Annotated in this window: 42 protein-coding genes; 22 read left to right on the top strand and 20 right to left on the bottom strand. The window is 70.8% G+C overall.

Features of this window, described 5'->3' with window-relative positions; all coding sequences use genetic code 11:
- Positions 1-361: 361 nt before the first annotated feature.
- The 10 genes from IE305_RS31820 to IE305_RS31775 form a co-directional block, all read right to left on the bottom strand.
- Positions 362-763: a hypothetical protein gene (locus IE305_RS31820; RefSeq protein ID WP_190133320.1), complete on the bottom strand. Its 402-nt coding sequence runs from the start codon at positions 761-763 to the stop codon at positions 362-364.
- A gap of 163 nt (positions 764-926) precedes the next feature.
- Entirely contained in the window at positions 927-1,232 is a 306-nt protein-coding gene (locus IE305_RS31815) for a hypothetical protein (RefSeq protein ID WP_190133319.1), read from the bottom strand.
- A gap of 333 nt (positions 1,233-1,565) precedes the next feature.
- Positions 1,566-3,302 (bottom strand): type I-E CRISPR-associated protein Cse1/CasA, encoded by a 1,737-nt coding sequence (casA, locus tag IE305_RS31810; RefSeq protein WP_190133318.1) that lies wholly within the window; start codon positions 3,300-3,302, stop codon positions 1,566-1,568.
- 96 nt (positions 3,303-3,398) lie between these two features.
- Complete coding sequence (locus IE305_RS31805) at positions 3,399-3,542, bottom strand: hypothetical protein (protein WP_190133317.1); 144 nt, start codon at positions 3,540-3,542, stop codon at positions 3,399-3,401.
- Positions 3,543-3,583: 41 nt separating this feature from the next.
- Positions 3,584-4,261, bottom strand: a complete 678-nt coding sequence (locus IE305_RS31800) for a hypothetical protein (RefSeq protein ID WP_190133316.1) — start codon at positions 4,259-4,261, stop codon at positions 3,584-3,586.
- A 197-nt stretch (positions 4,262-4,458) separates the two neighbouring features.
- Positions 4,459-4,659, bottom strand: a complete 201-nt coding sequence (locus IE305_RS31795; RefSeq protein ID WP_190133315.1) for a hypothetical protein — start codon at positions 4,657-4,659, stop codon at positions 4,459-4,461.
- A 21-nt stretch (positions 4,660-4,680) separates the two neighbouring features.
- Positions 4,681-5,238: a telomere-protecting terminal protein Tpg gene (tpg, locus tag IE305_RS31790; RefSeq protein ID WP_190133314.1), complete on the bottom strand. Its 558-nt coding sequence runs from the start codon at positions 5,236-5,238 to the stop codon at positions 4,681-4,683.
- A gap of 156 nt (positions 5,239-5,394) precedes the next feature.
- Positions 5,395-6,768, bottom strand: a complete 1,374-nt coding sequence (locus IE305_RS31785; RefSeq protein WP_190133313.1) for a replicative DNA helicase — start codon at positions 6,766-6,768, stop codon at positions 5,395-5,397.
- Positions 6,769-6,851: 83 nt separating this feature from the next.
- The gene (locus IE305_RS31780) at positions 6,852-7,997 is read right to left on the bottom strand and encodes a hypothetical protein (protein WP_190133312.1); all 1,146 of its coding nucleotides are present in this window, start codon (positions 7,995-7,997) and stop codon (positions 6,852-6,854) included.
- Positions 7,998-8,221: 224 nt separating this feature from the next.
- Complete coding sequence (locus IE305_RS31775; protein WP_190133311.1) at positions 8,222-8,479, bottom strand: hypothetical protein; 258 nt, start codon at positions 8,477-8,479, stop codon at positions 8,222-8,224.
- A 1,053-nt stretch (positions 8,480-9,532) separates the two neighbouring features.
- Here IE305_RS31775 and IE305_RS31770 point away from each other — a divergent pair.
- The 8 genes from IE305_RS31770 to IE305_RS31735 all read left to right on the top strand — a co-directional run bounded on the left by IE305_RS31770 (position 9,533) and on the right by IE305_RS31735 (position 19,464).
- Entirely contained in the window at positions 9,533-10,306 is a 774-nt protein-coding gene (locus IE305_RS31770; RefSeq protein WP_190133310.1) for a hypothetical protein, read from the top strand.
- Entirely contained in the window at positions 10,303-11,451 is a 1,149-nt protein-coding gene (locus IE305_RS31765) for a hypothetical protein (protein WP_190133309.1), read from the top strand. Before IE305_RS31770 ends, IE305_RS31765 begins: the two co-directional genes overlap by 4 nt.
- Before the next feature lie 235 nt (positions 11,452-11,686).
- Complete coding sequence (locus tag IE305_RS31760; RefSeq protein ID WP_190133308.1) at positions 11,687-13,315, top strand: FtsK/SpoIIIE domain-containing protein; 1,629 nt, start codon at positions 11,687-11,689, stop codon at positions 13,313-13,315.
- Between the two features lie 189 nt (positions 13,316-13,504).
- On the top strand, positions 13,505-14,512 hold the full coding sequence (locus tag IE305_RS31755) for a C40 family peptidase (protein ID WP_190133307.1): 1,008 nt from the start codon (positions 13,505-13,507) through the stop codon (positions 14,510-14,512).
- A gap of 3 nt (positions 14,513-14,515) precedes the next feature.
- Entirely contained in the window at positions 14,516-14,794 is a 279-nt protein-coding gene (locus tag IE305_RS31750) for a hypothetical protein (protein ID WP_190133306.1), read from the top strand.
- Positions 14,795-14,799: 5 nt separating this feature from the next.
- Positions 14,800-16,095: an energy-coupling factor transporter transmembrane component T family protein gene (locus IE305_RS31745; protein ID WP_190133305.1), complete on the top strand. Its 1,296-nt coding sequence runs from the start codon at positions 14,800-14,802 to the stop codon at positions 16,093-16,095.
- Between the two features lie 88 nt (positions 16,096-16,183).
- A complete protein-coding gene (locus tag IE305_RS31740) occupies positions 16,184-17,287 on the top strand; it encodes a hypothetical protein (protein ID WP_190133304.1) in 1,104 nt (367 codons plus the stop codon).
- Positions 17,284-19,464, top strand: coding sequence for a putative type IV secretion/conjugal transfer ATPase (locus tag IE305_RS31735; protein WP_190133303.1), 2,181 nt, complete (start codon positions 17,284-17,286; stop codon positions 19,462-19,464). Before IE305_RS31740 ends, IE305_RS31735 begins: the two co-directional genes overlap by 4 nt.
- A 91-nt stretch (positions 19,465-19,555) precedes the next feature.
- On the opposite strand, the gene IE305_RS31730 is transcribed toward IE305_RS31735, so the two are convergent.
- Positions 19,556-19,963, bottom strand: a complete 408-nt coding sequence (locus tag IE305_RS31730; RefSeq protein ID WP_190133302.1) for a hypothetical protein — start codon at positions 19,961-19,963, stop codon at positions 19,556-19,558.
- 315 nt (positions 19,964-20,278) lie between these two features.
- Here IE305_RS31730 and IE305_RS31725 point away from each other — a divergent pair, with 315 nt between their 5' ends.
- Complete coding sequence (locus IE305_RS31725; protein ID WP_190133301.1) at positions 20,279-20,545, top strand: hypothetical protein; 267 nt, start codon at positions 20,279-20,281, stop codon at positions 20,543-20,545.
- 174 nt (positions 20,546-20,719) lie between these two features.
- Here IE305_RS31725 and IE305_RS33340 read toward each other — a convergent pair whose 3' ends face one another.
- The 3 genes from IE305_RS33340 to IE305_RS31715 form a co-directional block, all read right to left on the bottom strand.
- Positions 20,720-21,139 (bottom strand): hypothetical protein, encoded by a 420-nt coding sequence (locus IE305_RS33340; RefSeq protein ID WP_229891809.1) that lies wholly within the window; start codon positions 21,137-21,139, stop codon positions 20,720-20,722.
- A gap of 56 nt (positions 21,140-21,195) precedes the next feature.
- Positions 21,196-21,630 (bottom strand): hypothetical protein, encoded by a 435-nt coding sequence (locus IE305_RS33335; RefSeq protein WP_229891808.1) that lies wholly within the window; start codon positions 21,628-21,630, stop codon positions 21,196-21,198.
- 104 nt (positions 21,631-21,734) lie between these two features.
- A complete protein-coding gene (locus IE305_RS31715; protein WP_190133300.1) occupies positions 21,735-22,502 on the bottom strand; it encodes a GntR family transcriptional regulator in 768 nt (255 codons plus the stop codon).
- A 115-nt stretch (positions 22,503-22,617) separates the two neighbouring features.
- Here IE305_RS31715 and IE305_RS31710 point away from each other — a divergent pair, with 115 nt between their 5' ends.
- Complete coding sequence (locus IE305_RS31710) at positions 22,618-22,872, top strand: hypothetical protein (RefSeq protein ID WP_229891806.1); 255 nt, start codon at positions 22,618-22,620, stop codon at positions 22,870-22,872.
- The gene (gene dapF / locus IE305_RS31705; protein WP_190133298.1) at positions 22,869-23,789 is read left to right on the top strand and encodes a diaminopimelate epimerase; all 921 of its coding nucleotides are present in this window, start codon (positions 22,869-22,871) and stop codon (positions 23,787-23,789) included. Before IE305_RS31710 ends, dapF begins: the two co-directional genes overlap by 4 nt.
- 72 nt (positions 23,790-23,861) lie before the next feature.
- Here the strand turns inward: dapF and IE305_RS31700 are convergent, their stop codons facing one another.
- Together IE305_RS31700 and IE305_RS31695 are read right to left on the bottom strand one after the other, a co-directional pair.
- Positions 23,862-24,896, bottom strand: coding sequence for a fatty acid desaturase (locus IE305_RS31700; protein WP_190133297.1), 1,035 nt, complete (start codon positions 24,894-24,896; stop codon positions 23,862-23,864).
- A gap of 294 nt (positions 24,897-25,190) precedes the next feature.
- On the bottom strand, positions 25,191-26,531 hold the full coding sequence (locus IE305_RS31695; RefSeq protein ID WP_190133296.1) for an NsdA family TPR-like regulatory protein: 1,341 nt from the start codon (positions 26,529-26,531) through the stop codon (positions 25,191-25,193).
- 220 nt (positions 26,532-26,751) lie between these two features.
- On the opposite strand from IE305_RS31695, the gene IE305_RS31690 reads away from it, so the two are divergent.
- From IE305_RS31690 to IE305_RS31670, 5 genes are all read left to right on the top strand, one after another.
- On the top strand, positions 26,752-26,943 hold the full coding sequence (locus IE305_RS31690) for a hypothetical protein (protein WP_190133295.1): 192 nt from the start codon (positions 26,752-26,754) through the stop codon (positions 26,941-26,943).
- A gap of 74 nt (positions 26,944-27,017) precedes the next feature.
- The gene (locus tag IE305_RS31685) at positions 27,018-27,905 is read left to right on the top strand and encodes an ATP-binding protein (RefSeq protein WP_190133294.1); all 888 of its coding nucleotides are present in this window, start codon (positions 27,018-27,020) and stop codon (positions 27,903-27,905) included.
- A gap of 426 nt (positions 27,906-28,331) precedes the next feature.
- Positions 28,332-29,687 carry a ParB/RepB/Spo0J family partition protein gene (locus IE305_RS31680; RefSeq protein WP_229891804.1) on the top strand — a complete coding sequence of 452 codons (1,356 nt, stop codon included), beginning with the start codon at positions 28,332-28,334 and terminating at the stop codon, positions 29,685-29,687.
- A complete protein-coding gene (locus IE305_RS31675; RefSeq protein WP_190133292.1) occupies positions 29,684-30,577 on the top strand; it encodes a ParA family protein in 894 nt (297 codons plus the stop codon). The genes IE305_RS31680 and IE305_RS31675 overlap by 4 nt, the downstream gene beginning before the upstream one ends.
- Before the next feature lie 282 nt (positions 30,578-30,859).
- On the top strand, positions 30,860-31,174 hold the full coding sequence (locus tag IE305_RS31670; RefSeq protein ID WP_190133291.1) for a hypothetical protein: 315 nt from the start codon (positions 30,860-30,862) through the stop codon (positions 31,172-31,174).
- Positions 31,175-31,323: 149 nt separating this feature from the next.
- On the opposite strand, the gene IE305_RS31665 is transcribed toward IE305_RS31670, so the two are convergent.
- Positions 31,324-32,151: a hypothetical protein gene (locus IE305_RS31665; protein ID WP_190133290.1), complete on the bottom strand. Its 828-nt coding sequence runs from the start codon at positions 32,149-32,151 to the stop codon at positions 31,324-31,326.
- Positions 32,152-32,222: 71 nt separating this feature from the next.
- Positions 32,223-33,542 carry a helix-turn-helix transcriptional regulator gene (locus IE305_RS31660; RefSeq protein WP_506005210.1) on the bottom strand — a complete coding sequence of 440 codons (1,320 nt, stop codon included), beginning with the start codon at positions 33,540-33,542 and terminating at the stop codon, positions 32,223-32,225.
- Between the two features lie 275 nt (positions 33,543-33,817).
- Here IE305_RS31660 and IE305_RS31655 point away from each other — a divergent pair, with 275 nt between their 5' ends.
- From IE305_RS31655 to IE305_RS31630, 6 genes are all read left to right on the top strand, one after another.
- Positions 33,818-33,988 (top strand): hypothetical protein, encoded by a 171-nt coding sequence (locus IE305_RS31655; protein WP_190133288.1) that lies wholly within the window; start codon positions 33,818-33,820, stop codon positions 33,986-33,988.
- A 283-nt stretch (positions 33,989-34,271) separates the two neighbouring features.
- Positions 34,272-35,306, top strand: coding sequence for a radical SAM protein (locus IE305_RS31650; RefSeq protein ID WP_229891800.1), 1,035 nt, complete (start codon positions 34,272-34,274; stop codon positions 35,304-35,306).
- Positions 35,303-35,950 carry a dTMP kinase gene (locus tag IE305_RS31645; protein WP_190133287.1) on the top strand — a complete coding sequence of 216 codons (648 nt, stop codon included), beginning with the start codon at positions 35,303-35,305 and terminating at the stop codon, positions 35,948-35,950. Before IE305_RS31650 ends, IE305_RS31645 begins: the two co-directional genes overlap by 4 nt.
- Positions 35,943-36,449 (top strand): phosphohexomutase domain-containing protein, encoded by a 507-nt coding sequence (locus IE305_RS31640; protein WP_190133286.1) that lies wholly within the window; start codon positions 35,943-35,945, stop codon positions 36,447-36,449. The genes IE305_RS31645 and IE305_RS31640 overlap by 8 nt, the downstream gene beginning before the upstream one ends.
- Positions 36,446-37,249: an STM4013/SEN3800 family hydrolase gene (locus IE305_RS31635; protein ID WP_190133285.1), complete on the top strand. Its 804-nt coding sequence runs from the start codon at positions 36,446-36,448 to the stop codon at positions 37,247-37,249. The genes IE305_RS31640 and IE305_RS31635 overlap by 4 nt, the downstream gene beginning before the upstream one ends.
- Positions 37,250-37,260: 11 nt before the next feature.
- Positions 37,261-37,701 (top strand): NUDIX hydrolase, encoded by a 441-nt coding sequence (locus tag IE305_RS31630; RefSeq protein ID WP_190133284.1) that lies wholly within the window; start codon positions 37,261-37,263, stop codon positions 37,699-37,701.
- Positions 37,702-37,777: 76 nt separating this feature from the next.
- Here IE305_RS31630 and IE305_RS31625 read toward each other — a convergent pair whose 3' ends face one another.
- Complete coding sequence (locus IE305_RS31625; RefSeq protein ID WP_190133283.1) at positions 37,778-37,921, bottom strand: hypothetical protein; 144 nt, start codon at positions 37,919-37,921, stop codon at positions 37,778-37,780.
- A gap of 89 nt (positions 37,922-38,010) precedes the next feature.
- A complete protein-coding gene (locus tag IE305_RS31615; RefSeq protein WP_229891798.1) occupies positions 38,011-40,587 on the bottom strand; it encodes a DEAD/DEAH box helicase in 2,577 nt (858 codons plus the stop codon).
- Positions 40,588-41,159: the final 572 nt, after the last annotated feature.

Below are 41,159 nucleotides of genomic sequence, written 5' to 3'. Positions count from 1 at the left end.
TTGGGGCCTGACGTGCCGCTCCGCGACACGAGGGCCCGTCCGCTCCGCTCCCGGACCCTGGCCCGCTTCGCGGGCAGCACCTACGGGAGGAGGCGGCGCGGGGGCGGTGGGCAACTACCAGTCGTGACAGGGGCGGAGGAGCGGGAACCGTCTCAACCAATCTGTGAGAACAGCCTACACCACCACATGATGCATGTGTAGAGTTCGGGATCGTGCCCCACCACCCCAAGGAGCACAACCCACCCCACCCAGCCAGGGCCCGGCCACGGCCGGCACCATCGCGGCGCAGCACGGAACCACCCCCTCCTGGCTCGCCGTGGTGGTACAGCCCCGCATGCGCGGGGAGCAAACCGGTCGGCCGTCAGCCGTGCACCGGGAACTTCTCGTTGAGGGCGTCGGCCCACTGCTGGGCCTGCTCGCGGGTTCCGAGGTAATCGGCCTCGCCCTTCATCCGGCAGGCCGCCACCGCCCCGCTGGGCTTGGCGATCACCGCCCATCCCCGGTCCGAGGTGGGGAAGAGGTGCTCGATCTCGTATCGGCCGGGCGGGGTCTTGTCGTCCTTGACGAACCACACGTGCTGCATGTCGACGTTCCGGTCGATCCCCGTGTAGTCGTAGATGACGCCTTCGGGCAGGGCGCCGATGCGGTGACCCACCTGCGGTTCCTTGTGGGAGAAGAGCACTTCCAGGCTGCCGAACCATCCGTAGGGGGTGCGGGCGCGTACGGTGCCTCCGGCGACGCGGAGGCCGGCGAACTTCTGCACGGGTCTTGAGTCCTTCCGTCATGGCGGGCCCGGACTCCGACCGGTCGTCGCGTCCGGCTTACCGCCTCGGATATCGCACATTGCGGCCCGGCGTGAGGCCAGCGCGCAGGTCGGGCGTTGGCCGTCTTCCACCGAGTGCCTGGTCCGCCGGGGTCCGGTCGGCTCAGCCTGCGGGGCCGTCCGCGCTGCCCTGCGTGGCAACGGCCCGCAACTCGGCGGCAACGGTGACGGCGGCTGCGCGGCCACGCTCGTCTAGCTCGCCCCGTCCCGCGGCCGTCAGCAACAGCGCGGCGGCCTCCAGCACCGGGCATGCAACCGCCACCATGCGCGCCGATTCCAGCAGCCGGGCCACCTGATCCGCCAGAGCGCCGGCCTGCTGACGCTGGCCGCACGGCCTCACGTCGTCCGCCGCGGCCGGCCCGGTCTCATCAGGACGTGCCGATGGCTGCGGCGGGATGACGGCGCTCACGCCCTGCCCCAGCGAGCGGGACGGCTGTGGATGTCGTGCAGCATTCACAGCCGCTAGTGTGCCCGACGGCCTACTCGACATCAGCCCCAGAACCTCCGCTCGCGCGGAGACGTGACGGGCCCACTCAGCCCCGACCCCTCTCCTCACTGGGCCACCTCCGCTTGCGCGGAGACGTTGACGGGCTACCCGGCCCCGCCCCCACTGTTCACCGGGGCACCTCCGCTCGCGCGGAGATCTCAGACCGTGGCCGAAGAGGCGTACGAGACTGAACGCACCAGGCCCGGACGCCCCTTTCCGAGACTATCGGGAGGCGAGCGGTGAGGGGGGCGATTACTACTTCTGGCGTGCGGTGCGGCCTGGTGTCGTGGCGGCCTCTTCGACGTCCCAGCCGTCCGTGACGCGGGCGCGGAGGGTGTTGTAGGCGACCACGCAGTCGGGGTGCCGGCTGATCTCGGCGAGGGTGAGGTGGTCGCCGAAGCATTCGTAGGTGGTGGCGCGTGGGCCACGCCGCTTGCTGGGCGTGCCCGCCGCAGGCGGCACCGTCGGCGTGTCCGCCGCGGGCGGCGCCGAAGCGGTGCGCTTGCGGGGTGCCTTCGTGCGGCTCTTCTCGGACGCCGACTCGATTTTGGTGTACTCGGCGAGGAGTTGCGCGCGTTCGCTCTGTTTCATGGGGAATGCGTTGATCTTGTCCTTGGCAGCTTCGCGCAGTGCGGCGCCCCACCCCTTCCGGGCCTGGTGGGGGTCGTGGGCGCTGTCGTGGACGGCGTCCTCCCATGCGTGGTCCAGGTCGGTCAGCAGCATGCGGGGAGCCACCTGGGCGGCGGGGCGGCGGGAGATCTGGGCGGCGTGCCGGCGCAGGTTGGCGCCCAGGGCGTCGGCGTGGCGGGCCATGGTGGCGAGGTGTTTGCGGGCGTCGGGGTCGGCGAGTTGTGCCGCGGTACCCAGGAGCAGGGGGGAGACGGTGATGCCGCCGATGGCGCCGCGGTGGCGATTGGTGTGCAGGACGGTGGACGCCACCGCGATGACGGGCACAGTGGGGTCCAGGATGCCGCGTTCGGCCGCTGAGATGGTGTGCTGGACGACGGCGCAGGTATGCACCGCGCCGGCGGAGTGGTCCAGGAGGAGAGCGGCGCGCCAGGGCTGGGGCCAGTTCTGGAGGTCGAGGACCCCCATGGGCGCCGGTTTGCCGTCCGGGTTGATGGTCCAGGCGGTCATGGGGTCCAGCCGCCGGGTGGTGGACCAGTTGTCGAGCAGGCGGTCGCCATCGTGGTGGGCCAGGGCATCCACCCTCATGTCGTCGGTGACGTGCAGACGGATACGGCGGGTGGGCCAGGTCAGCAGGTCCAGCCGGCCGGTGGGCGTACGGGTGCGCATCGGGGCCGACGGCGTCTCGCGCTCCCACACCGGCGCGTCGCCCGCCGCACGCGGCTGCGGCGGGGTGTTGAGCAGCAACACGTCCTTCAGCCGGTGTCCGGGCAGCGCCACGTGCACATGGGTGGAGATGGCGGTGGTACTGACCTGGGCGCCGAACACCTTGCCGCCGCGTGCCACAGGGTCGGCGGGGACGGCCCGCTTGATGCCCGCGACGTCGTAGGTAAGCAGATGCAGCAGCAGCCGGGCGGCCTCAGCCGCCGGCCACGGCGGCAACGGGGCGCGCAGCTCCTCGTTGAACCAGGACGACGGCCCATCCCCGCCCAGGTTCCCCGGGTGGAGGGCTTCAGGGCCGCGGTGGTAGTCGGTGAGCCGGCCGCACTGGAAGGCCGGGTGGCCGGGGTGGAAGAGGTCGAGGAAGGGTTCCCAGCGGTGCAGGTAGGCGGTGACCGTGTCGGTGTCGAGGGTGCCGGCCTTCCATAGAGCCTCCCACTCGGCGGCCGTGCGCGGACCGCACGCCGCGTCGAACACCGCCACCAGCAGGCGCAGCACGGCAACGTCCTCCCCCTGGTGCACGCTCAGGGACAGGCGGTGCGCGCGGGTCAGGGCCTCGGTGAGGCCCACCATGCGTTCGGCGTCGACGTCGTGATCCCAGACCGGGATCCAGGGCTCAGTGGTCAGCAGGAACGAAGGCGTCATCAGGTGCTCCACATCAGGAAGAAGGGGAGGGCAAAGGAGGGGCGACGGCCACCCCGGGGTGGGGTGGCCGTCGCCATCAAGTGCCCGGCGGTGGGGTCAGCCGGCGTCGGTGACGTCGACGCGGACGATGCGGCCCACCTGGAACGGCAGGTTCTCGTACTCGCGGGCGGTCGCGTCGTCGCTGACGGTGGTCTCGATGACGTCCCCGTCGGACTCCGTGATGACGATCTTCTCGGCCACGATGTCTCTCCTGGTCTCGTAATGGGTTCAGGAATAGGCACTCAGGCGAGGAGGTACTCGGCGGCTCCCCTGCCGGCCTTCTCCGCCTGATCGGCGAGGTGGAGCAGTTCCACGGCGTAGTGGTCGGCCTGGCGGGCGGCGTACGAGGAGGTGATACGGACCTCGTCGTCGTCCAGGCACAGCTCGTGCAGGGTGCGCGCGCGGGTCACCAGGACCTGCGGCGCCGGCACCTCGGACTCCTGGCCCACGCGCACGACCATCTCGCCGTCCTCGTCGCGCGCCAGGTACAGCACCGGGCTACCGGGCGCATCGAGCAGCTCCTCGAGCTGCTGGAAGCCCACCGCGGGCAGCTGCGGCAGCGGACCGCGCACACCGGCGACGTCGGTCGTGGTGAACCGCTCCCGCACCCCCTCCTCGTCGTACCCGAGGCAGTCCGCCGCATCGCGCACGAGCTCCTCGTAGCGTGCCACCGCCTCCACCTCCGAGCCGGTCTCCTCCAGCTCGCGGGAGTCCGGGTCGCAGTAGTCGACCGCCCACACCACCCCACCCGCACCCGGCGCCTCGTAGGAGTACAAGCGCACGTAGAAGTCCGTCTGCCCCCACTCGTTGTCCTGGGTGGTCTCCCGCTCCGGAAGCAGCGACCCCAGCAGCTTCTCGACCTGCTCCGCGTACGCCTCGCTGACGTCCGTGCTGCTGATGGTGGAGATGACGTTGCGCATGAAGGCCCCCCTTCACAGCCCGGCAACGGCGTGCCGGGGCGGCGGTGCCGGCACGGAACCGCCCCGGCACACCACACCCTAGAACTGAAAAATTAGGTGCCGCAATGTAGTTGCGGGAAATTTTTCAGTTGGATTGCTGGGCCTCACCCTCGCCACCTCGGCCACCCGAACTGCCGTACCACCAGGGGGGTTTGGCGTCAGTCGTCCAGCTGGGCGACGAGAGCCAGCACTTCGCCGTCGGACAGGTGCAGAAGCCCGGCGCGCCGCATGGCCTCGTGAGCCTCGTGGGCAGCGGCCGAAAGCGCCGCCTCGGAGCGCGCCGGATCCTCCAGCGCCGCACGGGTCACAGCCATCAGGCGTCGCACAGCCTGCGCAGCCTCTCGGGTCATCCGGTCCATGTCCATGCCCCCCTTGCCGCTTTACAGGCCGAATTCGACGTAATCGACGTCGGTCAGGGTCACGTGCAGCCCGTCCGCGCGCCGGCCGCCGTCACGGAAGTACACCTCGCCCAGGCCCTCGGCCGCGATCTGCTGGAGCTGCTGCTCAGCGGCGCCGGCCTGCTGGGCGTCGAACAGGCGCCGGGCGTACTCGGGCGGCAGGTGCTGGGTGATCAGCCGCATGCGGGGGTCGTCGGTGGTGCCCGGCGCGGCGGTGAAGCCGAACCGGGCCCGGGTCTCGATGACGATGCCGGTGCTGGTGGCAGCCTGCTTGCGGGCCCTGGCCTGGACCCGTGGCTGCCAGCGCCGGCGGACCTCGGCGGCCAGGCGCTCGGCCAGATCCGGGCGCGGGGTGCGCAGCTGGTCGCGGACGTAGCGTTCGACGGTGCGCTGCGTGATGCCCAGCAGGCCGGCCACCGCCCGCGTGCTGCCGCCGTGCTGGCGGACCAGGAACCGCATCCGCGCCCCGGCCGACTTCGGTATCGGCCGCGTTGCGGCCTGCGCCACGGCCCGGTCCAGGCCCTCGCCGATGGTGCCCATGGGGGTTCACTCCCTCCTCAGCCCAACCAGAGGCCACAGACGCCCCTATGAGGGCCGATTGGATGATGGGTGGATCTAGGAGACCGGGGCGGCCTGTACGACCCTCAGAGGGGCATGCAGGCCGCATCCCGGGCCTTCCGGGGGTCTGCTGGGACGTCAGGTCTGCGTCATGTCAACGAACCGGGAGTAGTGGAGCTGCGCGGCCACGGTCACGCGGGCCGTCGGTCCGTACCGGTTCTTCTCGATGACGAGGTCCACCTCACCGGCCCGCGCCGACTCCGGCTCATCCGCGTCGGGCCGCTCGACCTTGATCACGACGGTGGCGTCGTTCTTGATCGCCCGGGACTCGCGCATGAGTCCGTCGTCGTTGAGCTGGGACAGGGCGATGACGTGACAGCCGAGCTGGACAGACAGGTTCTTCAGGCCGCGGGACACGCCCGCCACGGCCTGTTCGCGGGTCATGTTGCGGGACTGCCCGGCTTCGACGAGCTGGAGGTAGTCCACCACGAGGACGTTGAGACCGTCGGCGCGGGCGCTGGCCCGTGCCGCGGAGGCGATGTCGCCCAGTGAGGCGCCGTCCGGCCGGTAGACCCGCAACGGCAGCGTCTTGAACAGCTCGGGGCCGAGGCGTTTGATGGTCTCCCACCCCTCCGGGGTGAGGCCGCCCTGATGCGTCAGGTGGTGAAGAGCGATCTTCCCCTCGGCTGCGGCGATCTTCTGCATGAGTTCGAGATCGCTCATCTCCAGCGACGAGAACATCACCTTCGCGCCGGTCTTGGCGGCGGCCACGGCAGCGTTCAGCGCGAACGTGGTCTTGCCCATGCCGGACTGCGCCGCCACCACGGTCACGTTGCCCGGGTGCATCCCGGAGGTGAGCATGTCCAGGTCGGCGAACCCGTAGGTCAGGCCGATCTTCTTGCCGTTCTGGATGTCCTCAAGGTCCGCGACGAAGTCGAGGTACAGGTCACCGACCGTGGGCGGCACTTCGTGCAGGCCCGGCGTGCCCGCGATGATCTCGGTGAGCTGCTGCTCGACTTCGTCGCGGACCTCGTCCTCGTCGCCTTCCTCACGGTAGGCGTACTCCAGGATGCGGTGGGCCGAGCTGATGACCGCGCGCCGGTACGCCTTGGCCCGGACGATCTCGGCGTAGCTCGGGCCGTTGGCGGCGGTGGGCACGGCCTGCACGCAGGTGTGCAGGTACGAGGCGCCGCCCACCTTGTGGATCTCCCCGGTGCGGGTCAGCTCGTCCGCGAGCGTGATCGCGTCGACCGGCTCACCCTTCGCGTGCAGATCGCAGATGGCCTGGTGGATGGTGCCGTGGGCGGGCCGGTAGTACTCCCCCGGTACCAGACCGGTGTCGAGGATCTCGCCGAAGTACCGGTACGAGGTGGTTTTCGGGGTGCCCGAGAGGATCAGCGCGCCGAGCACCGCGCGCTCGGCGTCGAGATCGTTCGGGGGAACGCGGGGGAACGCGCCGGCCTGCTGGGCTTCATGCTGCTGGTTAGGGACCCGGGCGGGGTTCGTGGACACTGGAAGAGATCTCCTGTTCGGTCAAGGCGTTCAGAGGGATCCGCGGGCCGCTCCCCTGCACGGGAGCGGCCCGCACTGGCATGTCAGTCCGGTACGGCCATCGCGCAGTCGGCGCAGCCGACCCGGTAGCGGGCCGGGTGCACCGGACACCGCTCCTCACGGCCGCCCGTGCCCTGCGCCGAGCCCGGCCGGGACCGCGCACGGTCGTAGAGCCGCAAGTCGTCAACCCAGCCCGGCAGGCACTTGGCCCACGCCTTCGCGCCGCTGGTGTTCTTCAGGATTTCGGCTTCCAGCAGCGCCAGGTGCTCTTCGTCCAGCCCCGTCAGCGCCGGCCAGCCCTGCGCCCGCATTGCCCGCAGTAGCCGCGGTGCGCACTTGCGCGCGGTGGCGGCACCCGCCTGCCAGCGCTTCATCTGCTGCAAGAAGCGCGCAGCGGCAGCGGTTTCCTCCTGGGAGAAGTCGTCCGCCTCCCCCTCCCTCTGTGACGGAAGCGACCCGCTGGGGTCACGGAGGAGGGTTGGGGAGGAGGAGGAATCCTCCTCCTCCGGGGGGTGTGGGGGGGGAGCCATTCCGCGTCCCGGAACGGGGGAAGCGTTCTGACCTGCGGGAACGCGCCTGCCGACGCTTCCCGGAACGCCGGATCCCCGAACGACGGATCCGGCGTTCCGGGAAGCGTTCTGACCTGCGGTTTTACCTGTTTCCCCGAACGACGGATCCGGCGTTCCGGGAAGCGTTGCGACCTGCGGTTTTACCTCCCCGTGATTATTTGGTTCCGGGGTCTCCTGCGCGGCCGGCTTCCAGTCCGGGTTCCAGGCCGGGTTGTCGTACGCGGTGTACACAACAGGCCCCATGCGGCCGGGGAGCTCCGGGTGCGGCAGTTGTTCACGGCGCAGGTATCCGGCCGAGAGAAGACGCGTGAACGAGTCGTACACCGCGTTCTTTCCGACCAGTTCCTTGGCGTTCTTCGCCGACCGGATGCCGCGCTCCTGCAACTGCCCCCACACCGCCATCGGGGTGCACTCGATGCCGGACGCGAGGTTGAACATCACTTGCAGCATCACCACGTAGTCGAGTGCGTGGACCAGGTCCGTCCCCACCCCCAGATGTCGGGGGACGGAAACCCCGCTCGCGGGGGCCTGCGACTGCCTGATCGGCGCCGTCTCGTTGATGCTGCTATGGGCAGCCGCTCCGCGCTGCCCTGCGGCTGATGGGTAGTACTTGCCGGACATCCGGCGGTCCTTTCCCGGCCTCCTGCGGCAAGCGCCGCGTGATGAGTGCACCCTTGGGTACACTCACCGGAGACCTGACTTGGTCAACCCGCCGCCCGGGAGGTCAGAGCCCCGGGGTTTACCGGCGGGTTTTAACTTTTGGTGCAGGTGACCTTACGCCCAGTAGGCAGGTCAGGGTTGCTAGATGAAGGCCGCGCGGTCCGTGGTCGCGGCCGCCGAGGTCTCTAGGTGCCCCCCTGGCGCTTGGGCCGGACGGGCAGACCTGCGGCCTCCAGCCAGCGGTAGAGGGTGCTGGGACCGACCCCCGCTAGCTCCCTGATTCGGTTGCGGCCGGCACCAAGGCGCGCCGCCTCGATGGCGCGGGGCTGGATCTCCTCAGCGAGGACCCGCTCCGCTTCCTTCAGCAGCTCAGCGCGCCGGGCGCCGGCTTCCGCGACAGCGCGCAGCGCTGCCGCCTGCTTCTCCTCGGGAATCTCGGTCACGGGCGGGAGCCTACCGGAAACCACAGCACATACGTGTGAAACCACGCTGAGATTAGTAGTTGCACAAGCTGTGTTTTGCTGCAACAGTGGGTCTGCCTCGGAAAACGGGGCGGCCCCCAGCCGGTGGTGCAACACCTGCCAGGGGCCTTGACCACCCGCCTACGTGCATAGGAGGGCGATCCGTCATGGATCGTATCGCTACGCCTGCTCGCGCGATCACCCAGTACGAGCCCCGGCCCTGTACCGCCTGCGGCGGCCAGCAGGGCCACGTCGAGACGACGTGGCGGGGGGGCACCCGCACTGACACCTGGCGCCCGTGCGCCACCTGCCGCGGGGCGGGGACGCGGTAACGGCCGGCCGTCGGCTGGACGTCGACACCGCATGAGGCACGTTCGAGCGACCGCCGCTGTCGCGGCTGTCGTCTCCGGCTTCCGCGGCCACTGAATCCGTTCCGAGGCCGCGCCGCAGAAGCGCACCCCCACGGGCAGGCCACTGCGGCGCGCGCCACCTCGGTCCCACCTTCCCCTTCCCGCCCCTTCGCCGGGTCTTCGGACCCGGCTCCCTCACCCGGCACCGCCCCGCCGGCGGTGCCGGATGTGGGAGCCGCACACGACAGCGTCCCCGACATCAGCCCGGACGGGCAGCGCGTAGCGCCGGCCTGAATGGCAGCGATCGGTCCTTCTCAACTCCACAGCGGCACCACCCGGAACCACGACAAGCCGGCACCCCCGAGCAACAGATCTGCGGAGGGGCGCCACGAGGTGAGTCCTCTGGTCACCCGGGATCAGGCAACTGCGACAAGCCGTCGGCCCTGCCTGCGCGACCAACAGCACGCACCTTCTCCCATGCCGCCCTCACAGGCGGACAAGTGACCCGTACGCGCAGGTGAGACAAGGGCAAAGATCGCAGCCCCGTAGGCATGAGACCGGTTCGAATCCGGTCCGGGGCACTGCGGCCCCTACGCCGCTAGGGAGCCAGGCACCCCGCCGGCCCCACCACCGGACAGCGGTTCCGCTGCCCCCTTGTCGTTCGCAGATCTGCGAAGGAGCACCCATGCCGTACGTCGACGGCTTCCAGGTCACCCCCGAGGAGCTGAAGGAGGTCTTCGCCCGCCTCCAGCCGTACCTGCCGAGGCACCTGAAGAAGGTGACCTCCCACTCGTACGGGCTCGGCTACGAGTTCGAGCCGTTCACCGGGCGGGAGCCCGAGCCGTCCGCCCCCTCCACCCACGACGACCCGAAGTTGCGCTATGTCAGGGAGTCGGAGGACGAGGCCGAGTACCAGCTCCGGCAGAAGGCCGGCCTCGTCCTGTCGGAGCTGTACCAGCAGGCGCGGGAGGAGTGGAGGTCCGCCGCGTACGTGGCGGACCTGAAGACCGTGGTTGAGGACGCGCCCGCCCTCTGGAGGGCGTACCAGGACGAGGCCACGGCCCTGGCGGCGGCGTACGACTACCTGCGCACCCCCAACGCCGCCGCCGAGTGGCCGTCCGCGGTCTCTCGCCTGGTCGACGCCCAGGACCGCACCACGTCCGCCGCTGTCGCGTTCGACGGGCGGGCGGCGCAGATCGCCGAGGTCCACGACACGCACCTCTACGCCCGCCTGGGCCGCGCCGCCGCGCTGGAGGCCGCCGGCTACCCGGACGCCGAGGACTGGCCCATCGGCGCCGTCTGCGACTACGGCAGGCGCTTCTACGGCAGGGGTGCGGGCCCCCTGGAGGAGCAGGTTCGCGACCTGATCGAGCAGCAGGACGCCCACCTGGCCAAGGTGAGCCGCCTCGCCGGCACGGTCACCGGCCGGCCCGCGATCCGCACGGAGGAAGAAGCATGAGCAAGACGTCAAAGTTCGAGGGGCTGCTGCGGCGCTGGCGCGGTTCCCCGCGGGGGACGGTGCTGGCCGTCCTCATGGCCGTCACCCTGGGCGTGGCGATTCTGTCGGTCCAGGTGAGCTACCGAATCCTGGAGCCGCGGTTCGGGGTGTGGGCCGTGCCGACGGTTGGCGCGCTGGATGCCCTGTGGGTGGTGTTCCAGGCGACGGAGATCCTGGCCGGCAACAACGACGCCCGCGCCCGGCGCGTGCGGTACGCCGGGCTGGGGCTGACGGCCGTGAACGCGGCCCTCCCCACGGCGGACCTGGTCGTGTCCGGCGTGGGCGAGGTCGGCGGGTTCGTCCTGGCCGTGATCCTGACCCCGATCGCCATCGTGGCGACCAAGGCCGCGTGGTGGATCGTTCTTCCCTCGCTCGGGCGGCGCACGTCCGCCGGCACCCGGCAGCGCATCGACGCCAAGCGGCAGGAAATCGCCGACCGCCTGGAGGAGATGGAGGCCGAGGCGGCGCACCGCATCGAGCTGCTGGAGCTGGCCACCGCGCTGGAGAAGCGCGTGGCCGAGGCAGAGACCGCCTACCGCAAGTCGGTACTGAAGTCGCAGCAGACGATGACCGAGGAGCTGCACAGCCAGGCCGAGGCGACCGCGCAGACGATCGCCGAGAAGGTTCTCCCCGCCGCCGTGGCCGCGATCCGCCTGCCCGAACTGGGCCAGTGGACTCACGCCGCGCCGCCCCTGCCCAGCCCGGCCACCGTGGGCCGTCACGCCACCGGCACGCAGGTCAACGCGCTGCCGGAGGAGACCGGCACGCCGACCGGCACGCCGGGTGTGCCGTCGACCGGCACACCGGCACGCCCGGCGGCACAGGCCGTCACGCTCGATGACCTCGCGGCCGTCGCGGGTGTGCCGGTTCCGCGGCCCGGTGAGCAGCTGACCGCCCGGCAACTGGACGTCGTGCTGCGGCACCTGCGCTACAGCACCGACCCGCCGACCTCCTACCGCCAGGCCCGCGACCACTTCCGCGACGCCGGCTTCGTCGGCAGCGAGGAGCGCATCCGCCTGGCCTGGGCGGTGCTGATGGCCAACGAGAAGGGCGGCGGCCATCAGCGCGAGGACGACGAGGAGACGCGGGACGCGGACGCGGCCTGAAACCACCGTCCGGCACCACCAGTGAAGACCAGCCCGCCGCGGGCGGGCTGGCCCTCGCTGCGACTGCCGGAAGCAGACCACGCAGTCGAGTTGCAGACCCGGTGAGCGACCCGGTGAGCGCACGCCCCCGTGCGCAGCCCCAGGAAGCAGACCCCGGTGAGCACAAAAAGAATCAAAAGGAAACCGCATAATCGGTCGGTTACGATCACCTGCCCACGACACCGAAGGAGGGGGTGTGGGAAACAGGAAACACCAAGCGGACCAGACCGAAGAGCTCTACGGGCAGGCTGCGGGCGCGATCGGAGTCATCGTCATCGTCTTCGGCATCCTGGCCGCCATCAAGGACCAGCTCGGCCTGTCCTGGCCGGCCACTGTGCTGCTGACCGTCGGCGCCCTGGTCGCACTCGGATACCTCGCCTGGCGCATCCGCACGGCCGTCAAGCGCCTGTGGGCGCGCGAGGAGCAGCCCGCGGTGACGCGCTCTCAGGAAGCCGCCATGGCAGTGGAGGAGGCCATCCAGGCCGTGCCGGCACACCCGGAATTGACCGCGGCGCTCACCACGGCCGGCGCCATTGGCAAGGACGAGGTGATTCGCGCCGACGAGGTCACCATCACGACGGTCCGTACCGGAAAACGCTACGACTTCCTTGTCCCCAAGGGCCGTACGTACGCGGACGTCGAGAAAAAGCTCGGCAACGTCGCCGGCATGTTCGGCGTCACCCGACTGCACACCAAACTCGAACGAAGCCGCGACAACGAACGACGGGTGCAACTGCTGGTCCTTGACGAACCGCCGTTCAGCCGCCCGTTCCCCGCCCCCACCCGGCAGGAAATCGCCGCGTTCGACGGGGTCCCTCTCGGGCATGACGTCATCGGCGAACTCGCCGGTGTGCCCACGTTCGACAAAGCCTCCCTGCTGGTCGGCGGCATGACCCAGATGGGGAAAACCACCCTGGTCAACGGGCTCATAACCTGCCTGCTGATCGCCTACGGCGAATTCGACCTGTACCTGCTGGACGGAAAACTCTCCGGTCTGACCAGGTTCGAGAAGGTCGCCGTCCGCTACGAGGCATCCGACAACCCGGCCGTCATGGAGGACATGCTCGATGAGCTGAACGCCCGCGTCGAAAGGCGCTACCAAAAGATCCAGGACGCGATCCGCAACCGGCAGCCTATACCCACATTCAGGCCGGTATTCTTCATCGTAGACGAATCAGCAGACTTCTTCGCCGACGACGGAACACCCGCCGGAAGAGAACGGGCGCGCAGGGTCGCAGAAAAAGCCCGGTCCCTGGTCGCCAAGGCCCTGGAATCCAGAATCGCCACCGTGATGCTGACACAGCGTCCGGCAAAAGATGCGATCCCGGTCATGGTCCGCGACCAGTTTCTTTACCGCATGTGCCTGTATGTGGCATCGGAAGGAACCGCGAAAGTCGCCCTCGGTGACACGTACTTCGAAACGGTCGCCCCGATCAACCCCGCCCTTCTCGACTCCAACATCAAGGGCCAGGGCGTGCTGTTCGCACACGGAGTTTCCACCCTTATCCGGGGGTTCAACTTCACGGATGAGTTCATCTGGGAAGTCGTTGACGAGGTCTATGCCCGCCAGCAGCAGGCCCTTGAAAAAACTCCGGTCTCCCCGCTCAAGCAGGCAGTCGACCTGATGCAGAGCAAGCAACTCGACTTCATACCCACCGCAGAGCTGGCCCCAGCGCTGGGGATCACGGAATCCAATACAACGGAAGCTGGAAAAAAGCTCAGCGAGTTGTTTGGGGTACGGGTGCGGGCTAGCAAGGGCGGCCCGAAGAGCTTGCGAGGCTACCGCCTGGCCGACCTCACCGCAGCCCTTATGTCCGATTCCTGACCGCCGACCGGCACCGCCAGACCACCGCCAGCCCACCGCCGACGCACCGCCCGAGCGGCGGTCACCACCGCCCGAGCGGCGGTCACCACCGCCCGAGCGGCGGTGGCCCGGCGGTGCGTCGGCGGTACCGGACGGCGGTGCTGACCTGCGGAAACAGTCAAACAGCCCACGAGAGAGGAAGGGGGCCCGTTGCGCACCACAGCAGTGGTTGCGGTCGGCGTGGGAGCCACCGCGGCCGTCGTCGTGGCCGCACTCGTCCAGGCCGCCGGCGACGACCACCCAGGACTGGGCGCCGGAGTGCTCAGCCTGTCTGTCCCGCCGCAGTACAAGGGCCTGATAGAAAAGGCAGGAACCACCTGCCCCGGAGTCAGTCCCAACCTGCTTGCCGCGCTTCTCTCAACAGAATCCAACTTCAACCCCAAAGCACAGTCGCCGGTCGGCGCGCAAGGCATCGCGCAATTCATGCCGTCCACCTGGGAGACCAGCGGAGTTGACGGCAATGGGGACGGAAAGCGCGACGTGTGGGACCCCGAAGACGCGATCCCCGCCGCAGCCAAGTATCTATGCTCCATAGCCGACGAGATAAAAGACGTGCCCGGCAATAAGCAGGGCAACATGCTCGCCGCCTACAACGCTGGCAGCGGCGCCGTCCGCAAATACGGAGGTGTGCCTCCCTACAAGGAGACGCAGGACTACGTCAAATCCATCGTGGCTCTCGCCGAAAAGCCGTCACCGGGCGGCGGCACGCTCACCACGGCGGAGCAGGCCGCCACGGTCGTAAACGCCGCGCAAGACATGATCGGCACCCCCTATTCTTGGGGTGGCGGCAGCGCGAGCGGTCCCACCACGGGAACCTGTTGCTCACCCAACGGAAGCTCCGGAGGATCAGTAACGGGTTTCGACTGCTCCGGGCTCACGCTCTACGCCTACGCACGAGTCGGTATTTCCCTACCCCGAACAGCGACGGAGCAATACGCCGCATCGGAGCCCGTGAAACCCGAACAGGCCATGCCCGGAGATCTCGTCTTCTACGGCAGTAGCGCGACCAGTCTTCACCACGTCGGCATTTATGTCGGTGGGGGCTGGCTCATCAATGCTCCACGGCCGGGAACCCAAGTCCGGTTCGACCGTGTGAACGCGATGAGCGACGTTTTCGCCTACGCCCGCCCCATTTCCCGCCACAGCAAGGAGGCATAACCTATGTCCAAGATCACCGTTCTTGCCGCTGAAGGCCAGGACCTCAGCGACGGGTTCACGGCATTCTTTCGCACTATCGGACTGACCGGTGCCGGTCTGGTCACCAAGGGCATTGCGGCCGTCATCGCCGTGATTGCCGTCCGCATGCTGCTCCAGCTCTCCCACGACCCGAAGACCGCTCTGCAGAAGGGTTCGATGGCGGTGGGCACCTTGTTCGTCGCGGTCATCCTCGCCCTCTACGGTGACACCCTCTTCTCGACCGTCACGAACGCCAAGCACTGATCGCCATGCCGGACAAGAACCCGTGCGACCTGATCAAAGGTCAGGCGAAAGAGTTCTGCAAAGCCAAACCGGGCGATCCTCCAAGCCCCGGAAAAGGGGGAGGTGGTGCAGGAGACGGAATCACCGGCGGCGCCTCTCAGCACGTGCAGGACTTGGCCGAGTACCTGATCAAGAAGATCAATGGGCTCATCGCGCCGAAGCAGGCGCCGCTGAAGTCCGACAGCGCGTTCTACGAGCCGTTCTTGTGGCTCGGCCAGCACCTCGCTGTCGCGATCTTCACGTGCGTGGTCGTCATATGCGCCCTGACCGCCTGGCAGGGCGTACCACGCCTGCGCCAGCTGGGGGCCTCCACCGGATGGACTCTCGCCGCCGTCGTCGGTATGGCGTCGGTGCCGGGCATCGTGGTGTTGCTGAACGGGGCCGTGAGCGAGGCGTTCACGGCCGCGTTCGACAGCAATGAAACGACTCTGTTCGGCGCGATCAGCAAGGACATGAAGAAGGCGTCGGATTCGGGCAACCCCCTGGCCATCTTGATCATCGTTGCAGCGCTCGTGGTAGCCCTCGGGTTCGCTCTGCTGGTGTTCATGACTCGCCAGCTTGGGATCCTGGCGTTCGTGTGCATGGCTCCCCTGGTGCTGGCGTCGCTGGCACGCGGCGGTGACATGACGGCGGTCAAGCAGTGGGCGATGAGGCTGCTGGGGCTGATGTTCGCCCCCATGGTGCTGCTGCTGGTCTCCCCCTTCGTGGACCTCGCCAAGGGCTCACTCGTGATGGACGCTACGCTGCTGGTCGCCGCGGACGTGCTGATGCTTCGGATGATCTTCCACGGGATCCCGTACTTCGGTCCCAAGGTGGCCGGCGCGGTCCGGAGTGTGGTGGAGCGCAACACGGACAACCGCCTGGTTCGAGATCTCATCCGGGCGGGTGTGCCGGACGTCTACGAGCAGGAGAACTCCGCCCGCGCGCTGCGCACGGTCGACACGCCCGGCCGCGCGATGTACAAGGACCGCGGCGTCCTCTTCGCTGCTTACGGCTTCAAACAGCAGCAGCGCCCGGGACAGCTGACCACGGCGTCTGCTGTCGCTCAGGTCCGGGAACGCGCGTCCCGTACGGCCCAGCTCACTCAGGCACGCCAACAGGCACGGGCAGCCGCCCGGCCCCAGGCGGCCACCGATGGGCCCCGGACATCCGCCGGCCAGGCCGCGGCGCCGAACCCGAGGCGGGCCCCCAACGCGCCGCAGCCCGCCCCCGCCCGACCGTCCCAGGCCCCGAAGCGGTCGGCATCCCCGCCCACCCCCTGACGATCCGACTGGTCCGGCCCCGGCGTTGCGTGCCCGTCTTCGACGGACCACGGACGCCGGGGCCGCGGCACTCTTTGGAGGCTCTGTCGTGTATTCCCTGAACCCTGGCCACCTGTTCCCCGCCGTGCAGCGCGGACTGAGCCCTGCCGAGACCCTGCTGACGAAGATGAACCTCGGGGCGGGCGGCGCTCTCCTGATGTCGGCGTTTCTCAGCCCGCCGCCGGCGTGGACGTTCGGTGCGGTGGGCGCCGCCGGGGCGCTGCTGAACGTGGCGCCGGGGCCGCGCTCGGTCGCCCGGTGGGCGGCGGTCGGCTACCGGCGTCTGCGGGAGAAGACCGCGCCGGCGGCGGTGTTCGACCGTCCGGGGGCGACCGCGACGTGGGAGCTGTACCCGGAGCACGGCACCATGCAGGACCCGCTGCGCCGCGCCGCCTTCCACGATGCATTCAGCAGGGCGCTGACGTTCGCTGGCGGCCAGGCCCGCACCGCCGGCATTCAGGTGCACGTCACCCACCGCGCCACCGTGGACGACTACGTCACCCACGGGCAGACGATCTCTGTGCACGTGCCCAAGGGGTTGGCGGGGCAGCCGGACCGGATCCTGGGCACCCTGGAGGGCGAGGTGGCTCGGCTTGGCGCGCTGATGCCCGTGGAGCCCGACCCCGTGCCCGCTGTGGCCGAACGCGGGCCCGGTTGGGTGCTTCTGGACGACGGCCGCTACGCGGCCACGGCACGGGTGACCGCGTGGCCCGACGACACCGACGGCGACCTGATGCAGCGCCTGCTGCTGGGCGACGGCCACGCCGACCGGCAGGACCCCCACTTCACCGTGGACCGGTCGTTCGCCGTGCTGTACCGGCCGCTGCCGCCGGCGCAGTCCCGGCGGTCGGCGAAGTGGCGAGCTGCCCTGGCCGGGGCGTTCACCACCGACACGGTCAAGAAGGCCGCCCACGAGATCGCCAGCAGCACCACCCACGGCGCCCTCGTCCAGGGCGCGATCCTCGTCGACGTTGACGCCTACCTGACAGTGTGGGGCGACAGCCCCGAGAGCGTCAGCGACGCCCGTTGGCATGCCTCGCTCACCGCGGACCGGCACCGTATCCGCCTGGACTGGTTGGCCGGCCAGCAGCACCGCGCCCACGTGATGACCACCCCGCACGGGGCCTCCACCAGGAAAGGGGCGATCCTGTGATCCGTCTGCCCTCCAACCACGCCGCGATCACCGCGCCGCTCGTCGCCTCCAGCACCCAGTTCCCCGGTATCCCGATCGGGCGCTCCCTGCTGGACGGCCGCCCGTTCCACCTCTCCCCCGTGCTGGCCGACACCGCGATCCTGCCGTCCACCAACTCCCTGGCGCTGGGCGGCCTCGGGTCCGGCAAGTCCACGACAGCCAAGGTCCGGACGTACCGGGAGATCCGCGACCACGGCCACCAGGCCGTCGTCATCGACTCCTTCGGCGAGGACGGCGTGCACGGTGAGTGGCAGCCCGTGGTCCAGGCGCTCGGCGGCCAGGTCGTTCAGGCCGGCAGTTTCACGCTCAACCCGTGCTCCGACCTGTTCCCGCCCCAGGTGCGCGAACAGCTGATCCGCTCGCTCGTCGTGGCCGTCGAGCCGGGCGCGCTCAGCCACCAGGCCACCCACGCCCTCCAGCACGCCCTGAACCACCCCAAGACCACCTCACTGGACGCTCTGGTGGACGCACTTGTCACGCCGGAGGACGGCAGGTGGTCGGCCCAGAAGCTGGCCGAGTGGGGCGAGGGCGCAGCCATCGCCCTGTCCCGCTACACCGAGGGATCGCTCAGCGGCATGTTCGACGGACCGGACGCAGCGCTGCCTGAGACGGACCTGCCGATCCTGTCCTTTGACTTCACCGGCCTGGACCGCAACAGCCCCGCCATCCCCTCGCTCATGGCAGCGGTGATGTGCTGGGCCGAACACATCTGGCTGCGCCAGTCCACGGCCGTCCACCGGCACCTGGTCCTCGAAGAGGCGTGGCAGATCCTGCTGTCCCCGGCCACGAGCGCGCTGATTCAGCGGCAGCTGAAGAACAGTCGCAGGGCCGCGCTGTCCCTGGACGTGGTGATGCACACGCTGTCCGACCTGGGCGACGGCCGGGCGCAGGACCTGGCGCGGCTGTGCGAGATCGCGCACGTTGGCCGGCTGGGCCCGGAAGAGGCGGCGGTCGTCGGCGCGCTGCTGGGCCTGCCGCAGTGGGCCGTCGACACCATCCCGACGCTCGGGCCGGGGCAGGCCGTATGGAAGGTCGGCCCCAACTACGTCGACATCGTCCAAACCATGCTCAGTGAGGAAGAGGCCAGGCTCACCGACACCTCATCGCGGCGCCGCGCGGCGCAGCAGGCCCTGGTCCAGGACTCGGCCGACGAACAGAATGCGGACGACGTCGAGGACGACGGCGTGGAAGAGGACCCGGATCAGGCCCAGCCGTCGCGGGACGACCAGGCCCCCCAGCCGGAGGACGATGAGGACAGCTGGGACTGGGAGATGCCGCCCAACGTCATCGACACCCGGCACCACGAGGTCTTGCAGGCCGCGCAGGAAGGCCGGTGCAACGAGGCCGCCCAACTCGCCGCCATTGGTGAGCGCGAGGACATCAACGCCCACGGCATCGACTCCGACCAGGCCGTGTCCTGGCTGGCGACTCGGGCCCGGGTGGCGGAGTTGTGCGGTGATCCACACCAGGCTGCGCGGCTGCGCGCTACCGTCGCCCGCATGGGCAAAGACGTCGAGTGGTACGAGAAGGCCGACCCCAGCACGGAGTGGTATCGCGGGCCCCAGCCCGAGCCGCCCACACCGACCGCCACCGACGCCGCCCCCACGTCTCCCTCGCGTCGGCGCACCTGGCTCCCCATTGCCGTCGTTGCGGCCCTGGCCCTCGCGGCAGCGGGCGTCTGGAACAAAGCCGACAGCGAGCAGCAGAGCCAGAAAGAGCAGAGGAAACAGGCCACCTACAAGGGCTTCGCTGCGGCAGACGTACGAATCGACGGCGTGGCCGCGGAGACGTCGGCAGAGTGGAGCAAGGACGGCCACTCGGTCATCGTGTCGGTTTGGGTCGCCGCCGAGGAGAAGCCCGGACTTGTCCGTATCGACGCCAGCGGACAAGTCGCAAAGAAGGAGAGGGAAAACATAGACTCGCGCGACTTCGGGTCTTTGATGCCGATTCGCCTAGAGGTCAGCGTCCCCATCAACGACCGGTGGCGACCGGTTGACGCACGGTTTTCCGTGAGGGGGGCGAACGCGAAGCCCGGAGCGCACGTACCGCACCGCACCGTCAGGTTCACCGCGGACGGTGTAGCCCTCGATGCAGAGAGCGGTGAGCGGCTGAAGCACAAGAAGACCAGTCTGCTCTGAGACGTCGTCCCCGCGCTCACCGGGAAGCACGGGACCGTCGTCATACGTCGGCCACCTCGTCGGCCCGCCCCTGGACTGGTGGCCCTGCGGTCTACTGTGCCTGCTGGTCGTCGGCGGGCATGGTGGGCATGGTGCGGTAGCGGCGGGAGGCGGTGTCGGCGGAGACGCCGAGAGCGGCGCCGATGCTGGCCCAGTCGGCGCCGGCCGCGCGGTCGGCAGCGACGGCTGCTGCCACCAGGCCGTGCGCCTGGTCCAGCACCTCCAGCGCCGCCGTGGTGTAGCGGCCGGCCGGATGCTGGGGCTGCGCCGTCAGCCGCCTCCCATGCCAGCCTGCGGGCTGCTGCCAGTCGGGCCGCTCGGCCTCCGCGTCCAGCTCGGCGGCCAGGCGGCGCGCCGCGCCGGCCACCGCGTACGCCGCCGCCCTCACCTCGTGGCGCCGCTCGGCGGTGTCTTCGAGACGCACCTCGCGGCGGTCGGTGCACTGGTTGATCTTGGCCATGAGCCGGCGATTCCTGGAGCGGCACGCCTCTGAACAGAACCTCCTTGGCCGCCCACCCCGCCCACTGGCTGATGCGAGCATCCGTGTGCATCCGGGCCCCTCGCAGCGCTTCATACCCATCACTCCCAACCGGTCGTCGCCCGCAATACAGCGGACCGGCGCGACCGAAAACCTCCCGATTTCCGGCCTCCACCATCAGCAAACACCCGGGAAGGGCGACCGGAAACCCGGCGTGCGGTAGCGCCGCAGGGCGCACAGCCTGGAATGGCTGGCCGCTGGAGCTGGGGCCCGCCGAGGCGTGACAAGATGGGCGGCATGGTGAGCGAGACGGCAACGCACGACGAGCGGCTGCGAGACCTGGAGGCCGAGGCATTCCGCACCGGCCGCACCCTTGCCGAGCACGGCGAGCAACTGGCGATGATCCGGGAGCAGCAGCGCACCGCGTTCGGCAACATCGACTCCCTCGCCGACGCCATCGGTGCGCCGGGGGACCGGTCGATCACGGAGCGGCTGGACACGATGGAACGTGTCCTGTTCGCCCTCGCCCGCGCCCAGGGCATCAACCCGGACGCCCTCGGCTGACCCTCCCGCACCGGCACCGGCACCGGCACCGGCGCCCAGGGCACTGGCCCACTGGGACGACCGGTCCGACGGCTGACGAGGACGCGACGGTGGCCGTACGGGCGTGCCACCGTGACGGTGGTGGAGAACAGCGAAGGGGCCTGGCGTCGTGCCAGGCCCCTTTTGCATGCCGTTCTACAGGTCGTCGACGGCCTGCGTGACGCGGTCGGTGTCCCAGGTGCCGCCGTCGAGCATCGGGCGGGTGAGGAGCTCGTACTTTTGCAGGGCCATGGGGGCGGAGTCGGCGCCATGGCCCCAGGCGGAGGTGAAGCGGTCGCGCCAGCGGTCGACACCCTTGAAGTGGACGCTGCTGCGGCCGCGGGTGTATTCGGCGTCGCCCTGCTCTTCCTCGACGAGGACGGCGGCGGCTGCGAAGACGATGTAGTCGACGGCGAGCTCGGGCCGTAGCTGGTCGCGTACGGCCAGGCCGCAGGTGACGCCGATCTCGCGGTGCTGGCTGATGAGGGCGAGCAGGCCGCGGGCGTAGGACTCGCGGGCGAGGTCGTCGCGGTAGGCGATGAACAGGCGCTGGATCTCGCCGCCGGCCTCGATCATCTGCCGGTTCGCGGCGAGGTACTCCCGGCGCCGGGTGAGCAGCGTGGGGTCGGTGGTCAGGTCGGCCGCCAGGATGCGCTGCGGCTCGGACTGGGATTCGATGAGGGTCTTGACCAGGGTGACGGACAGCCGGGGACTTCGCTGGCGTAGACGCGAAGGTGCCCGTTGGCGATCTCGTCGTACTCCTGGACGAGTTCCCTTTCGAGTTGCGCGCGGACAAGGTCGTAGAAGTGCGCGTCATCCATGGACTTCAGGTTATGGGTGCGCGGCAGGGTGATGTAGCGCGACTGCCGCCATAAATGTGTGGCCACCAGGGCCAGCACGATGGCCGTCTCGGCGGTGATCAGCAGGTTCTTGACGCCTGGCTGGGCGGTGACCCAGGCGGCGACGGGCGTGATGACGCCGATGACGCCGAGCAGGTTGGTCAGGGCCGGTGAGGCCAGGGCGTCGAAGGTACGGGCCGCGGGGGTGCGGCGCGGTGGTGCAGACACAGGTCGTTCCCCCTCCTCGGCCCGGTACGGGCCACGAATACGGTGTGCTGCGCCGGCTGGCCGGCCATGACGCGCCCTGCCACATGCCGGGCGCGCGGCGGGGCTCAGGGCTGGGGCGGTGGCGCCAGCGGAATCTCGTAAGCGATCTTCCACCGCTCGGCCGGCACGAGGACGTCGGCGGTCTCCACGGCCTGGCCGTCGGCGGCGTAGTAGGTGCGCTCGATCAGCGTGGCCTGCGAGCCGGCCGCGATGCCCAGCAGCTCGGCCTGGTCGTGGTCGACCTGGACCGGCTGGGGCATCTCGACGGCGCGGGTGACGGTGATGTCGATGTGGGCCATGCGCTCGACGACGCCGCGCCCGGCGAGCGGGCCGCCCTCGGGCAGGACGATGGGGGTGCCGCCGGTGAGGGACATGGGTTCCCAGCTGGTGGCGAGCATGACCGGCTGCCGGTCGGCGAGGAACTCATAGACGGTGCGCACGCACAGTGCGCCCTCGCCGATGCCGAGGCGGACCGCGATGGCGGGCGGGGCGGGGACCTTGGCGGTGCTGTCGGACTCCCAGGTGCCGGTGAAGCCGGCCGGGGCGATGCCGACGAGGCTGCCGGGCGGGGCGGTGCGGTGCATGATCCGCCGCTGAGGCGGGGTGCGTACGTACGTCCCTGCGCCGGGGCGGCCTTCCAGCAGGCCCTCGGCGATCAGCAGTTCCTGCGCCTCGCGGACGGTGTTCTTCCCGACGCCGAACTCGGCGCCGAGCTCGCCGCGGCCGGGTAGCCGGTCGCCGGGCGCCCAGGTGCCGTTGACGACGCGCTGGCGGAGGGCGTCGGCCACGCGGAGGTAGTTCGCCGGGGTGTTGCCACTGCGGCCCTTGGCCATGCTTCTCCTTGTCCGCGGGGCTGACCTGTACGCATTGACAAAGCTAGTCCCCTAGCTCAAAGCTAGGGGACTAGCTCCACTCCGAGTATTCACAGGCTGACCGGAACGGATGTCAGTGGCCTACGACCCCCAGATCGCCCGGGTCCAATCAGCGGCCGCCCAGCTCACCGCACTGACCGGCGCCGAGCCCCGCATCGTCCGCGAACCCGGCGCCGTGCGCATCGAGGCGGACGTCACCGCCAGGCTCACCCGCCGCTGGACACGGCTCGTCGCGGTCCTTGAACTGGGCACCACCTACGGCCTCACCGACACCGAAACGGGGCAAATCGCCTGGCTTCGCTTCGAGTTAGGAAAGGGCACCCGCCCATGACCCCCGCACTCCCCCTCGCCCGTCAGCCCTTCTTCAAGGGCCACGGCGCCGAGAACGACTTCCTCCTCCTGCCCGACCCCGGCCACCGCCTGCGCTTAGACGCCCACCTCGTACGGCGCCTGTGCGACCGGCGCACCGGCATCGGCGCCGACGGCCTGCTGCGCGCCGTCCGTACGACCGCCGACCCCGAGGCCGCCGCCTGGGCCGGTGAGGCCGAGTGGTTCATGGACTACCGCAACCCCGATGGCACCACCGCGGCGATGTGCGGCAACGGCATCCGCGTCTTCGCCCGCTACCTCGTCGACTCCGGCCTGCGCCCGCCCGGCGCCCTCGTCATCGCCACTCGCGCCGGCGTCCGCCAGGTCCACGTCGCCGACCGCTCCGCCAGCCTGCAGGGCCCGGTGTCCGTGCAGATGGGCCGCCCCCGCCTGCCCGGCTCCGGCCCCGTCGACGTCACCGTCGGCCGCCGCCGCTGGCCTGCGCTCCATGTCGACATGGGCAACCCCCACGCCGTCGTCCTCGTCGAAGACCTCACCCACGCCGGCGACCTGCGCACCGCGCCCACCGTCACCCCCGCCTCCGCCTACCCCCACGGCGTCACCGTCGACTTCGCCGTCCGCCACAGCGCCCGGCACCTGAAGGTCCGCGTCCACGAGCGCGGCGTGGGGGAGACCCGCGCCTGCGGCACCGGCGCCTGCGCCGCCGTCGCCGCCCTCCGCCACGCCGCCGGCGAGCACGGCACCGGGTACGGCCGGTACACCGTCGACCTGCCCGGCGGCCGCCTGCACGTCCGCGTCACCGCCGACGGCTCCATGGAACTCACCGGCCCCGCCGCGATCGTCGCGCAGGGCACCCTCCACCTCGCCCCCACCGCCCTGCGCAGACCGCCCCGCGCCCGGGTGCTCGCCCGCACCTGATTCACCGGCAGCACCACAACGCCGGACGGCCCGGACCCCCAGCAGGGTCCGGGCCGTCCGGCGTTGCTGCTCTCACGCGGCGCGCGCGACCTCCAGAACGACAGCGGCGGCAGGCCGGGCGTGCAGGGCGTCACGGTGCCGGCGCATGACCGAGCCCGGCCCCCACAGCAGCCCCGGTGGCGCGAAGTGCGGCAGTCCCAGGTGCCGCTCCAGGGCACGTAGGTAGTTCCAGCGCACCGACGGGTGGGCGGAGTGCGCGAAGTGGTGCAGGTCCCCGTACGGCAGCCACGTCACCGCCGCGAAGGCCGCCAGCAGCCGGTTGCCCGCATACAGGCGCAGGCACCGCCCCGCCTCCACCCAGGCAGGTGTCCCGGTGCGGGGCTCGGGGTCGAACCACGTGTGCTCCACCAGCAGGCTCATCCAGGCGAGCAGGGGGTAGAGCAGCAGCCGCGGCACGAGCACCCCGCACACCACGGCCTCGATGCCGCCAACCAGGTATGCGGCGAGAGGGACAGCGGCAAGCGCGGCCGCGCGGCCGGGGGAGCGGCGGACGGTGGCCCCGAGAGCCGTGACGGTGGCGCGGATGCCGCGCGGCGTGAGCGGGTACAGCAGCGCGACGGCGAACCGGCCCCGGCTCGTCCCCGGGCGCAGTCCTGCGTCGCCGAGCTCGGCGAGGTTGGGGTCGGCGGCCAGGGTGGCGTTGGGGTGGTGCTCGCGCACGTGACGCCGGCGCCGTACGGCCACCGGAGCCAGGCCGAGGGGGAGGTGGGCGGCCTCGGCGAGTACGTGGTTGGCGCGGGCGGTGCGGGCCAGGACGCCGTGGACGGCGAAGTGGCTGAGCTCTTGCAGGTGACGGAAGGCGACGGCCATGCCGATGGCGGCGACCGCCGCGGCCACGGGGCTGTGGCCGGCCAGCAGCCACCACCCGGTGATCTGCACCCACTGCCCCGCGAGGAGCAGCGCTGGCGTCAGGTTGTTCGCACGGGACCGCTGAAGGGTTATCAGCTCCGCGGCAGACGCCGCGTGGGGTCGTCGGCGGGCGAACCAGGCGCGGTCGACCTGGCGCAGTGCGATGCCGGCGGCGATGAGGGATAAGCAGGTCAGCATGGGTGTCCAAGGCAGACAAGGGCAGGCAGATCCCTGCCATGCATCACGCAGAGTACAGCTAGTCCACTAGCTTTGAGTGAGGGAGCCCCACAACAACGGGTCCGCGGCGGGTCGCCCTCCCGCGGACCCGTTTCGTCACGGCGCAGCGGTGTGACGGTCGTCAGCCGACGTAGAAGGAGCCGAGGTCGCCGTTGCGGCGCGTCTTGCTGAGAGGCCGCTCGGATTTTCTGCGGAAAATCCCCCTGCCTTCTCCCACCTCGCTCCGCCGGGGCTGGCGCTGTCGCACGTGTGTGATCAGGCCGCTTTGAGCGTGGCGACGTGCCGGGCCCGCTCCTCCAGCTCCCGTACGCCGGCGACGTCGCGGCACGCAGGCAGGGCCTTGAGCATCGTCCTTAGATGCTCGTCGCCGCGTGCCGAGGAGAGCGTGACGTGGTGATCGAGGAATTCGTTCCAGGTCGCGCAGGCCGCCTCTATGTGCCGCATCCGGAACTGCCGCTCGGCGATCACGCCGAGGCAGTGCAGCCGGCCTTGCCGCTCCAGCGGGCTGCGGGCGGCGTTCGAGCAGCGCAGGGCGGTGATGGATCGGGCTTGATCGCCGAGGTGCCAGCGCACGTGTGCCTCGTGGAAGAGCAGCGCCGCGGTGTCGTAGCCGCCCACCGCGTCCCGCCGGTCGTCGGCGCGCGAGAGGGCCGCCTCGGCCTCACCCAGCCGGACGGCGGCAGTGCGCCGATCGCCGGTCATCGCGGCGGCGGCAGCCTGCTGGCCCCGCAGGAACGCCACCAGGCGCGGGCCGGCCACCGGGGCCGCCTCGGCCGCCGCGTCCGCCAGCTCCAGGGCCCTTTCCCCGTATCCGAGGTGTGAGGCTTGCAGGCTCATTCCGCGCAGGGTCCGGCAGTAGGTGACGTGGTCCTCAGCGGCGCCGGCCAGTTCGAGGGCCCGTAGGTAGTAGCGCTGGCCCAGGCCCTGCTGGTTCTCGTACATGGCCATCCACCCCGTGAGGTACACGAAGTCGGCGACGGCCGCCCGCATCTGGCGGGTGACCTCCTCGGTGCCGCTCGCGCGCAGGTAGGGGCCTGCGGTGTTGACCAGGAACGCGGCGGCCATGGGGCGGGCGTGCCCGGCGCCGACCTGATCAAGGATGTCGGCAACCTTCTCCGTCATGGTGCGCACGGTCTCCACGTCGGACCGGCCGATGTGCACCGTACGCCCCGCCCGCGCGACCTCCGTCCGGCCGGCCACGTCCTCGAACCGCGGCACCACCAGCGCCGCCGCGTACATCCCGGCCTTCAGCACCCCGCGTCGCGAGGGGTCCATGTCCGCCCGGCTCAGATCAATCACTCCCGCCACCGCATCGCGCGCCTCGGCCGGCTCGGGCGCATCAGCCCAGCCGATCTCCGCGCACGTTACGGGGCGGCCGAGCAGCCGCGAGAGCGCCTCGGCGACCGCAGGCCGCGCCTTGGCCCTGGGCACGGACCCGGCGACCCAATGCGAGACGGTGCTCTTGTCGTAGTGCAGGGTGACCCCCAGCTCGCGGCCGGCGGCGTTCACCCGGCGGGCCAGCTGCGCGTTTCCGATTCCTCCCGACTGCATCAAGCCCGCGAGGGCGGTGTTCGGTGTCCGCGGTCGACGTGCCATCAGCGAACTCCCCACTGCGTTCACCCAGTTCAACCCTCGGTCTACTCTCCTCCCTTACCCGCCGGCGCGCGCCGAGGTTGAGTAATTACGGCCGTTCGGTGATCTCTCCCCGCACGGCCGACGCCCCGGCCCGCCCAGCGCCCCCGGACCCCGAGGCGGGCGGGCCGGGCACCCAGAGACGACGAGACCGTGCACACGGGGCCGAGCGGAAGGCGATCTCATGACCGCGAACGGAAGACCGTCCGTTGGTGACGAGGTGATGGAGGGCCGCACCCGCGCCGTCGTCACCGACATCCGCCAGGGCGTCCTGTGGCTGCGCGCGCCCGGCCGCGCCGAGTGGCCCGCCCGGGACCCCAAGCAGCTGAAGGTGATCCGCACCCGTGGGAAGCGCCGCGCGGCCGGCGACGCCTGACCCACCGCCCCACGGAAGCGCGTCCCGCGCGCCCCCCGTCGGCCCGTGCACCGTCCATGACCCAGGAAGCCGCCATGACCACCATCAGGCCTGTCAGATCCGCGCTGTACCCGGTGCCGCCCCAGGGCCTGCCCCCCTCACGGCCCGCGCCGCCGCAGCCGCGGCACCTGCCCCCCAGCACCGAGCCGCCGGCCGGGTGCCCGCCGCCCCTGCGGCAGCGCCGGTGGTGCCTGCGCAGGACCAGCACGATGACGCCGTGCCTGGCACGGCGACGCGTCCGCGAGGCCCTCCGGGACTGGGGGATCACCGAGCGGGCCGAGGACGCCGAGCTCATCGTCAGCGAGATGGTCACGAACGCTGTCCTCCACGGCGGGGGCCGCACGGTCGTCGTCGCTGTCGCCGCCGACTCCCAGGCAATCAGGCTGGGCGTCACCGACCGCGGTCGTCCCCGCGGGCCGATCGTCCCGCTCCGGGCTGCACCCGACGACGAGTATGGCCGCGGCTTGGCCCTCATCGCGGCCACCGCCAACGACTCCGGCTCCCACACCACCCGCCGCGGCAAAACCCGCGTATGGGCCCTGCTTCTCCGCCACCCCGGCGGCACGGCAGGCCGGCTGGCCGACATCGAGGACGACGCGGCAGGCATCCACCTACTGACCTGCGAGGTGTTCGGCTACGGCGTCGAAGACGCCGCCGAGCTGCTGCGCGACTGGTGGGCCCTGATGGTCAAACACCTCCGCCAGCTCCTGCCGCACGCCGACGCGATGGCCCAGCAGCAGCGGCGCGGCCGCGGCCCCTCCGCCGCCGAGATGCGCATCAGGAGCATCCGGTACGCGCTGGAGCACCAGGACACCGCACCGCCGGCGCTGGACGATGCGCAGATGCTCGCCCGCCAGTGCCACGCCCTACTGCTCAGCCTCGGCCAGGCGCCGCACCCCGCCAGCACCTGCCCGCTGTGCTGATGCCGACCTTCCGGGGCCGCCCTGCCCGTGCCACCGGAGCGCCCATCGCCGCGGCCATCGCGTCGTGGCTGAGCCTGCCAAAAGCCTGACGAACGGAAGGAGTGCCTGCCCTCTCCTCGGGGGCAGGCACTCCTTCGTGGTGGTGCCCCGGCCCCCTCATGACGACACCGTGTGACATGGGCGGCCGGCTGGCCATACGAGACTGAGCTCCACGACCCGATGGGCACCATCCCCCGCACCCATGCGGCATCCGAGGCACCGCTGGGCGAGCAGCCGACGTGGCGCCGGACGTTTCGACGGCACCGGGGCGCACCGTTTCCAATGGAAACGCTAATCTCGGGCCGTACTTCTGATCCCAGTGCTGGAGAACCGATGGCAGGCGCGCTCCCGCGGCCCAAGCGTAAAAGCACCCACTCCAATCCCCAGGTGACCCCTGAAGCGTCCTTCTATGCCGACAAGGACCGCAGCGGCGACACCCTGGACCTGGACCCTGCAAGCCTGTGCCCCAACCCCTTCAACCGGAGGGAGATGAGGGGGGTACCTGAGCTCGCCGCCACCATCAGCGAAGTGGGCCTCCTACAGAACATCGCTCACATCCGTGCCGAGGTCTGGCTCAAGACCTACCCGGAGACCGCCGACCAGATCACTGCACCGAACGTGATCCTCTTCGGCGAGCACCGCTGGCGCGCCATCCAGCATCTGGGCTGGGAGACCATCCCCAGCGTGCTGCGAGACGACAGGGTGAAGGACGCCCGCCTCATCACCCTGATCGAAAACCTGCGGCGCGCCCAGCTCAGCCCGCTTGAGGAGGCCGAGCACTACCAGGCGCTCCGCGAGGCCGGCCTCTCCTACCAGCAGATCGCCGAGAAGGTCGGAGAGACCGCAGACGGTGCCCTTTCCAAGGGCACCGTCTGGAAGCGGGTCCGGCTGCTCGAACTTCACCCCGAGGTGCAGCAGGCGCTGCGAGACGGCATGCTCAAGGTCAGCTCGGCCGAGAAGGCCCAGGAGCTGGACAGCGAGGATCAGCGGGACTACCTCAGCCTTGTGCTCGGCGGAACGCGCCCCGCGGAGGCCCACGCACAGATCCTGGCCCGCCAGCGCCACGCCGAAGATGCCCCGGACGACGACACCACCGTTTCCACTGGAAACGCCCCGAGCGGAGATTCGGCCGCCGGCCCCCTACCGCTGGCGCACGAAAAGGCCGTTTCCACTGGAAACGCCACCGACCAGAGTGACGGTGCGGCGGCGCCCGAGGGCAAGGCCGTTTCCGATGGAAACGCTGCGGGGCGCCCGCCTGCCCAGCGCAAGCCGAAGCAGGACAAGCCGAGGAACGGCGACTCCGACCGTCGCACCGCCGCAGCGGCCCGGGACGCCGCTTGCCGTCGTCTTGTCGAGACGGTGGACCCGTCCGACCCTGCGAACCACGAGCTGATCCTCGGCGTGCTCACCGCGACCGTACTCGCACCGCAGCAGCAGTCCGCCGCCCAGCAGCGCGCCTTTACCTGGCTGCGCGAAACCAACCGCCACGGTCTCGAAGAAGCTGCCGACGCCTCGGCCTACTTCAACGCCGTGCAGACGTCTCGTGACAGCGCCCTGCAACGTCTCGCCGCCTTCGCATGCGGCCTAGCCGCCGCCGAGCTCCGCACCGCAGCGCGCCGCCAGTCCTGGAGCAGCCGCGAGATCCACCATGTCCGTGTCCTCCAGGAGCACGCGGAGTACGAACCGCAGACCGAGTGGGAACAGAAGGAGCTCGGCATGGTCACCGCAGGAGGGACCCGATGACCGGCCTCAACCGCCGCTTCCGTCCCAAGGGTCGTAACTGGCCTCTTATCTGGTCGTACGTGATTGAGTGCGGCGGCTCTACGAAGACCACCAGCGTGACGTCCATGGCCGTCATCGCGGCCCTACGCGGGTATCGCAGCGTCGTCTTCGACCTGGACAGCAACATGTCGTCCTCGCTCGTCCTCGGCTACGACAAGACCGCGCTCAAGGGCAAGAAGACCTCCCTCGACCTGATCTATGGCACCGCCACGCTGGACGAGGTCGCCTTGCCCGCTCGCTACCGCATTGGTGAGGGCTACGACGACGACGCGTTCGCCTTCATCCCGAACCTCCGGGTCGTGCCCAGCAGCCCGGCGATGGCCGGCGCGGACACCGCCATCGCGGAGGACCCGGACCGCAACGACTGGTTCGCCGAGATTCTGCACGCCTACGAGGGCGACGACACGGTGTTCCACATGGACTTTCCTGCGAGCTACGGCAGGATGCCCTACTCCGTCCTGCGCATGATGGACGAGGACGACTTCGTGATCCCCTCGATCAAGGCCGACCCGAAGGATGTCCGCCTGGTGCAGGGGCTCATCGAGGAGCTGGAGCGCGTACGGGACAAGAACCGAAACCGCCGCTCCGTCCCTGGCCGCCCCACCCTGAACCACATGCTCCTCACCGGAACGCCGACCAGGACCTACAAGGAAGCTGCCGCCCGCCGCGCCGCCCAGCAAGCCGAAGCCCTGTACGGCTCCATTCTTCTTCCCTACATCCGGTACTCGGCCGACGCGAAGAAGCTGTACGAGGACGAGTGCCCCCTGCCAGTCCTTCTCCCGAACAGCAACCCGTCCGTGGACTACCGCAAGGTGATGACGCACCTGGGCTTCACCGAGCTGGCAGCCTGACCGTTTCCATTGGAAACGCCTGGCCGGGCCGGGCCCCGCAATGCAGCCCCAGCGGGGCCATGTTGCGGGCCCGGTCGTGACCTCTCGCCGCGCCGGGCCACCCTCCGGCGCCGGTTCTCGTTGCCGCCAGCACCTTCGTGGGCTGGCTTCGAGCCTGTGAGATTCACAGGCCGTTCCCCCAGGCGAGTAGACAGACAAGCCGGCTTGTGAGGCGGCTGTGAGCCGCGGCGCTGTGTGCGATGTGCGGGGTATCCGGAACCGCCCCGGACTCGTTGAGCAGGCATGGACGACCAGTCGTGCGCCGGGGTGGCGCTGTTTGCCGAGTACATGGCCCAGGAGTACACCGCCGGCCGGTGGGTGCCGACACCGCACGAGCGGCAGTTCGCCGAGGACGTGGCGAGGGGGGATCTCACCGCGCCGTTCCTGCGGTCGGCGGTGCGGCAGGCCCCGACCGGTAGCCGACTGGGCGGGATGCTCGCCCAGGCCGCGGAGTTCCTGGAGTACGGGGGGACGCAGGACGGCCTGGTGCCGGTGCGGCAGCTGCTGGACGCGATCGCCCCGGAGTTGCCGCCCCGCCGACTGCCGGCTGGCCGGTAGCACAGCCAAGGGCCTGCACCCTGGCGGGGGTGCGGGCCCTTCACCCCCGTCGTCAGCGGTCCAGCAGGCCCAGCTGCACCATCCTGTTCACAGGTTCCCGGCCGTACTGGGCCCCCGCGCAATGCGCTGGCCTGCGGTGCCCGGACTGGTCAGAGCCAGGTGCCTTCCAGGGCGCGGCGGTCGCCGGTGAGGGCGTAGCGCCGGGCGGCGAGGACGGTTTCGACGGTGCAGCCGATGTCCTCGGCGTACCGGGCCAGGACTGCCTCGGAGGCTTCCTGCTCGGACAGGTAGGCCGGGGCGAGTTCGAGGGCGATACGACCCAGACAGCCGCCAGCCTCGGCCATCGTGTCCACCAGGCGCCGCCCCGCCCCCGTGTTCGAGGGATCCCGCTGGAAGTCAGTGAGCGCGCGCTCCATGGCGCCGATCACATCGCGATCGCCGGCGGGGGCGCCGGCAGTAGGGAGCGGTCGGCGCAGTTCGTCCACGCACCGGTGCACGATCTCCCGGACGGCCGGACCATCCAGCTGGCCGGTCTTGCCGGCCGCGGTGAGCTGTTCGGTGACGGTACGACCGAGCTCGTCGAGCCGGCCGTGGACCTCGCGCAGCGCCCGCTGCGACAACCCCCAACCTTCCACCCCGGCGACCGGCTCGGTGTCTCCCGCGGGAGACACCGCCAGCACGCCGGCGGCGCCGATCGCCCGCTCCAGCACCCCGGCCGACTCGGCGATGTCGATCAGCCGGTATGCCTGCGCCCTGCTCACCCCGAACTCCGCCTGTGCGTACTCGCCCCACCCGGAATACCCCAGTGCCACCCACACCTGCGCCCGGTGCGCGGCCCGTACCCGCTGGGCCAGGGCCACGGCAACCCGCCGTGCCTCACCGATCACCTCGCGCAACTGCTCGGTCAGCCGTTCCGCCTCGGCGCGGCCTACCGGCTCAAGCGCCCGGCCCAGCCCCGCATCGTCCAAGGAAGCCACCCCTCCATGGTGCGCCCAGTGGAGGCATCGGGGCAGGGGAACGGTAGGAGCCGTCTTTGCCGTGAGGGTGGTCAGGCCGGCAGCTGGGTGGACGGTGTGGCTGCCAGGGCTTCGCGCAGTTCGCGTGCGGCGGGTAGTTGCCGGGCTCCGCGGGGGAGGGTGCCGGTGAGTTCCTGGCCCCGGCGGGCGATGAGGCCGGTGCGGTAGGCGGGTGGGAGGGCGGTGATGATGTGGACTGCCTGGGTGCAGGCGCTGTCGTGGTCGCCCTTGGTGGCCGTGCACAGGGCTTCGTCGAAGTGGATCAGTGCGGGGGACATCACCGAGGTGGGGCTGATGAGCCGGAGGGCTTCGGTTTGCATGTGGGTGGCGGGGCCGGTGTCGCCGATGCCGGTGTAGGTGCGGCTGGCGTGGACGAGGTGCTGCTGGAGGGGGTAGCCGTACCAGGTGCCCGAGGCGTCGGTGTCGCGCAGGCTCTCGCGTGCGCGTTCGGCGTCGGCTATCGCCTTGCGGGCTTCGGCGGCGTGCCCGAGGGCCGCGTGAGCGCGGGCCTGGGCTGCGGCCGCGAGCGCGTGAGCGGGTGAGATGGCGTCGCCGGCCAGGGTGCGGGCGCGGTCGGCGAGGCGGAGGGCTGCGGCGGGCTGGCCCCAGTTGAGGGGCACCATCGCTTCCCGGGCGGTCACCCAGGCGTGCACCGCGGTGTCGCCGCTGGCCTGGGCGGCGGCGGAGGCGTTGGCATACCAGCGGTGGGCGTCGCGGGGGTGGCCCATGTCGCCGAGGACCAGGGCGACGATGCCCGACAGCTGTGCGGAGATCCGCAGGACCCGCCGGCGCTCGCCGGTGTCGAGTTGCTGCCCGAGGAGCCGGTTGACGTCCTCGACGTCGAGGAGGGCGTCGTGCAGGAGGGCGATGGGGGCGCGTCCGCCGTAGCCGCAGCCATAGCGCCAGGCGGTCTCCTCCCACTGGCCGATCACGGCGTCGCGGCCGGCTGCGGTGGCCAGAGCGGATTCGGCCCTGGCCTGCTGGCCGGCGAGGAGTTCGAGAACCGGCGGGGACAGGACGGCGCTCGCGCCGAGCGCGGCCCGGATGATGGTGCGTCGTTTCATGTCGTCTTCTCCCTCCTCTCCCGCCGCGGGATCTGCCGAAGCGCCGTCGCCGAGAGAGCTCGTGGTGGTGGGTGGGAGCGGGCATTGGCCGGCCGCCCACGGCCGAAGGCGCGAGAGTGCTCCACCGGTTCCCAGGGCGGTGTCGCACGCTGCCGTCAGTTCCTCCGACAGCAGGTGCTTACCCGATTCGGCGTGGGAGATCAGCGATCGGTCGCAGTGGACGCGGTCGGCTAAGCCCTGCTGGGACAGGCCCCGGAACGTGCGCCACTCGAACAGCTCCCGGCCCATGAACTCGGCCCAGCTGCGGTAGGGGTTGAGCTGCCTGGGACGCCGCGCCACGGTGTACCCCCTCATGGTGAGGACTGGGACTCACATTCGTTCACGATGCCAGACCTTCCGTGCCCCGGCCGGTGAAGTCCAGTCTGCGGGATGCGACCCCAACACCCTTGCCTGCGAGGGGTGTTCTCCTCCCGGGGTCTTGTTGGCGCGGTGGTTCGCCGTTCCCTTCACGATGAGCACGGCGGACCACCGCATCCGTCTCGGCAGATCGAGGATCGGCTTTGATGACGAACGACGGCATCACCTGGTATCTGCGCGACTTCGTTGCCCTGTTGGTCTTGGGCCTGGCCGGCCCGGTGACGGTGCTGCACCAACAGGCCGGGAACCTGATCGGCCTCGGCCACGAAGGCAGCACCGTGCCGGTGGCGGCCCCGCACGAGCCCGTACAGGGCTGAGCACCCTCACCGACGCGGGCCGGTTCGCCGGCCCGCCGACTGCTCCGGTGCCCGATGCGCCACGGTCCGTTCCGGGCGCCGGAGCCTTCCAGCGCCGCCTCCTTGCCGGGGGCGGCTTCAAGGGTCCGCCCTTCCGGCCTCGCCACGGGCGGGCGGGCCCGCGCGGGGAATCCTGCCCCGGCCTCCGTGCGGCTCGGAGGCCGGGGCAAGGACCCGCCCTGTACCGGCAGCCTCCGCCCGCCGACACCGGCGGGTGGCTTCGCCCCGTACTTGGAGGCATCTCGTGAAAGTCCCGCTCACCCTCGCCCCGCCGATGGCCCGCGATGAGACCGACTGGACGGCCCTGCTGAACTTCGCCGCCCTGCGCGGACAGCTGCGGGTGTCCTTCGGACCGGCCTGCAACATCGCCTGCTGGTTCTGCCACGACGAGGGCGACATCCCGCCGGGTCTGGCCCGGCAGGACGCGTCGAAGAAACAGCGGCCCCGGTCGCTGTGCGCCGCACACTACGTCACGGTCATCACCGCGCTCATGGAGGCGGGGCTGAAGCGGGTCTACTTCACCGGCGGCGAACCGCTCACCTCGCCCCTGGCCCGGCCGGTCCTCGAACAGCTGCCGCAGCCGGGCCCGGACACCTCCTACACCCTGATCACCAACGGCACCCGCGTGCGGGCCAGCCAGCGCTGGCTGGCCGAGGTCCCGCTGGACAAGGTGAAGGTCTCCCTGCACTACTTCTCCGACGACACCTTCCGGGCCATCGCCGCGACCCGCCTGGGCATCGCGACGGTGCTGGACGGCATCGAGGCCGCCCGCGAGCTGTTCGAGCAGGTGGAGCTGAACTGCCTGCTGCTGAAGGACAACCGCCACGAGGTCCGCTCCATCCTGGACTTCGCGCTGGCCCGGCGGATGCCGGTGCAGTTCATCGAGCTGGTCGGTACCGACTTCAACGTCGAGCGGGCGGATGCCGCTGTGCCGGCCGACGACATCGTGGCCCACCTGCGGACGCTGACCCGTGATGAGCACACCGAGGTCGCCGGGGTCGGCCAGGGCCGGCGCGTCTTCCGCGTCGACGGCATCGAGATCGATGTCATCCACCGCAACCTCGGCCGCCACCACGTCGGCCAGTGCGGCACCTGCCCCCAGCGGAGCACGTGCGTCGAAGGGTTCTGGGCCCTGCGGCTCGATCACGACGGCGGCCTGATGCCCTGCCTGCTGCGCAGCGATCTGCGCCTGGACCTCAAGGCCCTGCTGGACGACCCGGACCGCCTGGTCGCGGCGGTGGCCGGGCACGTGGCTGCCTTCACGGAGGGAACGCTGTGAGTCCCCTGCCGCCCGCCTACGCGCCCGCCTGCTACGACCGCAACCGGGGATCGTTCTCCGTCCTGGAGGGTGTCTCCGGCATCGGCAAGACCACGGTCAAGGAGCTGATCGCTGACCGTACGGCGGCGGCCGGCCTGCACACGCTGCCCCGCCCGCTCAGCGACTGGTCGGGGACCGTCAATGCGCGGCTGCGGCCGCTGCCGCAGTTCGCGTTCTACCTCTCCGGGCTCCTGCACGCCTCCGACATGGTCCGCAGCTACCGCCGGCACGGCCCGGTCGTCGCCGACCGGTACGCCTCCTCAGTCCTGGCCTGCCACGCAGCCGTTCACGGCATCCCGCTGGATGACGTGCGTCGGATGCTGGAGCCCTTCCGCCCCTACCTGGAAGTGCCGGACCACACCTTCTACCTGCGCTGTTCGGAGGAGACCCTGCGGCAGCGGCTGGCAGCGAAGGAACAGGGCGGCGCCCTCACCCCCGACGATGCGGAACTGCTCGCCGTGCCCGGCCGCCTGAAGGCCCTGGTGGACAACTTCGAGGTGGTCGCGGAGGTGGACCCCTCGGCCGTCGTCGTGGACACCGACGGCAAGACCCCCGGCGAGGTGGCCGACTGGATCACCGGCCACCTGGAGGCCGGGCATGCTTAACCCGGTCGACGCCGAGAAGGTCATCCGCGACGGCGCCGCCGCCGGCCGCTACCCCGACGACATCCACGAAGGGGTCGCCTGGTGGGTCGGCGCCTGCCTCGTGGCCGTCACCCAGGCCGCCCGTATCGCCGTCGCCTACGACGGTCGGGCCACCAGTGTCACTTTCCACCGCCGCCTGTGTCACGGCGCGGTGAACGCCCAGCACTTCGCCTGCACCGTCCACGACCTGCACGTGGCCGGCGAGGACGAGCTGCGGGTCGCCATGAAAGACCTCGGAGGAGTGCCTGGCGCCCTGGTGACCACCAGCATCGACAACGGCGGCGAGAGGGTCCGCATCGTCCTGTACGGCCGCGACAGCCAGGTGCTGGGCGAGGATGCGGGCCTGGCCCGTATCCGGCGGCTGATCACCGAAGACCGCGTCCCCCGTCCCGTCAACGACCAGGCCCGCGGCCGCATCGAGCCCTACCGGCGGCACCGGCCGGAAGGAGCCGAGCAGTGATCAACGCGGCCGACATCATCACCTCCGGCACCAGCATCCTGTTCGTGACGCTCGACTCCCTGCGCTACGACGTCGCCCGCTCCGCCTACGACGAGGGCATGACCCCGCACCTGGCCGCCCTTCTGCCCGAGGGCGGCTGGCAGCGCAGGCAGACCCCCGGCACGTTCACCCTCCCCGCTCACATGGCGTTCTTCTCCGGCTTCCTGCCCAAGCTGCCCCAGCCGAAGCAGCCGCCCCGCCTGTGGGAGTGCCGGCCGCCCGCGTTCAAGACCGTGCCGCCCGAGACGTTCCTGTTCGACGCCCCCAGCCTCCTGGCCGGCCTCGGCCAGCACGGCTACCGCACCGTCTGCGTCGGCGGGGTGACCTATTTCTCCCGCGAGACCCCGCTCGGCAGCGTGCTGCCCGCAATGTTCGACGAGGACCACTGGCGGCCCGAGTTCTGCTCGCCCGAAATGGACTCCACCCGCCATCAGGTGGACCAGGCGCTCGACCTCGCCGACCGGCACCGCGGCCGGCCGCTGCTGCTGTTCGTCAACGTCTCCGCCACCCACGTCCCCCACGGCCACTACCTCGGCCAGCAGGACGACACCACCGCCTCCCAGCGGGCCGCGCTCGCCTACGCCGACGAACACCTCGGTCGCCTGATCACCACCCTGACCGCAACGGACCGCTGGCTGGTCATCATGTGCGCCGACCACGGCGACGCCTACGGAGACGACGGCTACCACGGCCGGGGCATCGCCCACCCCGTCGTGATGAATGTTCCCTACGCAGCCACTGTGCTCCAAGGGCGCCGCTAAGCTCGCTCGCCATGAGCGATGAGGTTCACCGGCGAGGCCCGGCCCGCGACGCCGCCGTGGTGGTGGCCCGCGACGACCAGGGCCTCGTCGCCATCCTGACCGCCGACTTCCCCCGCCACGGTGGCGAATACCTCTTCCTGCCCGGCGGGCGGCGCGAGGACGGCGAGACCCCGCAGGAGTGCGCACGGCGGGAGCTCTTGGAGGAGGCCGGCATCACCGCCCGCCGGTGGCAGCCTCTGGGCACGTACGCCATCACCCTGGAGTCCACCGCCCGCATCCACCTCTACCAGGCCCGCGACCTCACCCTCGGCCCACAGCAGCTCACGCCCACCGAGGAAGACTTCAAGCTCTCCTGGTGGCCCATGGCCGACGCCATCGTCGCCGCCGCCGAAGGCCGCTTCCTCCTCCCGGCCGGCCCCCTCGCCCTGCTGCTGGCCGACCGGGCCGGATAACGCCCCGCCAGCGGCCCGCCGGCCGGTAGCACGGTGAAGGGCCCGCCGGCGGGGTGCGGGCCCTTAGCTCTGGGTGTCAGCGGTCCAGCAGGCCCAGCTGCACCAGCCTGTTCACCAAGTTGCCGGCGAGGTCGCCGGTGTCGATGTCGTCGTCGCCGACGTCGTCCAGGTAGTTGTTCAGCACGGCGGCGAGTTCGTCGGTCAGGCGGTCACGGTCCATCGTGGTCCTCCAGCTGCGCGGGCCCAGTGGCGGGCGGTTGTCGTTGGTCGATCGTCGGCGGTGGTGCTCTCGGGCCCTCGTGGCGGGCCCTACTGCTGGGCCCAGTCGATGCCGAGTTCGGCGAGGGCGGCGCGTTCTTCCTCGCTCAGCCGCCCTCGCCTGGCGCGGGTGTTCGATAGCCATACGCCGGCCCGGACTTCGGTCCCGTCCGGCAGGACTTCCACGTGGGCCCTGGGGACGGCCGTGGAGCCGGTGCGGGCTTGGTACTGCCGGACGGCCTCCAGCCCCCGCCGGAACGCCGCCGAGGCCCCTTTACGGGCCCGTACGGGCGTCTCCTCGGCCGCCGGGGCGGGCAGGGGCGTGACGCCCAGCCGCTCCAGGCGCTGCTGCTGTTCGGGCAGCAGCGCGGCCCATACGGCATGCTCGCGCTGTCGCTCCAGCCACCGGCCCACGTCCATGCCGTGGACGGTGACCCCGGGCAGCAGGTCGTCCAGCGTCGCCCCCTCCCCGGCCCCGCCGCCAGCCGCTCCGGCCGACGCGCCGACCACCGCGCCGGCCCCGCCGCCGGCCGAGATGCTGCTCCCGTCCCCGCTGCCCGCGCCGGCGCTGGCGTCGCCCGAGGCGCCCGCGTCCACGCCGGTGCCGGTCTCGGCGTCGTGGTCCTGGTCGTCCTCGATGCCGAGGAGCACCCGGACCGCGGCGTAGTGGCGTTGCCAGTCCAGCGGCCACGCCGGGTTCCAGTCCCGGTCAATGGCCGCCAGCGCCTCGGCGCGCTCGGGGTACTTGTCCAGGGCGCCGGGCCGGCGGAGGTTGGACAGCCACTGACCCACCGGCTTGTCCAGCGCGACGGCGTTGCGCGGCGCGCACAGCGTCCAGTGCTGCTCGTAGTACACCCGCGCCGCGGCCAGGTTCTCCTGGAACGCCGCGTCCGCCGGGTCCCACACCATGCCCAGCCCCTCCAGCCGCGCGATGCGCGAGGCCGGCATCTGCCCGGCCCCGTACGCGCGGCGCTGCTCGGCGACCCACCGCCCCAGCGGGTACGCGCCCTCCTGGTGGCTGAGGGGAACCCGGGCGTGCTCCTCACGGCGCACGTAGCGGCGCAGGGCGGCGTAGCCGCGGGCCCAGTCCTGCCGCTCCGTATCGATCACGTTGAAGCTGACCCAGTCGGCGATCATGACGGGGTCGCGCGGCGCCGCGAACCGCAGCAGCACCCGGGACTCCTCCTCGCCCTCCTCGGGCGCTGGCCCGATCCACCGCGACGGCTCGATCACGCGCTTCTGCGGCTCCTGCGGGATCGCCAGCAGCTCCACGGCCTCCTCGTCGTGCGCCCGCAGCCCCTGAAGGACCTGCACCAGCGGCCGGTAGGACCCCGAGGTGAACATGTCCTCCGGCTCCTCGCCGGCCTTCAGGAAGACGGGCACGATCAAGCTCGCGAGCTTGCCCTCGCCGGGTTTCTGCCGCAGCGCCCGGCCGATGGCCTGCACGATGTCGTGGGGCGCCCCTTTGGGGTCCAGCAGCGCCACCGAGTCCACCGCCCGGATGTCGACGCCTTCGCCGAGGACCTTGCAGTTCGCCAGCACGGCCCGCTGTTCGGTTGTCCCGAACCCCGACAGGGTCTCCTGCCGGCGCTCCGCCGGGTGCTCACCACAGAGCCAGTCCGCCCAGACGGTCGCGGGGTAGGTCTCCGGCTGGTCCGCGTGGAGCTTGCCGGCGACCGCGGGCAGGCCCTCGGCGAACGCCTGAGCCTCTATCGTCCGGTGGTGGAAGGTGATGCACGTGCTCAGGTTGTGCTCGGCCATGGTGCGCAGCAGCCCGGCCTGCAACGCGGCCAGCCGCTGCCCCCGCACCTCCTCCTCCCGCCGCTGCTCGCCGCGCAGCCGTTCGGGGGTGACGACCGGGTCGCGCAGCTCCATGACGATGATCTGGTACCGGGCCAGTAGGCCCCGGGTGACCGCTGACGCCAGCGACAACCGGTACAGCACAGGCCCGAAAATCTGTTCGTCATTCATGGAGGCCGCCAGCTCCTCCGGCAGCGGATCACGCCACCCTTCGCGCACCTCCTCCACCGGCGGCCGCTCCTGCCAGATCCGCGGCGTCGCCGTCAGGTACAGCCGCCGCGTCGCCGGAATCACCGCCTGGTCGTGGACGGCCGCCCATGCCTTCCCCAGCGACCCACTGGTTCGGTGCGCCTCGTCCACCACCACCAGGTCCATGGGCGCCAGCTGCTGGCCGTAGAGGCCGGCGAACGCCTCGGCCAGCACCGGCAGGGACGCGTACGTGGCGAAGACGAGGACCGGCCCCTGCCCGTGCCACATGGCCAGCCGGATGGGGTTGGTGGTGCAGCGGACCCGCAGCGACCACAGCAGCGGGTCGTCCTCCAGGGAGCAGACCGCCACCGCCGGCCCGGTGTGTCCGGCACGCCGCCACTCCCGCGCCGTCTGCGTCAGCAGATCCAGCGTGGGCACCACCACGAGAATGCGCCCGTTCGGGGCCAGCCGGCGCGCCGCGGCCGCGGCGCTGATGGTCTTGCCGGTGCCGCACGCGGAGATCATCTGCCCCCGCAAGCCGTTCTCGGGGACCCGCCGGCCCGGCGGAATATCCAGCCCCCGCACAATCGCGTCCACGGCCTCTACCTGATGAGGGAACAATTCGATGGTCTCGGGCATCCGTATTCCTCTTCGCTCGGGTGGTGGTTTCCGGGGTGGTGCGTAATTCCGTGCGGACCGCATTTCGGCGACCGGCGGTTGTCTCGCTCTGGTACCTGATGGTGTGTCAGGTTGGTGGGTGGTGCTGGTCCGGGTGGGGTGCCGGCCCGGACGGGCCGTGGGCCGGCCGGGGGTGTCCGGCGGGGTTGGGTGGGTTGTCCTGGCCGTGGGGCTGTTCTCGTGTTTGTGCAGGTCAGAGCCGTGATGGTGGCGAGTGGTTGGGGGAAGGAGGGGGTGGTCCCGTGCTGCGCCGCGATGGCGCCGGCCGTGCCCGGCGCCGGTTGGGTGGGGTGGGTTGTGCTCCGCGGGGTGGTGGGGCACGATCCCAAACTCTACACATGCATCATGTGGCGGTGTAGGCTGTTCTCACAGATTGGCTGAGACGGTTCCCGCTCCTCCGCTCCTGTCACGGCCGGTAGTTGCCCACCGCCCCCGCGCCCCCTCCTCCCATAGGTGCCGCCCGCGAAGCGGGTCAGGGTCCGGGAGCGGAGCGGACGGGCCCTCGTGTCGCGGAGCGGCACGTCAGGCCCCAA

The organism is Streptomyces mashuensis (genome assembly GCF_014654785.1).
Taxonomy (GTDB): Bacteria; Actinomycetota; Actinomycetes; order Streptomycetales; family Streptomycetaceae; genus Streptomyces; species Streptomyces mashuensis.
Note: the sequence above shows the minus strand (reverse complement) of the source record. Positions and strands in the feature narration are given on the sequence as shown.

Excerpts from the sequence above, each read along its gene's own strand:
- IE305_RS31660 (WP_506005210.1), bottom strand. The coding sequence starts at position 33,542 with ATGGGCCGGGAGCTGTTCGAGTGGCGCACGTTCCGGGGCCTGTCCCAG.
- IE305_RS31795 (WP_190133315.1), bottom strand. The coding sequence starts at position 4,659 with ATGGACCGGATGACCCGAGAGGCTGCGCAGGCTGTGCGACGCCTGATG.
- dapF (WP_190133298.1), top strand. The coding sequence starts at position 22,869 with ATGACCCCCGCACTCCCCCTCGCCCGTCAGCCCTTCTTCAAGGGCCAC.
- IE305_RS31690 (WP_190133295.1), top strand. The coding sequence starts at position 26,752 with ATGACCGCGAACGGAAGACCGTCCGTTGGTGACGAGGTGATGGAGGGC.
- IE305_RS31655 (WP_190133288.1), top strand. The coding sequence starts at position 33,818 with ATGACGAACGACGGCATCACCTGGTATCTGCGCGACTTCGTTGCCCTG.
- IE305_RS31780 (WP_190133312.1), bottom strand. The coding sequence starts at position 7,997 with ATGTCCGGCAAGTACTACCCATCAGCCGCAGGGCAGCGCGGAGCGGCT.
- IE305_RS31675 (WP_190133292.1), top strand. The coding sequence starts at position 29,684 with ATGACCGGCCTCAACCGCCGCTTCCGTCCCAAGGGTCGTAACTGGCCT.
- IE305_RS31715 (WP_190133300.1), bottom strand. The coding sequence starts at position 22,502 with ATGGCCAAGGGCCGCAGTGGCAACACCCCGGCGAACTACCTCCGCGTG.
- IE305_RS31670 (WP_190133291.1), top strand. The coding sequence starts at position 30,860 with ATGGACGACCAGTCGTGCGCCGGGGTGGCGCTGTTTGCCGAGTACATG.
- casA (WP_190133318.1), bottom strand. The coding sequence starts at position 3,302 with ATGACGCCTTCGTTCCTGCTGACCACTGAGCCCTGGATCCCGGTCTGG.
- IE305_RS31625 (WP_190133283.1), bottom strand. The coding sequence starts at position 37,921 with ATGGACCGTGACCGCCTGACCGACGAACTCGCCGCCGTGCTGAACAAC.
- IE305_RS31730 (WP_190133302.1), bottom strand. The coding sequence starts at position 19,963 with ATGGCCAAGATCAACCAGTGCACCGACCGCCGCGAGGTGCGTCTCGAA.
- IE305_RS31615 (WP_229891798.1), bottom strand. The coding sequence starts at position 40,587 with ATGCCCGAGACCATCGAATTGTTCCCTCATCAGGTAGAGGCCGTGGAC.
- IE305_RS31695 (WP_190133296.1), bottom strand. The coding sequence starts at position 26,531 with ATGGCACGTCGACCGCGGACACCGAACACCGCCCTCGCGGGCTTGATG.
- IE305_RS31640 (WP_190133286.1), top strand. The coding sequence starts at position 35,943 with ATGCTTAACCCGGTCGACGCCGAGAAGGTCATCCGCGACGGCGCCGCC.
- IE305_RS31685 (WP_190133294.1), top strand. The coding sequence starts at position 27,018 with ATGACCACCATCAGGCCTGTCAGATCCGCGCTGTACCCGGTGCCGCCC.
- IE305_RS31700 (WP_190133297.1), bottom strand. The coding sequence starts at position 24,896 with ATGCTGACCTGCTTATCCCTCATCGCCGCCGGCATCGCACTGCGCCAG.
- IE305_RS31725 (WP_190133301.1), top strand. The coding sequence starts at position 20,279 with ATGGTGAGCGAGACGGCAACGCACGACGAGCGGCTGCGAGACCTGGAG.
- IE305_RS31630 (WP_190133284.1), top strand. The coding sequence starts at position 37,261 with ATGAGCGATGAGGTTCACCGGCGAGGCCCGGCCCGCGACGCCGCCGTG.
- IE305_RS33340 (WP_229891809.1), bottom strand. The coding sequence starts at position 21,139 with ATGATCGAGGCCGGCGGCGAGATCCAGCGCCTGTTCATCGCCTACCGC.
- IE305_RS31750 (WP_190133306.1), top strand. The coding sequence starts at position 14,516 with ATGTCCAAGATCACCGTTCTTGCCGCTGAAGGCCAGGACCTCAGCGAC.
- IE305_RS31765 (WP_190133309.1), top strand. The coding sequence starts at position 10,303 with ATGAGCAAGACGTCAAAGTTCGAGGGGCTGCTGCGGCGCTGGCGCGGT.
- IE305_RS31800 (WP_190133316.1), bottom strand. The coding sequence starts at position 4,261 with ATGCGCAACGTCATCTCCACCATCAGCAGCACGGACGTCAGCGAGGCG.
- IE305_RS31770 (WP_190133310.1), top strand. The coding sequence starts at position 9,533 with ATGCCGTACGTCGACGGCTTCCAGGTCACCCCCGAGGAGCTGAAGGAG.
- IE305_RS31745 (WP_190133305.1), top strand. The coding sequence starts at position 14,800 with ATGCCGGACAAGAACCCGTGCGACCTGATCAAAGGTCAGGCGAAAGAG.
- tpg (WP_190133314.1), bottom strand. The coding sequence starts at position 5,238 with ATGGGCACCATCGGCGAGGGCCTGGACCGGGCCGTGGCGCAGGCCGCA.